This is a genomic window from Pengzhenrongella frigida (assembly GCF_004168625.1).
Taxonomy (GTDB): Bacteria; Actinomycetota; Actinomycetes; order Actinomycetales; family Cellulomonadaceae; genus Pengzhenrongella; species Pengzhenrongella frigida.
In genome coordinates, this window is record NZ_SDWW01000011.1 from 56,628 (window position 1) to 97,278 (window position 40,651).

34 protein-coding genes and 2 riboswitches (1 of these 36 running past the window's edge) are annotated in these 40,651 nt (G+C 73.4%); of the genes, 22 read left to right on the forward strand and 12 right to left on the reverse strand.

Going from position 1 to position 40,651, the window contains the following annotated elements:
• On the reverse strand, positions 1–958 hold the 5' portion of the coding sequence (locus EUA98_RS06355) for a magnesium and cobalt transport protein CorA (RefSeq protein ID WP_130101831.1). Its footprint begins 35 nt before the window's first position; only the first 958 of its 993 coding nucleotides appear in the window; it begins with the start codon at positions 956–958; its stop codon lies off the left edge, out of view.
• 37 nt (positions 959–995) lie between these two features.
• On the opposite strand from EUA98_RS06355, the gene EUA98_RS06360 reads away from it, so the two are divergent.
• From EUA98_RS06360 to EUA98_RS06395, 8 genes are all read left to right on the forward strand, one after another.
• A complete protein-coding gene (locus EUA98_RS06360; RefSeq protein WP_130101832.1) occupies positions 996–2,192 on the forward strand; it encodes a pyridoxal phosphate-dependent aminotransferase in 1,197 nt (398 codons plus the stop codon).
• A 119-nt stretch (positions 2,193–2,311) separates the two neighbouring features.
• On the forward strand, positions 2,312–2,671 hold the full coding sequence (locus EUA98_RS06365; protein WP_130101833.1) for a TFIIB-type zinc ribbon-containing protein: 360 nt from the start codon (positions 2,312–2,314) through the stop codon (positions 2,669–2,671).
• 93 nt (positions 2,672–2,764) lie between these two features.
• Positions 2,765–2,911, forward strand: a riboswitch (glycine riboswitch).
• Between the two features lie 320 nt (positions 2,912–3,231).
• Positions 3,232–6,075, forward strand: a complete 2,844-nt coding sequence (gcvP, locus tag EUA98_RS06370) for an aminomethyl-transferring glycine dehydrogenase (RefSeq protein ID WP_434063484.1) — start codon at positions 3,232–3,234, stop codon at positions 6,073–6,075.
• 43 nt (positions 6,076–6,118) lie between these two features.
• A complete protein-coding gene (gcvT, locus tag EUA98_RS06375; RefSeq protein WP_130101835.1) occupies positions 6,119–7,261 on the forward strand; it encodes a glycine cleavage system aminomethyltransferase GcvT in 1,143 nt (380 codons plus the stop codon).
• Positions 7,262–7,345: 84 nt separating this feature from the next.
• A complete protein-coding gene (gene gcvH / locus EUA98_RS06380; RefSeq protein ID WP_130101836.1) occupies positions 7,346–7,717 on the forward strand; it encodes a glycine cleavage system protein GcvH in 372 nt (123 codons plus the stop codon).
• A gap of 228 nt (positions 7,718–7,945) precedes the next feature.
• Positions 7,946–8,188, forward strand: coding sequence for a LuxR C-terminal-related transcriptional regulator (locus EUA98_RS06385; RefSeq protein WP_130101837.1), 243 nt, complete (start codon positions 7,946–7,948; stop codon positions 8,186–8,188).
• Positions 8,189–8,237: 49 nt separating this feature from the next.
• Positions 8,238–8,666: a (deoxy)nucleoside triphosphate pyrophosphohydrolase gene (locus EUA98_RS06390; protein WP_130101838.1), complete on the forward strand. Its 429-nt coding sequence runs from the start codon at positions 8,238–8,240 to the stop codon at positions 8,664–8,666.
• Between the two features lie 159 nt (positions 8,667–8,825).
• Positions 8,826–9,275 (forward strand): Hsp20/alpha crystallin family protein, encoded by a 450-nt coding sequence (locus EUA98_RS06395; protein ID WP_130101839.1) that lies wholly within the window; start codon positions 8,826–8,828, stop codon positions 9,273–9,275.
• A gap of 118 nt (positions 9,276–9,393) precedes the next feature.
• On the opposite strand, the gene metE is transcribed toward EUA98_RS06395, so the two are convergent.
• Positions 9,394–11,748 carry a 5-methyltetrahydropteroyltriglutamate--homocysteine S-methyltransferase gene (metE, locus tag EUA98_RS06400; RefSeq protein WP_130101840.1) on the reverse strand — a complete coding sequence of 785 codons (2,355 nt, stop codon included), beginning with the start codon at positions 11,746–11,748 and terminating at the stop codon, positions 9,394–9,396.
• 10 nt (positions 11,749–11,758) lie between these two features.
• The gene (locus EUA98_RS06405; protein ID WP_130101841.1) at positions 11,759–12,778 is read right to left on the reverse strand and encodes a methylenetetrahydrofolate reductase; all 1,020 of its coding nucleotides are present in this window, start codon (positions 12,776–12,778) and stop codon (positions 11,759–11,761) included.
• Positions 12,779–12,782: 4 nt separating this feature from the next.
• Positions 12,783–12,875, reverse strand: a riboswitch (SAM riboswitch).
• A 166-nt stretch (positions 12,876–13,041) separates the two neighbouring features.
• On the opposite strand from EUA98_RS06405, the gene EUA98_RS06410 reads away from it, so the two are divergent.
• Positions 13,042–15,093, forward strand: coding sequence for a heavy metal translocating P-type ATPase (locus EUA98_RS06410; protein WP_207218991.1), 2,052 nt, complete (start codon positions 13,042–13,044; stop codon positions 15,091–15,093).
• Positions 14,993–15,370, forward strand: coding sequence for a hemerythrin domain-containing protein (locus tag EUA98_RS20050; protein ID WP_207218992.1), 378 nt, complete (start codon positions 14,993–14,995; stop codon positions 15,368–15,370). Before EUA98_RS06410 ends, EUA98_RS20050 begins: the two co-directional genes overlap by 101 nt.
• Here EUA98_RS20050 and EUA98_RS06415 read toward each other — a convergent pair whose 3' ends face one another.
• From EUA98_RS06415 to EUA98_RS06430, 4 genes are all read right to left on the reverse strand, one after another.
• Positions 15,371–15,955 (reverse strand): DNA-3-methyladenine glycosylase I, encoded by a 585-nt coding sequence (locus EUA98_RS06415; protein ID WP_130101842.1) that lies wholly within the window; start codon positions 15,953–15,955, stop codon positions 15,371–15,373. It abuts the gene before it with no gap.
• Positions 15,956–16,016: 61 nt separating this feature from the next.
• The gene (locus tag EUA98_RS06420) at positions 16,017–16,217 is read right to left on the reverse strand and encodes a hypothetical protein (RefSeq protein WP_130101843.1); all 201 of its coding nucleotides are present in this window, start codon (positions 16,215–16,217) and stop codon (positions 16,017–16,019) included.
• 144 nt (positions 16,218–16,361) lie between these two features.
• The gene (locus EUA98_RS06425) at positions 16,362–20,879 is read right to left on the reverse strand and encodes a DUF3418 domain-containing protein (RefSeq protein ID WP_242511314.1); all 4,518 of its coding nucleotides are present in this window, start codon (positions 20,877–20,879) and stop codon (positions 16,362–16,364) included.
• A 560-nt stretch (positions 20,880–21,439) separates the two neighbouring features.
• Complete coding sequence (locus tag EUA98_RS06430; RefSeq protein WP_130101844.1) at positions 21,440–21,874, reverse strand: MarR family winged helix-turn-helix transcriptional regulator; 435 nt, start codon at positions 21,872–21,874, stop codon at positions 21,440–21,442.
• A 140-nt stretch (positions 21,875–22,014) separates the two neighbouring features.
• Between EUA98_RS06430 and EUA98_RS06435 the strand changes: the two genes are divergently transcribed.
• The 3 genes from EUA98_RS06435 to EUA98_RS06445 all read left to right on the forward strand — a co-directional run bounded on the left by EUA98_RS06435 (position 22,015) and on the right by EUA98_RS06445 (position 26,864).
• Entirely contained in the window at positions 22,015–22,494 is a 480-nt protein-coding gene (locus EUA98_RS06435) for an aminoacyl-tRNA deacylase (RefSeq protein WP_130101845.1), read from the forward strand.
• A 90-nt stretch (positions 22,495–22,584) separates the two neighbouring features.
• On the forward strand, positions 22,585–23,796 hold the full coding sequence (locus EUA98_RS06440; RefSeq protein ID WP_130101846.1) for an exonuclease SbcCD subunit D: 1,212 nt from the start codon (positions 22,585–22,587) through the stop codon (positions 23,794–23,796).
• The gene (locus tag EUA98_RS06445) at positions 23,796–26,864 is read left to right on the forward strand and encodes an AAA family ATPase (protein WP_130101847.1); all 3,069 of its coding nucleotides are present in this window, start codon (positions 23,796–23,798) and stop codon (positions 26,862–26,864) included. Before EUA98_RS06440 ends, EUA98_RS06445 begins: the two co-directional genes overlap by 1 nt.
• A gap of 37 nt (positions 26,865–26,901) precedes the next feature.
• Here the strand turns inward: EUA98_RS06445 and EUA98_RS06450 are convergent, their stop codons facing one another.
• From EUA98_RS06450 to EUA98_RS06460, 3 genes are all read right to left on the reverse strand, one after another.
• Positions 26,902–27,618: a 3'-5' exonuclease gene (locus EUA98_RS06450; protein WP_130101848.1), complete on the reverse strand. Its 717-nt coding sequence runs from the start codon at positions 27,616–27,618 to the stop codon at positions 26,902–26,904.
• Positions 27,619–27,744: 126 nt separating this feature from the next.
• Positions 27,745–29,016 carry a multidrug effflux MFS transporter gene (locus EUA98_RS06455; RefSeq protein ID WP_130101849.1) on the reverse strand — a complete coding sequence of 424 codons (1,272 nt, stop codon included), beginning with the start codon at positions 29,014–29,016 and terminating at the stop codon, positions 27,745–27,747.
• Positions 29,017–29,085: 69 nt separating this feature from the next.
• Complete coding sequence (locus tag EUA98_RS06460) at positions 29,086–29,514, reverse strand: hypothetical protein (RefSeq protein WP_242511315.1); 429 nt, start codon at positions 29,512–29,514, stop codon at positions 29,086–29,088.
• 111 nt (positions 29,515–29,625) lie between these two features.
• On the opposite strand from EUA98_RS06460, the gene EUA98_RS06465 reads away from it, so the two are divergent.
• Positions 29,626–30,333, forward strand: coding sequence for an LmeA family phospholipid-binding protein (locus EUA98_RS06465; RefSeq protein ID WP_130101850.1), 708 nt, complete (start codon positions 29,626–29,628; stop codon positions 30,331–30,333).
• Between the two features lie 58 nt (positions 30,334–30,391).
• On the opposite strand, the gene EUA98_RS06470 is transcribed toward EUA98_RS06465, so the two are convergent.
• On the reverse strand, positions 30,392–31,084 hold the full coding sequence (locus EUA98_RS06470; RefSeq protein WP_130101851.1) for an HNH endonuclease family protein: 693 nt from the start codon (positions 31,082–31,084) through the stop codon (positions 30,392–30,394).
• A 228-nt stretch (positions 31,085–31,312) separates the two neighbouring features.
• Between EUA98_RS06470 and deoD the strand changes: the two genes are divergently transcribed.
• From deoD to EUA98_RS06495, 5 genes are all read left to right on the forward strand, one after another.
• On the forward strand, positions 31,313–32,029 hold the full coding sequence (deoD, locus tag EUA98_RS06475; protein WP_130101852.1) for a purine-nucleoside phosphorylase: 717 nt from the start codon (positions 31,313–31,315) through the stop codon (positions 32,027–32,029).
• Positions 32,030–32,109: 80 nt separating this feature from the next.
• Entirely contained in the window at positions 32,110–33,333 is a 1,224-nt protein-coding gene (locus EUA98_RS06480; RefSeq protein WP_130101853.1) for an NAD(P)/FAD-dependent oxidoreductase, read from the forward strand.
• 176 nt (positions 33,334–33,509) lie between these two features.
• Positions 33,510–34,361 (forward strand): nuclease-related domain-containing protein, encoded by an 852-nt coding sequence (locus EUA98_RS06485; protein WP_165372740.1) that lies wholly within the window; start codon positions 33,510–33,512, stop codon positions 34,359–34,361.
• 198 nt (positions 34,362–34,559) lie between these two features.
• The gene (locus tag EUA98_RS06490) at positions 34,560–36,149 is read left to right on the forward strand and encodes a sodium-dependent transporter (protein ID WP_130101855.1); all 1,590 of its coding nucleotides are present in this window, start codon (positions 34,560–34,562) and stop codon (positions 36,147–36,149) included.
• Positions 36,146–36,298 (forward strand): methionine/alanine import family NSS transporter small subunit, encoded by a 153-nt coding sequence (locus EUA98_RS06495; protein ID WP_130101856.1) that lies wholly within the window; start codon positions 36,146–36,148, stop codon positions 36,296–36,298. The genes EUA98_RS06490 and EUA98_RS06495 overlap by 4 nt, the downstream gene beginning before the upstream one ends.
• Here EUA98_RS06495 and EUA98_RS06500 read toward each other — a convergent pair.
• The gene (locus EUA98_RS06500) at positions 36,282–37,046 is read right to left on the reverse strand and encodes a TetR/AcrR family transcriptional regulator (protein WP_207218993.1); all 765 of its coding nucleotides are present in this window, start codon (positions 37,044–37,046) and stop codon (positions 36,282–36,284) included. The genes EUA98_RS06495 and EUA98_RS06500 overlap by 17 nt on opposite strands.
• Before the next feature lie 154 nt (positions 37,047–37,200).
• Between EUA98_RS06500 and EUA98_RS06505 the strand changes: the two genes are divergently transcribed.
• From EUA98_RS06505 to EUA98_RS06515, 3 genes are all read left to right on the forward strand, one after another.
• On the forward strand, positions 37,201–38,127 hold the full coding sequence (locus EUA98_RS06505) for an NAD-dependent epimerase/dehydratase family protein (RefSeq protein ID WP_130101857.1): 927 nt from the start codon (positions 37,201–37,203) through the stop codon (positions 38,125–38,127).
• 138 nt (positions 38,128–38,265) lie between these two features.
• The gene (locus tag EUA98_RS06510) at positions 38,266–39,726 is read left to right on the forward strand and encodes an amino acid permease (protein ID WP_130101858.1); all 1,461 of its coding nucleotides are present in this window, start codon (positions 38,266–38,268) and stop codon (positions 39,724–39,726) included.
• A gap of 122 nt (positions 39,727–39,848) precedes the next feature.
• A partial coding sequence (locus EUA98_RS06515; protein WP_130101859.1) for a HAMP domain-containing protein occupies positions 39,849–40,651 on the forward strand: 803 nt, incomplete at its 3' end.

Consider the following 40,651-nt stretch of genomic DNA (forward strand, 5'->3'; position numbering starts at 1 on the left):
GGCCGACGCAGATCGCGGCGATGACCGCGATCACCACGAAGTAGCCGTACCGCATGCTCAGCTCGGGCATGTACTCGAAGTTCATCCCGTAGATCCCCGCGATCGCGGTCGGCACCAGCGCGATCGCCGCCCACGAGGAGATCTTGCGCATGTCCTCGTTCTGGCGCACGGTCACGCGGCTCTGCTCGACGGTGACCTGAGCGAGGTTGGCGGCGAGCACGTTGGTCAGCAGGTGGTCGTAGGCCTCGATCGCGTCGGCGGCGCGCAGCAGGTGGTCGTGCACGTCGCGGAAGTACGGCTGGGCGGCCGCGCCGACCCACGGCACCTCGCCGGCCACCAGCCGCTGGAGCGGGACGGCGAGCGGGACGACCGCGCGGCGGAACTCCAGGACCTCGCTCTTGAGCTTGTAGATGCGCTCGGAGTGCTCGCCGCCGGCGTCCCCGAAGACCTGCTCCTCGATCTCGTCGATGTCGATACCGATCGCCTCGACCACGTCGAGGTAGCCGTCGACGGCGAGGTCGAGCGCGCGGTACAGCACGGCGGCCGGGCCGTGGGCGAGCAGAGCAGGGCTCGTGTTGAGCTCGGCCCGGACCGCGGCGGGCACGTCCGACACACCGTGGCGCACGGTGATGACGAAGTGCTCGCCGAGGAAGATCGCGAGCTCGCTGATCTCGACGACCTCCTCGTGGTCGACGTACCGCCCGGGTTTCACGACGGCGAACGTCACGTCGCCGTAGCGCTCGAGCTTGGGGCGCTGGTGGGCGCGGACGGCGTCGTCGACGGCCAGCGTGGGCAGCGTGAAGTCCTCGGAGATCTCCGCGAACTCGGCCGCCGTCGGCTCGAACAGGCCGATCCACACGAACCCGCCCCCGGCGCGCGCCTCGCGCAGCGCGGCCGTGATGTCCGTCCGGGCATGCCGGGTCTGTCCCTTGACGTACAGCGCGCAGTCGACGATCACTCGCCGAGGCTATCCGCGAGGGACGAGGATGGCGGACATGAAGGTCTCGCGCCGCGCCCAGGTCCCCCCGTTCGCCGTGATGGAGATCATCGCGGCCGCCAACGCCCGTAAGGCCGCCGGGCAGTCGGTGCTCAACCTCTGCGCGGGCGAGCCGGCCACCGGCGCCTCCGACGTGGTGCGCGACCTGGCCGTGCAGCTGCTGGCGGACGGGAACCTCGGCTACACCGAGTCCCTCGGCGCCCCACCGATGCGCCGCGCCATCGCCGAGCACTACCGGCGCTGGTACGACGTCGAGATCGACCCCGCGCAGGTGGCGGTGACGACCGGCTCGTCGGGGGCGTTCATGCTCGCGTTCCTCGCGGCCTTCGACGTCGGCGACCGGGTGGCGCTCGCGCGGCCCGGGTACCCGGCCTACAAGAACATCCTGCGGGCGCTGGGCTGCGAGGTCGTCGAGCTCGCGTGCGGGCCCGAGACCCGGTACCAGCCGACGCTCGCCCAGCTCGAGGCGATGGACCCCCCGCCCGACGGCCTGATGATCGCGAGCCCGGCCAACCCGACCGGCACGATGATCCGCGCCGAGGAGCTCGCGGCCCTCGCGCAGTGGTGCGCGAGCCACGGCGTGCGGCTGATCAGCGACGAGATCTACCACGGCATCACCTACGGCGGTCCGGGCGGCGTGGTCGGCGCGACCCCGGGGCGCGGCGCCGGGGCGACCACCGCGGCCGGCTACCTGGACCAGGGCGCCGTCGTCGTGAACTCCTTCTCCAAGTACTGGGCGATGACCGGCTGGCGGCTCGGCTGGCTGCTGCTGCCGACCGACCTGGTCGCGCCGGTCGACGCGCTCGCGGGCAACGTGTCGCTGTGTCCGCCGGCGCTCGCCCAGCACGCCGGGGTCGCCGCGTTCAGCGCGGCGGGGTATGCCGCAGCCGAGGCGAACGTCGCGCGGTACGCGGCCTGCCGCGACCTGCTGCTCGCGCGGCTGCCCGAGCTCGGCTGGACCCGGGTCGCGCCGGCCGACGGCGCGTTCTACCTCTACGCGGACATCTCCGCCTCGGGGATGGACTCCATCACGTGGTGCGCCCGCCTGCTCGACGAGGCGGGGGTCGCGTTGACCCCCGGCACGGACTTCGACGCGGTCGACGGCGGGTCGTGGGTGCGGCTGTCGTTCGCGTCGTCGGTCGAGGTGGTCGGCGCCGCCGTCGACCGGATCGTGGCCTGGCAGCGCACCCTCTGACGAAGGTGACAACGCACACCGGGGCCGACGATCGCGGCACGGAACCGGGGCGCGGGTCGTTGTGGGGGGAACGGGCCGGGCTGCCGCCCCCCTGACCGCGACGAGAGGCCCCCCCCCGCATGTTGTGTCCCGTGGATACCGACGTCGAGCTGGTGATGTCCGAACGCCAGGGCGTCGAGATCGACTACTGCCCGAAGTGCCGCGGGGTCTGGCTCGACCGCGGCGAGCTCGACAAGATCCTCGACCGGGCGGCCCCCGACGCCGCGCCGGCCGCGCCCGCCGCACCGGCTGCGACCGTCCCGGCCGCCGCCGCACCGCCGCGGTACGCCGAGCCCCGGTACGCCGACCCGCGGTACGACCGTGGGCGTGACGAACGTGGGCGGGACGACCACCGCGACGATCGTGGGCGGGACGACCGGTCGTACGGCGACAAGAAGAAGCGCAAGGGCTCGTGGCTCGGGGACATCCTCGACTTCTGAGCGACCGGGGGTGGCCGCGGGCTGACATCGCGCACGGGGCCGGGGTCGCGGCCAGTACTCTGACGTCACCATCACAACCGAATATCTGCTGCTCGAGCTGCGGCGGGAGAGTCCTCCCGCGCGTCGCCGGACGTTCGCCCTGATCAGGTCCCTGATCACGGCCCTCCGGCGGCACCGGCGAGGCGCCGAAGGAGCAACCCTCCCCGGGAATCTCTCAGGCCCCCGTACCGCCATGGCTAGGCAACTCTGGAAAGCGGCCCCGCATCCAACGGGGCCCACCGACGGTGCAAGCCGGCGCGCCCCGAGCCTCGATCCCGAGGCGCTGGCGGACCGGCAAAACTCTCAGGTCGACGGCTGACGCCGCCGGATGACAGAGCGGGGAGGCCACCCGTCTGCTTTCCGGCGCCCGCCGGACGTCCACCCGGAGCCGCACCGTGACCGAGACCACCGACGCCGCCCTCCCGACCTCCTCGCGCCCGGACGGGTACGCCCGCCGCACGGCCGCCGCCACCGAGTTCGCCGACCGGCACATCGGTCCGCGCGGCGCCGAGACCGAGCACATGCTCGCGCAGCTCGGCTACGACTCCCTCGATGCGCTGGTCGACGCCGCCGTGCCCGCCTCCATCCGCACCGACCGCCCGCTCGACCTGCCGGCCGCGCGCAGCGAGGAGCAGGTGCTCGCGGACCTGCGGGCGATCGCCGCCAAGAACACCGTGATGACGCAGATGATCGGGCTCGGGTACTCCGACACGTTCACCCCGGCCGTCATCCGCCGCAACGTGCTCGAGTCCCCCGCCTGGTACACCGCCTACACGCCGTACCAGCCGGAGATCTCGCAGGGCCGGCTCGAGGCGATGCTCAACTTCCAGACCATGATCGGCGACCTCACCGCGCTGCCGATCGCGAACGCGTCCCTGCTCGACGAGGCCACCGCGGTCGCCGAGGCCGCGATGCTCATGCGGCGCGCGGTCAAGGGCCGCCCGGACGGCGTCGTCGTGCTCGACGCCGAGTGCCTGCCGCAGACGATCGCGGTCACCCTCGGCCGGGCGGAGGCGATCGGCCTGCCCGTCGTCGTGGCGGACCTCACCGACGGGCTGCCCGCCGGGCTCGGCGGGGCCGACGGCGTGGTCGGCGTCGTGCTCCAGCAGCCCGGGGTGTCGGGCGTCGTGCGCGACCTGACCGCCGTCATCGCTCACGCGAAGGCTGCCGGCGCGCTCGTGACCGTCGCTGCCGACCTGCTGTCCCTCACGATGCTCACCCCGCCCGGCGAGCTCGGGGCCGACGTCGCGGTCGGCAGCAGCCAGCGCTTCGGGGTGCCGCTGTTCTACGGCGGCCCGCACGCCGCGTACATGGCCGTGCGCACCGGGCTCGAGCGGATGATCCCGGGCCGCCTGGTCGGGGTCTCGATCGACGCCGACGGCGCCCCCGCCTACCGGCTCGCGCTGCAGACGCGCGAGCAGCACATCCGCCGGGAGAAGGCGACGAGCAACATCTGCACCGCGCAGGCGCTGCTCGCGATCGTCGCGTCGATGTACGCGATCTACCACGGGCCCGACGGCCTGCGGGCGATCGCGGAGCGCGTGCACGGCCGGGCGGCCGGGCTCGCCGCGGGCCTGCGGGCCGGCGGGGTCACGGTCGAGCACGACACCTTCTTCGACACCGTGCGCACCGTCGTGCCGGGGGCGGCCCGCGCCGTGGTCGCCGCCGCGGCCGAGCGCGGGATCAACCTGTGGGCGCCCGACGACGACCACGTGCAGATCGCGTGCGACGAGGCGACCACGGCGGACCACGTGGTGTCCGTCGTCGCGGCGTTCGCCGCCGCGGGGGTCGCACCCGATGCGGCCGAGATGGCCGGTCCGCAGTCGTTCGGCCTGGTCGCTCCCGTCGCGGTGCTGCCCGGCTGGGCGACCCGCACCTCCGCGTACCTCACCCACCCGGTGTTCCACGCGCACCGGTCCGAGACGTCGATGCTGCGGTACCTGCGCCGGCTGTCCGACAAGGACCTCGCGCTGGACCGCACGATGATCCCGCTCGGCTCGTGCACGATGAAGCTCAACGCGACCGCCGAGATGGAGCCCATCTCCTGGCCCGAGTTCGCCTCGATCCACCCGTACGCGCCGCGCGACCAGGCCGCCGGGTACACCGAGCTGATCGAGACCCTCACCGCCTGGCTCGCCGAGATCACCGGGTATGCGGCGATCTCGGTGCAGCCCAACGCCGGCTCGCAGGGGGAGTTCGCCGGGCTGCTCGCGATCCGCGGGTACCTGCAGGCGACGGCCGGACCGGACGACGTCGAGCGTGACGTGTGCCTGATCCCGGCGTCGGCGCACGGCACGAACGCGGCCTCGGCGGCGCTCGCCGGGATGCGCGTCGTGGTGGTGGCCACGGCGCAGGACGGGTCGGTCGAGCTCGACGACCTGCGCGCCAAGCTCGCGGTGCACGGTCCGCGGGTCGCGGCGATCATGATCACCTACCCGTCCACGCACGGAGTGTTCGAGGAGCACGTCGGCGAGGCCTGCGACCTTGTACATGCGGCCGGTGGGCAGGTGTACATCGACGGGGCGAACCTCAATGCGCTCGTCGGGCTGGCCCGGCCGGGCGAGTTCGGCGGCGACGTGTCGCACCTGAACCTGCACAAGACCTTCTGCATCCCGCACGGCGGCGGCGGCCCGGGCGTCGGGCCGATCGGCGTCGGCGCGCACCTCGTGCCGTACCTGCCGGGCGACCTCAGCGAGGTCGAGAGTGCCGGCACGGCCGGCGGACGCGCACCGGTGTCCGCGGCTCCGTTCGGCTCCGCGGGCATCCTGCCGATCTCGTGGGCGTACGTCGCGATGATGGGCGGCGAGGGCCTGCGGCGCGCGACCGAGGTCGCCATCCTCGGCGCGAACTACATCGCCTCGCGGCTGACCGACCACTACCCGGTGCTCTACACCGGCCCGGGCGGGCTCGTCGCGCACGAGTGCATCCTCGACCTGCGCGCGATCACCAAGGAGACCGGCGTGACCGCCGAGGACGTCGCCAAGCGGCTGATGGACTACGGCTTCCACGCACCGACGCTGTCGTTCCCCGTCGCGGGCACGCTCATGGTCGAGCCGACCGAGAGCGAGGACCTCGCGGAGGTGGACCGGTTCATCGACGCGATGATCGCGATCCGCGGCGAGATCGACGCCGTCGGGGCTGGCCGCTGGCCGCTGGGCGAGTCCCCGCTGCGCGGCGCCCCGCACACCGCGGAGTCCCTGACGGTCGACGAGTGGACCAAGCCGTACGGCCGCGAGCTGGCCGGCTTCCCGCTCGCGAGCCTGCGCGGAGCCAAGTACTGGCCCCCGGTGCGCCGCATCGACAACGCCCACGGCGACCGCCACCTGATCTGCAGCTGCCCCCCGATCGAGTCCTACCAGGACTGACCCCGCCCCGACCCACCCGCGAACCGCTGTGAGAGAGATGCTGATGGCCGAGATTCTGAGTCCGTTGGATGCCGTGCACGTCGCCCTCGGGGCCGTGATGGTGCCGTTCGCCGGGTGGAGCATGCCGTTGCGGTACACCTCCGACCTCGCCGAGCACGTTGCGGTCCGCGCGGCGGCGGGGATCTTCGACCTGTCGCACATGGGCGAGATCCGGGTCACCGGGGCCCAGGCCGGGGCCGCGCTGGACTACGCGCTGGTCGGCAACCTGTCGGCCCTCGCGGTCGGCCGGGCGCGCTACACGATGATCTGCGCGCCGGACGGCGGCGTCGTCGACGACCTGGTCGTGTATCGCACGGCCGACGACGAGTACCTCGTGGTGGCGAACGCCTCCAACCACGACGTGGTGCTGGCCGAGCTCGGCCCGCGCTGCGCCGGCTTCGACGCCGCGGTCACCGACGAGTCGGCCCAGACGGCGCTCATCGCGGTGCAGGGTCCGCGGGCCCAGGAGATCGTCACCTCGGTCGTCGCACCGCAGGACGTCACGGCGGTCGCCGAGCTGAAGTACTACACCGGGCTGCCCGCCACGGTCGCCGGGATCCCCGCGCTGGTCGCCCGGACCGGGTACACCGGCGAGGACGGCTACGAGCTGTTCGTGCCCGCCGAGTCCGCCCCGGCGCTGTGGGCCGCGCTGACCGCCGCGGGCGAGCCGTTCGGCCTGGTGCCGGCGGGGCTGTCGGCGCGAGACAGCCTGCGGCTCGAGGCCGGGATGCCGCTGTACGGCAACGAGCTGGACCGGACCACGACCCCGTACGACGCCGGGCTCGGCCGGGTGGTCAAGCTCGACAAGACCGACGCCGACGGTGCCCCGCTCGACTTCGTCGGCCGGGGTCCGCTCGACGCGCGCAAGCACTCCGAGCCGTCCCGCGTCCTGGTGGGCCTCGAGGGGCTCGGACGGCGCGCGGCCCGGCACGGGTACGCGGTGCTGCGCTCGGCCGAGGCGGCGGACGCCGTCGTCGGGCACATCACGTCGGGCGCGCCGTCCCCCACGCTCGGCCACCCGATCGCGATGGCCTACGTCACGCCCGAGGTCAGCGCCGTCGGCACCGAGCTCGCCGTCGACGTCCGCGGCCGTGCCGAACCCGTGCGCGTGGTGGCGCTCCCGTTCTACCGTCGACCCGCCCGCTAGGCCCGATTCTCCGAGGGATCCGCGCGCCACACGCGCAGATCCCTCTGGAAACCGCATCAGAACCGCAACCCGAGGAGACCTGACGTGAGCACCTTTCCCGATGACCGGCAGTACACCGTCGAGCACGAGTGGCTGGCGGAAGGCGACCCCGCGACGTTCGGCATCACCGACACCGCCTCCGAGGCGCTCGGCGACATCGTCTACCTCGAGCTGCCGACCGTCGGCTCCGAGATCGTGGCCGGAACCGTGTGCGGGGAGATCGAGTCGACCAAGTCCGTCTCGGAGCTGTTCTCGCCCGTGTCGGGCACGGTCGTGCAGGTCAACCAGGCCGCGATCGACGACCCCGCGCTCGTGAACTCGGACCCGTACGGCGACGGCTGGCTCGTCCGGGTGACGGTCACCGAGACCGGCGCCCTGATCTCCGCGGCCGAGTACCAGGCGCAGAACGCTGGCTAGCCTGTTCGGGTGATCTCCAGCTCCCGGTCGCAAGCCCGCTCTTACGGCTCTGACCTGCGGGAACGCATGCTATGCCCCACATTCGCACGGTCGCCCCACCCGCAGGGGTGAAGACCGCGGGTGAATTCCGCGTCATACCCTCCTGGCGTCGACGTCTCTCATGGTGTCAGGTAACCGCGGCGTTCTCGGGCAGATCTTCGTAGCACGCGTGAGCATCCGGAGGGCAACATGAGCACACTCGAACTGGTCAGGCAGCCTGGACCAGCCACGCCCGCGGGGGAGCCGCTCACACGACGTGAACTCGTCGTGCTGGGCAATCTCTCGGAGAACGTCACCCTCGAGGAGATCGCCTCGAAGCTGTTCGTCACCCGCAACACGGTCAAGTCCCAGGTCCGCAGCGTCTATCGCAAGATCGGGGTCTCCACGCGCGCCGAGGCGGTCGCGTGGGCGGAGTCGGCCGGGCTGCGCTGACCGCACCCGAGCCCGAGCCGCGGTGGTCGGGGCTGGCACACTCGCGGCCATGAACCCCGGGCTGCCGCTCCTTCCCGTGCTTGTCGTCGCCGCCGCGATCGTCGACGACCTCGTGGCTCCCCAGCAGCTTCTCGCTGCCCGACGTCGGCGGCCCGTCCGCCTCGCCGGGCAGTGGGAGTTCCCGGGCGGAAAGGTCGACCCGGGCGAGACGCCGCACCAGGCGCTGCACCGGGAGCTCCTCGAAGAGCTCGGCGTGCGCGTGCGCCTGGGCTCCGAGCTGGCCGGCCCGGCCGACGGCGTCTGGCCGCTCACCGACCGCTACGTCATGCGACTGTGGCTGGCGACGATCGAGCACGGCACGCCCGAGCCCCTCGTCGAGCACGACGAGCTCCGCTGGCTCCCCCGCGCGCACTGGCGAACGGTCCCCTGGCTGACGCCAGACCTCCCGATCCTCGCTGCCCTCGAGGCTCGTCGCTGACGTCTCGCCGCACGCGCCCGGACGGGTCGTTCGGGGCTGGTGGACGGGGCGGACCCGGTGGTAGAACAAAAAATGTAGCCACCCGGGAACGGTGTTGCGGCCCCGGGTGCACCGAGGGTTCGGAACCCGCCGGACCCCTCGATCAGGAGGTGAAGGGCAATGGCTACTCGCAGTGACCCGTTCCAGGAGATCGACCGCCTGATGGGGCAGGTCTTCGGTGCGGCGCGTCCCGCCGGCATCATGCCGATGGACCTGTACCGGGTCGGTGACCACTACGTCCTCAGCGTCGACCTTCCCGGTGTCGACCCCGGCACCATCGATGTCAACGTCGAGGACCGCACCCTGACGATCCGGGCCGAACGCACGTCGGGCATGGTGCAGGACGTGCAGTGGCTCACGCAGGAACGGCCGAGCGGGACGTACGCGCGGCAGCTCACGGTCGGCAGCGGCCTGGCGCTCGACAAGATCGACGCGACCTACGCGGACGGCGTGCTCACGCTGAGCATCCCGATCGCGGAGGAGGCCAAGCCGCGCAAGGTCGAGGTGCAGATCGCGGGCACGAAGGCGCCCGCGGCCATCAGCGGAACGCACAAGACCACCCGCCGCTGACCTGCCCGGCTGACGGCCCGACGCCGTCGGCCGCTGCTCGGCAGAGACCGGAACCGCCCGTCCCCGCAGCGGGGGACGGGCGGTTCCGGTTCTGGTGCGAGCGGGTCGAGCGGACCGATCAGGCCGGCAGGGTGGCCCGGACGGTCTTGGTGGCCGCGACCATGTGCTCCAGGCTGGGGGTGACCTCCTGGTAGCGGCGGGTCTTGAGGCCGCAGTCCGGGTTGACCCACAGCTCGTGCGCGGCGATCGAGCGCACCGCGGCGCCGAGCAGCTCGGTCACCTCGGCCTCGCTCGGCACGCGCGGGGAGTGGATGTCCCACACGCCCGGGCCGATCCCGCGCGGGTAGCCGGCCTCGGCGATCGGCTCGAGGATCTCCATCTTCGAGCGGGCCGCCTCGATGCTGGTCACGTCGGCGTCCAGGCCGTCGATCGCGTCGATGATCTCGCCGAACTCCGAATAGCACAGGTGCGTGTGGATCTGGGTGTCCTTGCGCACGCCGGACGTCGCCAGCCGGAACGAGGACACCGACCAGTCGAGGTACGCGGGCTGGTCGGCCGCACGCAGGGGGAGCAGCTCGCGCAGCGCGGGCTCGTCCACCTGCACGATGCCGATCCCGGCCGCCTCGAGGTCGGCGATCTCGTCGCGCAGCGCGAGTGCGACCTGGTTGGCCGTGTCGCCGAGCGGCTGGTCGTTGCGCACGAACGACCAGGCCAGGATCGTGACCGGCCCCGTGAGCATGCCCTTGACCGGCTTGGCGGTGAGCGAGGCGGTGTACGCCGACCAGGCCACGGTGATGGGCGCAGGGCGCGCAACGTCGCCCCACAGGATCGGCGGCCGCACGCAGCGCGAGCCGTACGACTGGACCCAGCCGTTCTGGGTGGCGGCGAACCCGTCGAGGTTCTCGGCGAAGTACTGCACCATGTCGTTGCGCTCGGGCTCGCCGTGCACCAGCACGTCGAGGCCGATCTCCTCCTGGAGCGTGACCACGCGCTGGATCTCCGCGCGCATCTCGGCCTCGTACTGCTCGGTGCTCAGCTCGCCCTTGGCGTGCGCGGCGCGCGACTTGCGGATCTCCGGGGTCTGCGGGAACGAGCCGATGGTCGTGGTCGGCAGCGGCGGGAGCTGCAGCTTGGCCGCCTGCGCGGCCTTGCGGGCGGCGTAGTCCCCGCGGTGGAAGGCCTCGTCGCTCAGCCCGGCCAGGCGCTCGCGCACCTCCGGACGCACGACGCCGGGCGCCGTGCGGCGGTTGGCCAGCGCGGCGCTCGAGGCGGCGAGCTGGTCGGCGACGGCGTCGCGGCCGTCGGCGAGCCCGTGGGCGAGCGTGGCGACCTCGCCGACCTTCTGGTCGGCGAACGCGAGCCAGGCGCGCAGGGTCGGGTCGAGCGCGGGCTCGTCCTCGACGTCGTGCGGCACGTGCAGGAGCGAGGTCGAGGTGCCGACCGAGACGGACGCGGCGCCGAGCGTGCGGGCCGCGTCGAGCCGGTCGAGGGCGGCGCCGAGGTCGGCCCGCCAGATGTTGTGGCCGTCGACGACGCCGGCGACGAGCACCTTGGTCTCGAGACCGGCCACCGGACCGGCCGGCAGGCAGCCGCGGACCAGGTCGAGCGCGATGCCGTCGACCGCGGTGCCGGCGAGCGCGGGCAGCGCCGCGCCGAGGTCGCCGTACGGGGCGGCGACGAGGAGGGCGGGCCGGGTCGGCTTGGCGAGATCGCCGGCCAGGGCGGTGTACGCCTGGACCAGCGCGGTGATGGCCTGCTCGGACGTCGCGTCGATCGAGTCGGACACCAGTGCGGGCTCGTCGAGCTGGACCCACGTCGCGCCGGCCGCGGCGAGCGCGGTGAGCAGCTCGGCGTAGACCGGCAGGAGGTCCGCGAGGCGGTCGATCGGTGAGAAGCCCTCGGGTGCGCCGTCGGCCGCCTTCGCCAGCAGCAGGAACGTGACGGGGCCGACGAGGACCGGACGCGTGAGCACGCCCTGGGCGAGGGCCTCGACGAACTCGCGCACGGGCCGGTCGTCGGCGAACCGGAAGACGGTGTCCGGGCCGATCTCCGGCACGAGGTAGTGGTAGTTCGTGTCGAACCACTTGGTCATCTCGGCCGGCAGGTCGTCGCCCGCGCCGCGCGCGATCGTCGAGTAGCCCGCCAGGTCGAGCCGACCGGTGGTGGGGTCGACGAGGTGCGCGAACCGCGCCGGCACGGCCCCGACCACGACGGCGGCGTCGAGCACCTGGTCGTAGAACGAGAAGTTCGACGGGATCGACGCATCGGTCGGGTCGAGGCCGAGCTCGACGAGGCGGGTGCGGGTCCGGGTGCGCAGCGCGGCGGCGGCCTGCTCGACGTCGTCCGCCGTGGTCTTGCCGGCCCAGAACGACTCGATCGCCTTCTTGAGCTCGCGGCGCGGCCCGACGCGGGGGTAGCCGAGGATGGTGCCGCCGGGGAAGCCCGGCGTGCTGGTCACAGTCGATGAGCTCATCAGAAGACCCCTAGATCGTCAGGTAGTTCGGGTGGGAGGCCGTGACCCGCGGCTCGCTGGCCGGTTCCGGAGCCATCGGGGCTCCCCCGCCGAGGTGTACACCCTCGAGCAGGTCAAGTGCGGCTTCGTGCTGGTTGAAGGTGTAGATGTGCAGGCCGGGGGCGCCGCCGTCGAGCACCTCGTCGGCCAGGTCGACGCTCGCCCGGATGCCGACGCGGTGCCGCTCGGCCGGGTCGTCGGCCGCGGCGAGCCGCGCGAGCAGGTCCGTCGGCACCTGCACGCCGGTGAGCTCCTCGAGGCGCACGAGGCGGGCGGGGTCCGTGGTCGGGATGACCCCGGCCACGATCGGGATCGTGATCCCGAGGTCGCGGGCGTCGCGGACCAGGCCGAGATAGCTCTTCGCCTCGAAGAACACCTGCGTGATGGCGAAGTCGGCGCCGGCCTCCTGCTTGGCGAGCAGGGCGCGCAGGTCCTGCTCGCGGGTGCTGCCCGCGCTCGGGTTCCCGGCCGGGAACGCCGCGACCGCGACGCTCAGCTTGCGGGCCGCGCCGCGCAGCGCCTGGCTCGCCGAGGTCACGCAGCGGGCCGCCTCGACCTCGCGCAGCAGCTCGACGAGCTCGCTCGCCTGGACCAGCTCGCCCGTGCGCGGGCGCCAGTTGGGCTGGTCCTTCGGCGGGTCGCCGCGCAGCGCGAGGAAGTTGCGCACGCCCTCGTCGAGGAACTCCTCGATCACGGCCACGACGTCCTCGCGGGAGACGCCGACGCAGGTCAGGTGCGCGATCGGCAGGACGGGGGTGTGCGCCAGCAGGTGCCGCACGAGCTCGCGCGTGGTCTGCCGGGTCGAGCCCGAGGCGCCGTAGGTGACCGAGATGAAGTCGGGGCGGACCGCCGCCAGTGCCTGGATCGTGACGGTCAGCGCGTCGAACGACTTCGGGGTGCGGGGCGGGAAGAGCTCGAACGACACGGTCGGTCGGTCGATCGCGGCGCGAGCGGGGGGACTCGGGCGGTCACCTGGGCGGTCGAACGGCATGTCAACTCCATCGGTCCTGGCGGAAGCACCCACACCCTTTGCAGGGGGGTTGCTGCGGCGTCGTCGAGCCAGGTCTCTCAGCCGCTCTGGATGGTGTTGGGAGCATAGACCGACGCCGAGCCCCGCGACAGCACTTGTTCGCATGGTGGGACGTCGATCTCACAGTACGGTCATCTGGCGTGAACGGCGCCGTTTCGTCGGTGCAGGTGAGGCGGGCCTTTCGTCTCTCCTGCGGACCGCCGTCGGGGCGAGACGATGGCCGGGTGAACCTGCGCGCGACCACCCTGCTGGCGAACAAGGAGGGGTTGCTCTTCGCGACCTCGACCACGCTGCTGCTCGCCGGCGGCGCGGCGTGGCTGCTGTCCGCCGAGACGCCGGCGAGCCTGCTGTGGGTCGCGGGCACGGTGCTCGGCCTGATCGCCTCCGTCGGGTGGACCGTCGCCGCGATCCGGCGCCGGCAGCCGAGCGTCGACGTCATCGCCGTGCTCGCGCTGGGCGGCGCGCTCGCGGTGAACGAGCCGTTCGCCGGCGCGATGATCACGGTCATGCTCGCGAGCGGCCAGCTCCTCGAGGCGCGGGCCGACGCGCGGGCGCGGCGCGAGCTGAGCCTGCTGGCCGAGCGGGCGCCGCGCACCGCCCTGCGCCGGGTCGGGGGCGCGGTCGTCCAGATCCCGGTGGACGACGTCGTCGTCGGCGACCAGCTGCTGGTCGGCACCGGCCAGATCGTCCCGGTGGACGGCCGGCTCCTGACCGGTGCCACCCTGGACGAGTCCGCGCTGACGGGGGAGCCCCTGCCCGTCGAGCGGTCGACCGGCGACGACGTGCGCAGCGGGGTGGTCAACTCCGGGCCGCCGCTGGACATCGTCGCGACCGCCGCGGCGGCCGAGTCGACCTACGCCGGCGTGGTGCGCATGGTCGAGCAGGCCCAGGCGTCGTCGGCGCCGTTCGTGCGGACCGCCGACCGGTTCGCGATGTGGTTCGTCCCGTTCACCCTCGTCCTGGCCGGTGCGGCCTGGGCGATCAGCGGCGACGCCGTCCGGGCGGTGGCCGTGCTCGTGGTCGCGACCCCGTGCCCGCTGCTGCTCGCCGCGCCGATCGCGATCATGTCGGGCCTGTCCCGCGCCGCGAGCATCGGCGTCGTGATCAAGGGCGGTGGCGCGCTCGAACGGCTGGCCGCCGGGCGCGTGATGCTCTTCGACAAGACCGGCACCCTCACGCAGGGCCACCCGGTGCTGGCCGACGTCGTGGTGGCCGGCGACCGGCTGGGCGCGGACGAGGTGCTCACCCTGGCCGCCTCCCTCGACCAGGTCTCGGCGCACGTCCTGGCGAGCGCGATCGTCAGCGGCGGCGTCCGGCGCGGCCTGCCGCTCGAGCTGCCCGCCGAGGTCGAGGAGGTGCAGGGCTACGGCCTGCGGGGCACCGTCGGCGGGCGCCGGATCGCGCTCGGCAAGGCGTCGTGGATCGTGGGCGACACGGCTCCCGCCTGGGTGCGCCAGGTCCGGCGGCGGGCCGATCTCGACGGCTCGCTGACCGTGTTCGTCGCCGTCGACGACGAGCCCGCGGGGGCGTTCCTGCTCGAGGACGCGATCCGGCCGGACGCGCCCCGGATGGTCCGCGCGCTGCGCACCGCCGGGATCTCGCGCGTCGTGCTGGTCACCGGCGACCGCGCCGACATCGCCGACATGGTCGGGCGCATCGTCGGGGTCGATGCGGTGCTGGCCGACTGCGACCCCGCCGACAAGCTCGAGGCCATCTCCCGCGAGTCGGCTCGGGGCACCACGATCATGGTCGGCGACGGGATCAACGACGCCCCCGCGCTCGCCGCGGCCGACGTCGGCGTCGCGCTCGCCGCGCGCGGTGCGACGGCCTCGTCCGAGGCGGCCGACGTCGTCCTCACGGTGGACCGGATCGACGCGCTGGCCGATGCGATCCTCATCGCGCGCCGCTCGAAGCGGATCGCGCTGCAGGCCGTGCTGATCGGGATGGGGCTGTCGGTGGTCGCGATGGCGCTGGCCGCGGTCGGGCTGCTCCCCCCCTGCGGCCGGCGCGCTCCTGCAGGAGGTCATCGACGTGCTGGCGATCGGCATCGCGCTGCGGGCCGTGCTGCCCGGGAAGGTGCACACGATCACGATGGCGGCGGCGGATGTCGAGACCGCGCACCGGCTGCGGGTCGAGCACGACGCCGTCCTGCCCCTGATCGAGCAGATCCGCTCGGTGGCCGACGCGCTCCCGACCGACGGTTGCGACCTCGCGCCGGTGCACGTGCTGCTCGGCCGGCTCGAGGGCGAACTGATCCCGCACGAGCGCGCCGATGAGGAGCTGCTGGTGCCGCTCGTCGACCGCGCGCTCGGCGGCTCGGACGCCACCGCGGCGTTGAGCCGCACGCACGCCGAGATCGAGCACCAGGTCAGCAGGTTGCGGCTGCTGCTCACCGGGCTCGACGCCGACGTGGTCCAGCCCGAGGACGTCGTCGAGCTGCGCCGGTTGCTCTACGGCCTGTACGCCGTGCTCCGCCTGCACAACGCGCAGGAGGAGGAGGGCGCGTTCAGCCTGGTGCCGGACGGGAACCCGCACCCGGCGACGCGGTCGTAGTCAGCCGGCTCGGTCCAGCACGACCAGGCAGGTGGCGAGGTGGTCGTCGACCAGACCGCACGCCTGCATCGTGGCGTACGCGGTCGTCGGACCGACGAACCGGAACCCCGCGGCCTTGAGGTCGCGGGCGAGGGCCCGGGACTCGTCGGTCTGGGCGGGGACGTCCGCCCAGGTGGCCGGGCGGACGACGGCGGTCGGGTCCGCGGCGGACGCCGGCGCGTGGGACCAGATCAGCTCCGCCAGGGTCCGGCCCTCGGACCACAGGGCCAGGACCGCTCGGGCGTTGGCGATCGTCGCGGCGACCTTGGCGCGGTTGCGCACGATCCCGGCGTCGGCGAGCAGGCGGGCGACGTCGTCGTCCCCGAAGGCCGCGACGGCCTCGGGGTCGAAGTCCGCGAACCCCGCGCGGAACGCCGGCCGCTTGCGCAGCACCGTGATCCAGGACAGCCCGGACTGGAACGCCTCCAGGCTCACCCGCTCGAACAGCTCGCGCTCCCCGCGTACCGGCAGGCCCCACTCGTGGTCGTGGTAGGCCTCGTAGAGGGGATCTCCGTCGCCGAAGCAACGGGTGGCGGGGGTCGTCATGACGACTACTCTCCCCGATGCCACCGACAGGCGTGCCACCGACAGGCGTGCGACCGACGCGTCAGGTGAAGCTGGGGCGCTGCGGGAGGGTCGGCATGGCCGCCTGCGGGGGCGCGGCGTGCTGCGACGGGAGCCCGGACCACTCCGCCAGCGGGTCGACCTCGACGCCCTTGAGCCCGGCGGCGACCGCGACCAGGAGCTCGGCGCTCGTCGTGCCGCCCAGTGCGGCCAGGACCTCCCAGGAAGGGCTCTCGTTCGTCATGTGTATGACTATTGTTCATCCGCGACCGTGCTGGCGACGGACCTTGGTCCGGGGGGACATCACCGCAGGTGGCAGGGGTTCCGGCGGAGCGGATTCACCCGTGTGCGTCCGCGGTCGGCGCGGACGCCCGGCCCGGCCGGATCGTCAGCCGGCCAGGACCGTGCGGATCCGCTTCTCCGAGATCGGGCCGGGCGTGCCCAGCTGCTGCGCGAACAGGCTGACCCGCAGCTCCTCGAGCATCCAGCGCACGTCCGCGAGGGCGGCCGCCCGGGCCTCGTCGGGCGCCGACCGGGCGGCGCGGGCGCGCGCCTCGGCGTAGGCGTCCACCAGGTCGCGGATGCGCCAGGCGGTCTCCGCGTCGCGGTGCGGGTCGTCCGCGGCCTTGGCGAGCCGGTGCTGGGCGGCCTTGAGGTAGCGGACGAGGTGCGGCAGCCGGGCGGCGCCGATCTCGGCCACGAAACCGTCGTGCACCAGGTCGGCCGCCTGGTCGCGGATGTCCTGCAGCGTGTTGAGCAGCGCCATGCTCGTCGCGCCCCGGACCGCGCCGTCGAGCGCGCGCGTGGCGGTGAGCACGGCCACGACGTCGGCGATGATGCGGTGCACGGTGTCCTCGAGGGCGAGCCGGACGCCGTCGCGCAGGGCCACGTACGAGGCGGCGTCGCGCACCGCGGCCGCGCCGCGCGCCTCGATCAGCGCGTCGACCGCGGCCAGCTGGACGTCGGCGACGAGCGCCTCGGTGCTGCGGTACGGGCTGGCCGCGAGCGTGAGCGCCTGCGTGCCGGACCAGCGGGTCGTGATCCGCGCGGTCGCCAGCCCGGTCTCGAGCAGCAGCAACCGACGCAGCCCGCGCTGGTGCGTGCCGGCCTGCAGGGCGGGGTCGGCCAGCACGCGCAGGCTCACCTGCAGCGCGCGGCCGGGGCCGGGCTCCTCGATCAGCGCCGGGTACCCGCGCACGACGATGCCCTGCACCGGGGTCTCGACCATGAGCGGGATCGCGCCGCCCGACAGGTCGCTCGGCCAGGCGGTCAGCCCGGTGCGTTCGGCGATCGCGGCGGCCGTCGGGGTGGCCGGGGCCCCGGCCGGGGTCGACGACGGGGTGCCGGTCGGGGCGCCCGGGGTCCGTGCGGGCACGCCCGACGGCTTCGCGGCACCACCGGCGGCACCCGCGGCACCCGCGGCCGACGCGCCCGGCTTGGAGCCGTCGCCCTTGGTGACCGGTTTCGAGGCGGCGTTCGACGCGCGCACGGCGTCGCGCACGGCCGAGCGCACCGCGACCCGGACCGCGTCCTGGGTGTGCGCGGCGAGCCGGCGCTGGAGCGCGATGAGGTCCTTGCTCTCGTCGACCATGAGGTTGTGACCGGCGCGTTCCTCGTTCACCCGGAACGTCATGCGCAGGTGCGCGGGCAGGCGTTCGTCGTCCCACGCGGTGTCCGGGATCTCGACGCCGCGCAGCGCGCGCACCGCTGCCGCGACGGCCTCGTGCATCGAGCCCGCCATGTCACCGGCACGCACGGTGTCCAGCCAGCTCGGCAGGTGCTCGTCGATCCAGGCCACGACGTCGCGCGCCACGTCCGGTGCGGGCACGAGCTGCACGCGCACGGGCTTGGCCAGCGAGCGGATCAGGGCCACCACGAGCTCCTCGCGGACTCCGGGCACCATCTGGTCGAAACCCTCGGGTCGCACGCGGTTCAGCACCACGACCGGGATGTGGACGGTGACGCCGTCGGCGTCCGTGCCGGGCTCGAACTGGTAGGTCAGCGGCAGCATCAGGTCGCCCTGCGGCCAGGTCGACGGGAAGTCCGTCTCGCTCACCGCGCCCAGCTCGGCGTCGGGCACGAGCATCTCGAGGGTGAACGTCAACAGGTCGGGCTCGGTGCGGCGGGCCGTCTTCCACCACGTGTCGAAGTGGCGCGCGGAGACGACGTCGGCCGGGATCCGCTCGTCGTAGAAGGCGAACAGGGCGTCGTCGTCGACCACGAGGTCGCGTCGCCGGGCGCGGTGCTCGAGGCTCTCCGCCTCGGCGAGCAGCGCGCGGTTGTCGTGGAAGAACTCGTGGTGCGTGGTCCACTCGCCCTCGATCAGCGCGTGCCGGATGAACAGCTCGCGCGCGTGCTCGGGGTCGACCTTCGCGTACAGCACGCGGCGCTGCGCGACGATCGGCACCCCGTAGAGCAGCACCTTCTCGGACGCCATCGCCGCACCCTGCTTGGTCGACCAGGCGGGTTCGGAGTACGTGCGTTTGACCAGGTGGGCGGCCAGGTCCTCGGCCCACTCGGGCTGGATCCGGGCGGCGTCGCGCCCCCAAAGCCGGGAGGTCTCGACCAGCTCGCCGACCATGATCCAGGCCGGGGGCTTCCGCGACAGGGGCGAGCCGGGGAAGATCGCGAACCGCGCGCCGCGGGCCCCGAGGTACTCGTTGCGGGCGCCCTTGCGGGCCGACGACGACGGCTTCTTCGCGCGCGCCGGTGCGACCTTGATCTCGTTCGCCTCCTGCATCCCGATCTGCGAGAGCAGTCCGGACAGCAGCGAGACGTGGATGCGGTCGGCGTCCCAGTCGAGCCGCAGGTTCGACTCGTCGGGGGCGGTGTCGCTCGCCAGCAGCTCCTGGGCGGCGCCCGGGGCGGTCCGGCGGCGCGGCGGGGTGCTCACCGGGGCGCTGGAGGCGCCCGGGGCGCTGGAGGCACCGCCGGCCTCGGCGAGCGTCGGGGCGGCGTCGGGCAGGTGTCGCGGGCGGGGCGGCTCGACCCGGATGCCGAGCGGCTTGGCCATCTCGCGCAGCTGGGTCACGACGTCCTGCCACTCGCGCAGGCGCATGTAGTTGAGGTGCTCGGACTTGCACATGCGCCGGAACGCGGAGCTGCCGAGCTCGCGCTGCGCGTCCTTGACGTGCTCCCAGAGGTTCAGGTACGTGAGGAAGTCGGAGGTCGGGTCGGCGAACCGGGCGTGCAGCTGGTCGGCGTGCTGACGCTGCTCGAGCGGGCGTTCGCGCGGGTCCTGGATGGACAGCGCGGCGGCGATGATCATGACCTCGCGTGCGACGCCGCGGCGCCCGCCCTCGACGATCATCCGGCCGAGCCGCGGGTCCATCGGCAGCTGCGCGAGCGCCCGCCCGACGTCGGTCAGCCGCGCCCCGGTCTTCGTCGCGTCGGCGGTCTTCGTCGCGTCGGACGGCGCCGCGCGCGCGGGGGACCGGGTGGGGTCGGCCTCGTCGGCCGAGGCGTGCGTGACGGTCTCGAGGGCGCCGAGCTCGGTGAGGAGCTGGACGCCGTCGCGGATCGAGCGGGTGTCGGGCGGTTCGACGAACGGGAAGTGCGCGACGTCGTCGGGCGTGGAGGCGACCCCGACCGCGACCATCTGCAGGATCACGGCTGCCAGGGAGGTGCGCAGGATCTCGGGCTCGGTGAACTCCGGGCGCGACTCGAAGTCCTCGGCGGAGTACAGCCGGATGGCGATCCCGTCCGCGACGCGCCCGCACCGCCCGGCGCGCTGGTTGGCGGACGCCTGCGAGACGGGTTCGATCGGCAGCCGCTGGACCTTGGTCGCCTTGGAGAACCGGGAGATGCGGGCCGTGCCGGGGTCGATGACGTACCGGATGCCGGGCACGGTCAGGGACGTCTCGGCGACGTTGGTGGCGAGCACGAGGCGTCGGGTCGAGTGGTGCTCGAACACCCGGTGCTGCTCGGCGGAGGACAGCCGCGAGTACAGCGGGATGATCTCGACGGCGTCCGGCCGGCGCTGGTCGGTGACCCGCGGGCCGAGGTGCCCGGCGAGCGCGTCGGCGGCGTCGCGGATCTCCCGCTCGCCGGAGAAGAACACCAGGATGTCGCCCGGGCCCTCGGCGCACAGCTCGTCGACCGCCTCGCACACCGCGGTGAGCGGGTCGCGGTCCTCCTGCTTCGACGGGTCGCCCGTGCCGCGGGACCGGGCCTTCGCTGCGTCGGACAGGTGCGAGGTGGGGTTGCGGGAGGTGGAGCGGGCGTTGGCGCGGGTGATGGCGGACGGTTGGTCCGCCGGGTCGGGCTCGAGGTCGTCGTCCGGGGACAGCGGGCGGTACCGGATCTCGACCGGGTAGGTCCGGCCGGTGACCTCGACGACCGGGGCGGGCACGCCGTCGGCCCCCGCGAAGTGCTCCGCGAACCGGGTGGAGTCGATCGTGGCCGAGGTGATGATGACCTTGAGGTCCGGGCGCTGGGGCAGCAGCCGGGTGAGGTAGCCGAGGATGAAGTCGATGTTGAGCGAGCGCTCGTGCGCCTCGTCGATGATCAGGGTGTCGTACGCCCGCAGCATCGGGTCGCGCTGGATCTGGGCGAGCAGGATGCCGTCCGTCATCACGCGCACCAGGGTCGCGTCCGACGACGTGTCGGTGAACCGCACCTGGTACCCGACGATCTCGCCGAGCGGGGTGCCGATCTCCTCGCTGATCCGCTCCGCGACCGTGCGCGCGGCGATCCGGCGTGGCTGCGTGTGCCCGATCTGACCGGCGCGACCGCGTCCGAGCTCAAGCAGGATCTTCGGCAGCTGCGTGGTCTTGCCGGACCCGGTCTCGCCCGAGACGATCACGACCTGGTGGTCGCGGATGGTCGCGGAGATGTCGTCGCGGCGGGCCGAGACGGGCAGGTCGGGCGGGTAGGTGATCGGTGGGACGACGACGGCGCGGCGCACCGTCGCCTTGCGGCTCGCGCGGGGGGCCTGCCGCGCGTCGAGGGACTCGGGAGTCTCACGAGGTCCTCGGGAGGAGGCCCGTTGGCCGCGGCCGCTCTTCGCCCGACCCGGCCTCGAACCGGCGTTCGTCCCGGGGCCGGTTCCGGTCCCGGACGTGGGTTCGGAGGTGGTCCCGGTCCCGGACCCGGGCTGCGCCTGCGAAGGGGGCCTGGCGTCGTCCGCGGTGGCGGACGGTGTCGCGCCGGTCGGGCTCGCGTCCGGGGTCGTGGCTCCCTGCGGTGTCCGACCGCCACGCCCACGCGAAGCCCCGCCGCGCCGTCGTCGGCCACGAGTCGCGGGCGAGGCGCCGGACGAGGCTGCCGCGCCGGACGAGCCTGCCGGTGCGGAAATCGGAGCGGCGTCACCGGAGGGCGGTGTCGCCCGCCCACCGTCCGAACCCGCCGCGATCTGTTCCACGACCGCCCATTCTCCCCGACCCGGGCCCCAGCCCCCTCCACCCGCCCGGTCTACCGCGAGATGTGCGCGTCCGGCGAGCGGATTCCTCGGGAAACCGGCCCGGTTCAGCGGGCCGGCGGGTCGCGGAGCTTGGTGCACAGGCGCTCGAGCTCAGTCAGCTCGGCGGGGGTCAGGGCCTTGCCGACCCGGGCGACGATCGACCGCGCGTGCCGGCGGCCCGTCTCGTGCTGCAGCTCGCGGCCCCGGTCGGTGAGGGCGACCAGCGTGCCGCGACCGTCGTGCGGGTCGCGCTCGCGGCTGACCAGGCCGGCCGACTCCATCCGCTCGACCAGGCGGCTGAGGCCCGGTTGGCTCAGCCGCACGTGCTCGGCGAGCTCCCGCAGCCGTACGCCCCCGGCCGGGCAGCCGGTCAGCGTGTAGAGGACGTCGTACTCGGGCATGGTGACCGGCCCGCCGCGGAAGTCGTCGGTGAACTCCTTGATCAGGGTGATCTGCGCGCGCAACAGCGCCTCCCAGGCCTCTACCGCCAGGTGCGTCATGGTCCGGGTCGGTCCCTCTCCTCGCGTGGGTCGGCGCTCGGCGCCGGTCGGGCGCGTCGGCGAACTCGATGCACCCGCATCAACAGTAGTCCGGTGGCGAGGGCTCGTCGGGGTCGGCGGTCGCTCCTACAGTGGGGCGCATGACTGACCTGGACGGTGGCGCGAACCCGGCTCTTGCGGCCCTGGGCGCTGCAGGGATCGAGTTCACCGTGACCCGGCATGGCCGCGTGTCCTCGCTGGCCGAGGCGGCGGCGGCCCGCGGGATCGACCCCGCCGCGCTCCTCAAGACGATCGTCGTGCGCCGGGCCGACGACGACTTCCTGTTCGTGCTCGTCCCGGGCGACCGCACGATCTCGTGGCCCAAGCTCCGCGAGCTGCTCGGCGTCAGCCGCCTCTCCATGCCCGACGCCGGGACGGCGCGGGAGGTCACCGGCTACGAGCGGGGCACCATCACACCGTTCGGCGCGCTGCACGCGTGGCCCGTGATCGCGGACGCCCGGGTCACCGGCCGGGTGGTCTCGATCGGCGCCGGCGCGCACGGCGTCGCCGCGACGGTCGACGGCGACGACCTCGTCCGGGCCCTCGCCGCGACCGTCGCGGACGTGACCGAGCCGGCGTGACCGAGCCGGCGTGACCGGATCTGCCACGAATCCACAGGCGCTCGGAGTGCCCCGCCCGAAGTGTCGGACGCGCGGTCTACCGTCTCAGGCATGCGGCTCCTGCACACCTCCGACTGGCACCTCGGGCGAAGCCTGCACGGCGTCGACCTGCTCGAGCACCAGGCCGCGTTCCTCGACCACCTCGTGGCGGTGACGCGGGACGAGGGGGTCGACGCGGTGCTCGTCGCGGGCGACGTGTACGACCGCGCGGTGCCGCCCGTCGAGGCCGTCACCCTGCTGTCGGAGACGCTCGGGCGCCTGGCGGAGCACGCCGTCGTCGTGGTGACCTCCGGCAACCACGACTCCGCGATCCGCCTCGGCTTCGGCGCGGGCCTGATGCGACCCGGGGTCCACCTGCGCACCCGCGTGGCCGACGCCGCGACACCGGTCACGCTCACCCCGCCCGGCCGCGGGGCCGGTGGGGGCGACGTCCCGGTCCTCGTGTACGGCCTGCCGTACCTGGATCCCGACGTCGTGCGGCGCGCGCTGTCGCCCGACCCGAGCGAGCCGCTCGCCCGGTCGCACGCGGCGGTCACGGGCGCCGCGATGGATCGCATCCGCGGGGACCTCGCCGTGCGGACGGCCGCCGCGGCCGCCGCCGGCACCCCCCGGCCGCGGGCCGTGGTGCTCGCGCACGCGTTCGTGCTCGGTGGTGAGGCGTCGGAGTCGGAGCGGGACATCCGGGTCGGTGGCGTCGACCATGTGCCGGCCGGGGTGTTCGCCGGGATGGACTACGTCGCGCTCGGGCACCTGCATGGTCCGCAACGCATCGGCGGCGCGGCCGGCACCGTGTTGCGCTACTCGGGCTCCCCGTTGGCCTACTCGTTCTCCGAGCTGCGCCAGGTGAAGTCGAGCGTGCTGATCGACGTCGGCCCCGACGGCGTCGTCGGCGAGGCGCGGCTGATCCCCGCGCCCGTGCCCCGGCGGATCGCCGAGGTGACCGGCACGCTCGAGGAGCTGCTCGGGGCTGCGGGCGAGGCGTATGTCGCCGACTGGCTGCGCGTGACCGTGACCGACGTGGCCCGGCCGCCCGAGCTGTATGCCCGGGTCAAGGTGCGGTTCCCGCATGCGCTCGTGGTCCAGCACCGCCCGCCGGCCGCCGCCGGTGCGCGCGAGCACGTCGCGGTGACCTCGGCGCGCGACCCGCTCGAGGTGGCGGCCGAGTTCGTCGAGCACATCACCGCCGCGGAGCCCACCCGCGCCGAGGCGAGTGCGCTGCGAGCTGCGCTCGAGCACGTCCTCGCGCTGGATCGCAGCGCCTGATGCACCTGCGTTCGCTCACGATGCAGGCGCTCGGGCCGTTCGCCGGGAAGTACACGATCGACTTCGAGCAGCTCGGCGCGTCCGGGCTGTACCTGCTCGAAGGTCCGACGGGCGCCGGCAAGTCGACCATCATCGACGCGATCGTGTTCGCGCTGTACGGCAAGGTCGCCTCGGCCGACTCGAGCGACGACCGGCTGCGGTCCGGGTACGCCGACGAGGACACCGAGACCTACGTCGACCTGGTGTTCGAGACCGGGTCGGGTGAGTACCGCGTGCTGCGCAGCCCCGAGTGGATGCGGGCCAAGAAGCGCGGCTCAGGCACCACGAAGCAGCAGGCGACCGTGAAGCTGTGGCGCCTGGCCGGGCCCGACGGCGCCCTCGGGGCCGGGACGGCCGATCCGGCCGGCGGCGAGCTCATCTCGACCCGCCTGGACGAGGCCGGCGCGGAGATCCAGCGCGCGATCGGGCTCGACCGCGCCCAGTTCGTGCAGACCATCGTGCTGCCGCAGGGGGAGTTCGCGAGCTTCCTGCGCGCCGATCCGGAGCACCGGCGCGGGCTGCTGCAGAAGGTGTTCGGCACCGCGGTGTACGAGCGGGTGCAGGACCGGCTGGTCGCGATGCGGATCGAGGTGCAGCGCGCGGTCGCCGCCGCGCGCACGGACGTCGGCGCGGCGGTGGCCCACTTCGTCGGCTCGGCGGGGATCACCGACGAGGTCCCGGGCCCAGTCGGGGCGGCGGGCCCGGGTGAGTTGGCGAGCGCGGCCGAGCTGCGCGCGCTCGGCGAGGTCGCCTCACCGGACGTGCTGCCGGCCGTGCGGGCGCACGTCGATGCCCTCGCGCAGGCCGCCGCGGACGCGACCAGGGCCGAAGCCGCCGCCCGCGACGAGCTCACCCGCGCACGGTCCGTGTTCGACGAGACGCGGGTGCTCGCCGACGCGGTGGCGCGGCGCGCAGCACTCCGCGCTGAGCAGGACCTGTTGGCCGAGCGCGCGCCCACCCACGCCGCCGACGTCGAACGCCGCGACCTGGCTCGCCGGGCGTCCGTCGTCGCGCCCGTCCTGACCGCCGCCGGGGTGGCCGACGCCGCGGCCGGGCGGGCCCGTGACCGGCTCGCCCGCGCGCGCTCCGTCGTTCCCGCCGACCTGGCACGGCTGGATCGCGCGGGCCTGACGGCGGCGCGGGACGGGTTCGCCGCCCAGGTGGCGACCCTCGCCCGGGTGGAACGGCTCGAACGCGACCTGCCCGATCGGCGTCGTCACCTGGACGCCGACGAGACGACGCTCGTGTCCGCGGTCGCGGAGCAGGAGGCCCTTGCCGTCGAGGCCGTCTCCCGCCCGGCCGCGCGCAACGAGCTCGTCAGCGCGATCACCGCCTGCCAGGAGGTCGCGGCGGACCTGCCGGTGCGCCAGCAGCGTGCAGAGGCCGCTCGCACGGCCGGCGAAGCGGCCCGCACGGCCGAGACCCTCGCGGTGACCCTGGCCGCGGCGATCGCTGCGGCGGCGGACAGGCTCGCGCTCGCGCAGGAGGCGATCGCAGCGGAGGCCTACCTGCGCGGTCGGCGGCTCGCGGGGATGGCCGGCGAGCTGGCCGCCGGGCTCGCGCCCGACGCACCGTGCCCGGTGTGCGGCGCCCGCGAGCACCCGCAGGTGGCCGCGCTCGCCGCCGATCACGCCACGGCGGAGCAGGTCGAGCTGGCCGAGGGCGCACGGACCGTCGCCGAGGCGGCCTTCGCGCGGGCCTCCGGCATCGTGACCACCCTCACCGAACGGCTGTCCGGCCAGCGCGAGCTCGCCGGCCCGAAGACCCTGGCCGAGCACGACGCCGACGCCGAGCAGCTCGGGGTGCTCGTCGCGATGGCCGTCACGGCGCGATCCGAGCTCGACGTGCTGCACGCCGCCCTGGCCGACCACGACGCGGCGACCGAGGAGGCGGCGGTCCGATCGCGTGCGCTCGACACGGCGATCACCACGGCGCGGGTGTCCGTCGCTGCGCTGCGGTCCGACCTAACCTCCACCGAGCGTGAGATCGAGATGGCGCGGGACGGTCGGCCGACCGTCGCCGCCCGGGTGGCGGACCTGGGCGCGCAGGTGGCCGCGTGCGATGCGCTCGCGGCTGCGCTCGAGGGCGCGGAGCGGGCCGAGCAGGACCTCAGCACGCGGTCGACCGAGCTGGCCGCGGCCCTCGCCGCCCAGGGGTTCGCGGACGGCGCATCCGCCCGTGCTGCGTTGTTGCCTGCGGCCGACCTGACCGCCCTGGAGGCGGCGATCGCCGCGCAGGACGCGGCGCTGGCCCGGGTCTCCAGCGGGCTCGCCGAGCCGGCGATCGCCGCGCTGGCCGACGACGTCGTCGTCGATCTGGAGGCCGCGCGCGTCGCGCAGGCGGGCGCCGAGGCGGTGGCCGGTGCAGCGGCCGGTGCTGCCGTGCTCGCGGCGCGGTCCGCGTCGTCGGCCGCGGCCGCGATGGACGAGGTCGAGGCGGCACTGGCGCTGCACGAGGCCGCGCGCGCCCTGGCCGGGCCGGTGACCCGGATGGCGGACCTCGCGGCGGCCTCGGGTGGCGACAACGCGAAGCGGCTGACGCTTGCGACGTACGTGCTGGTCAAACGGTTCGAAGACGTCGTGGCGGCGGCGAACGATCGGCTGCTGCCGATGTCGGACGGACGGTTCGAGCTCGTCCGCAGTGACGAACGGGAGGACGTGCGCAGTCGGCGCACGGGGTTGTCGATGAAGGTGATCGACCACCGGATGGAAGCGGCCCGTGACCCGCGCACGCTGTCCGGCGGCGAGACCTTCTACGTCTCGCTGTGCCTGGCCCTCGGCATGGCCGACGTCGTGACCGCCGAGGCGGGCGGGATCGAGCTCGGCACGCTGTTCGTCGACGAGGGGTTCGGGTCCCTCGACCCCGAGACCCTCGAGGCGGTGCTCGTCGAGCTGGGCAAGCTGCGCGCCGGTGGGCGCGTGGTGGGTGTCGTGTCGCACGTCGAGGCGCTCAAGCAGTCGATCGCGGAACGGATCGAGGTTCGACGACTGGCCGACGGCTCGAGCACCCTGACGGTCCGGGCGGGGTAGGCGGCTCAGCGGGCCGCTGAGCTACCGGGCCGCTGAGCTACCGGGCCGCGGTGACTCCGCGGTAGCCGTGCCGCACCAGGACGCGGACCGCCGGTGCGGGGGCGGCGGCCGGCATCAGGCTGTCGAGGTCGAGCATGCCGTCCGCGGGCCCGCCGAAGCCGCCGCCGAGACCGGGTCCGGTCGGCGCCACGCCGGGCCAGTGGGCGCGGACCGCGGCGTCGTACACCGGTCGCCACGGCGGTGGAACCGGCCCGGACCGCAGGAAGTACTGCAGCAGCTCGGCGGTCGCGCGGGTGTCGCCGATCGCCGAGTGTGCCCCGCTGTGGACGACGCCAGCCTGTTCGCAGCTGACCGCGAGCGTCCGTTTCGGCCCGGGCAGGTGCTGGCGCGCCAACGCCTGCGTGCACAGGCAACGACCGGGATCGAGCGGCACCGTCAGGCCCGCGGCCGCGAACTCCGCCGTGAGGAACCGGGCGTCGAAGGCGATGTTGTGCCCCACGACGAGCCGACCCGAGAACAGGTACGCGAGATACGGAGCGATCTCGTCGAACCGAGGGGCGCGCGCGACCTCGGCCGCGCTGATCCCGTGCACGTGCTGCGGCCCGACGCCGCGGTCGGGGTTGAGCAGGGTCTCCCACTCCCGCTCGACGCGGCCGTCGTCGTCCAGCAGCACGACGGCGACCTCGAGCACCCGGTCACCCTGTGCCGGCGAGAATCCGGTGGTCTCCGTGTCGACGACCGCATACCCGCTCATGCGGCAGATCGTCGCACCCCTGCCCCCGCAACCCGGGTGTCCCACGCCGACGACCCGGCAATTCCGCGCGGCCGACGATCCGGCGATCCGCGCGGCTGCGAGATCCGCGGTCGAGGCGCGCGCGGCTCAGAGGGCGGAGACCGGGATCTCGGCAGTGATCGCCGGGACGCTCGTCGGCGGGGCGAGGGGGGCCACCGGCTGGCGTCGCCAGGTGCGGGAGACCGCGGCGAGGAGGATGGCACTCAGCGCGATCATCGTGAACATGACCCCCGCCATCGCGACCGCCGGGTCGCCGCCGAGCAGGCCGGTGATCGGCGCGATCAGGGCGCCGACCCCGAACTGCAGTGCGCCGAGCAGCGCCGCCGCGCTCCCGGCCCGGTGCCCGTTGGTCGCCAGCGCGATCGCCGGGGCGGAGGGCATCACCAGGCCGGCGGTCGCGAGCGTCAGGATGAGCAGCACCCCGACGGGGACGAGCCCGCCACCCGCGAGGGCGACGACGAACAGGGCGGTCGAGAGCCCGAGCCCCGACCAGACGGCGAACGTGAGGATCTGGGTCGGCTGGAACCGGCCGACGAGCGCCCCGCACACCTGGCTCGCGATCGTGATGGCCGCGGCTCCCCCGGCGAACACGAACCCGAACTGCTGCACGTCCAGCCCGAACCCGGCCTGGAACACGAACGTCGACGAGGCGACGTAGGTGAACAGCGCGGACATGTAGAACGCCGACAGCAGCGCGAGCCCGAGGAACGGGCGGTTGGTCAGCAGGTCCCGGTACGTGCCCAGGGCCGCGCTCGTCCCGCCCAACCGGCGGCGCTCGACCGGCAACGACTCGCGCAGGAAGACCGCCGCGAGCACGAGCAGCACGACGCCGGTCGCGGCGAGGAAGCCGAAAATGCTGCGCCACGACCCGAACCGCAGCAGCTGCGCGCCGATGGTGGGGGCCAGGATCGGCGCCACCCCGACGACGAGCATCAGCCGCGCGAGCACCTTCGAGACCTGGATGCCGGTGTACTTGTCCTGGATGATCGCCATCGACAGCACCATCCCGGCGGCGGCGCTGAAGCCCTGCACGAACCGCAGCGCGGTGAGCATCCCGACCGACCCGGCGAACACGATGGCCGTCGACGCCAGGACGTAGACCGCCAGGGAACCGAGCAGGGGACGACGGCGACCGTACGTGTCGGACAGCGATCCGATCAGGAGCTGACCGAGGGCGAGACCGGCGAGCGACGCCGTGAGCGTCAGCTGGACCAGGGCCGACGACGCGGACAGGTCGACGGCGATCTCCGGGAAGGCCGCGAGATAGGTGTCGAACGTGAGCGGGCCGATGGCCGTGAGAGCGGAGAGCAGCAGGATGAACCCGGCGCCGATGCGGGTCCGTGCGGGGGTGGGGGGCATACCCGTCCAACCCCCGGGTTCAGCCGGGTTCTTCCCCCGGGTCCCCACCATCCGGATGGTGGACGGGCGTCACCACGACCAACCGCGTTCGGCCAGCTCCACCTCTTCCCGGAAGCGCTCGCCCTCGTCGCCCGGCGCGCTCGGTCGGGTAGCGACCCCGGCCAGGACGCACGCCTCGGCCAGGAGGGCGTCGTAGGCGACCTGGGTCGCCTCGAGGTGGTGGGCCCGCGCGAACACGGTCTCGTCGCGCTCGAGGGCGCGGACCTCGTCGGCGACGGCGCTCAGGCGGGTCTGGATGCGCAGCACCTCGAACGGGTTCGGGGCCGGGGTTCGTCTGCGGTGCAGTCGCAGGCCGGCGTGCGGCCGCTGCCCGCCGGACGTCGCCGGGCCGTCCAGGCGGCGCGACGCCGCCCGAGCCGGCGGTCCGTGGCGCCGCCACACCGGCCGCAGCGCCCACAGCACCACCGCCGTGAGGATGACCAGGGGAATCCAGCGCATCGTTCGGTCCCGTTCGGCGAGGTCTGATTCCAGATTAGGTGCCGTGCGGAGCGGCCGCCAGACCCTGCCCGGGCCGATTCTGCCGGCGGGACGGCTCGTACAGTGGCCCGCATGGGTGTGCGCGCAGTGGCCGTCGGTTCGACCGTGCTCGTGCTGCTCGCGGGCGGTGCGGTCGTCGTCGACCGGGTCGCCGTCGGCCGGGCGGAGGCGCTCGCGGTGCGGGAGCTGGCGGCCAACGTCGACGGTCTCGTCGGCGAGCCGCGGGTCACGATCGGCGGCTTCCCGTTCCTCACCCAGCTGAGCGCGGGCACACTCTCGGACGTCTCGGTGCGCGCCGATGGGCTGACGTTGGAGGGTGTCGAGGTGACCGACGTCGAGGTCGACGCGAGCGACGTGACCACCGCCGAGCCGTACACGGTCGCCCGCGCGGTGCTCACCGGCACGCTGTCGGCAGCGACCCTCCAGGAGCTCGTCGCGACCAGGTCCGACGTCGAGCTCGAGCTGCAGATCGAGGGCGATCAGCTCACGGCGGCCACCCAGCTGCTCGGGCTGGATGTCACCGCGACCCTGGTGCCCCGGGTGGAGGACGGCCAGATCCGGGTCGACGTCGTCTCCGTCGCCTTCGGCGGGCTCGCGGTCGACGTCGACGACCTGCCGGGGGTGCTCGCGGGTCAGCTGAGCGACCTCACCGTGCCCATCGACGGACTGCCCGACGGGTTCGAGCTGTCGGGAGTCGTGGTGCGCGACGGCGGCGTGCGGGTGACCGCGACCGGGCTCGACGTCGAGCTGCCGGCGGGCGCCGCCGGGCTCGCGCCCTAGCGGCGACCCCTCGCGGCGACGTCCTCTTCGATCGGTCGCCGGTCGCCGGTCGCGGTCGTCACCCGCCCGGGGCGGACACCACCTCGCACCGCCCGAGCTCGCGCGCGAGCGCGTCCCGCTCGGCCGCCGTCACCCACAGCCCGTACGCGGCCTTGACCCGAATCTGGCGGATGACATAGCGGCAGCGGAACGGCTTGTGCGGCGGCAGCCAGGTCGCCGCGTCGCCCGCGCCCTTCTCCTGGTTGAGCGGTCCGTCGACGGCGAGCAGGTTGGCGGGATCGTTGGCGAACGCCGCCCGGACCTGCGGCGACCAGCTCTGCGCGCCCTTCTGCCAGGCGTCAGCGAGCGCGACGACGTGGTCGATCTGCACGTCCGCGCTGGTCTCGGCCCCGCGCTCGAAGGCGATCGGCTGCCCGCTGTACGGGTCGGCGAGCGTGCCGGACAGCACCGCGCAGTCGCCGGTGCCGGGCTTGAACGTCACGGCGGTGAGGTCGCGCGCGAGCACGTCGTTGCGTGTGTCGCACCCGTTGCGGTCGACGTCCTGCCACGCCTGGCCGAAGAGGTCGCGGTCGTATCCCGTACGGGGCGCCCGGCCCTTGACCTCGAGCGAGTCCAGCGCGACCCACGCGGAGGCGGCGTCGTCGGCGGTGACGGGATAGCGCAGCCCGGCGGCCGCCGTCGTGATCCCCCCGGCCGCAAGGCCGACGCCGACGGCCACCGCAAGCGCGGACGCCGCGTAGATGGCGGCCACCGCACCACCCCGGACTGCACCCCGGGTGCCGCCCCGCCCGGCACCCCGCCCCGCGCCCCGGCTCCGGCGGGCGCGGGGCCACGGAGCGGGGTCCGACCGGGAGCGGGAGGTCACGTCCGCGAGCGTGGCACGGGCCGCCGACGTCGGTCCCTGGCGCGGCCGGCCGCTGTGGACCGCCGGGCGTCGCTCGGCGCCCGGCGTCGGGCCGCAGTCGATACCCTGCAGATCATGGCTACCCCGCACATCTCCGCAGCGCCCGGCGACTTCGCTCCCGACGTCCTCATGCCCGGCGACCCCCGCCGCGCCCGTCACATCGCCGAGACCGTGCTCGACGACGCCCGCCTGGTCACCGAGGTCCGCGGCATCCTCGGGTTCACCGGCACCTACGAGGGTCGACCGGTCTCCGTGCTCGCGTCGGGCATGGGCATGCCGTCGATCTCGATCTACGCGACCGAGCTGTTCCGGTTCTACGGGGTGCGCCGGATCATCCGGATCGGTACCGCGGGCGGCATGGCGCCGGTCCTTGAGGTCGGCGACGTCGTGATCGCGACCGCCGCCCACACCGACTCCGCCCTGACCGCGAACCGGATCCCGGGCATCCACTACAGCCACGCCCCGAACTTCGCGCTCGCGGCGGCAGCGGTCGCGGCGGCCACGTCCGGCACCCACCCGGGTGCGGTGCACGCGGGCGCGGTGCTCTCGAGCGACGCGTTCTACGTCGACCGCCCGAGCACGAACGAGCTCCTGGTGCGGCACGGCACGCTCGCGGTCGAGATGGAGGCGGCGGCGCTGTACGCCGTGGCCGACGCCGAGGGAGGTCAGGCGCTCGCGATCTGCACCATCTCCGACCTGCTGTTCTCGGGTGCCGCCCTGTCTGCCGACGAGCGCGAGGTGCTGTTCGACCGCGCCGTGCACCTCGGCCTGGCCGCCTTCGCCACCGCCTGAGCCGAGGTGGCGGGCGCTCGGCGCCCGCATCGCCCGCGGCACCCTTGACGGCGGTCGGCTGGGAGGAGTAGCGACGACGCATGGACCCGAAGCAGACCTTCGTCATCGTCGGAGCGAGTCTGGCCGGCGCCGCCGCGGCGCAAGTCCTGCGGGAGGAGGGGTTCGACGGGCAGATCGTGCTCATCGGCAGCGAGCCGAACCGCCCGTACGAGCGGCCCCCGCTGTCCAAGGGCCTGCTGTTGGGCACCGCCCCGCTCGAGGACGTGTTCGTCCACCCGAGCGACTGGTACGCGTGGAACGACATCGACCTGAGGCTGGCCACGACCGTCACCTCGATCGACCGGGCAGCCCGGGTCGTGGTCTGCGACGACGGCCGGCGCGTCGGGTACGACCGGCTGCTGCTCACGACCGGCTCGGAGCCCCGGCGGCTGACCGTGCCGGGTGCCGGGCTCGACGGAGTCGTGTACCTGCGCCGGCTGGAGGACTGCGAGCTGCTGAAGATCGAGATCGACCGCGCGTCGCGGGTCGCGATCATCGGCGGGGGCTGGATCGGGCTCGAGGTCGCCGCCGCGGCCCGGGCCGCCGGTCGGGAGGTCGCCGTGATCGAGACCGCCGAGCTCCCGCTGCTGCGTGTGCTCGGCCGAGAGGTCGCCCAGATCTACGCCGACCTGCACCACGCGCACGGCGTGCGCCTGCTCCTCGGCGCGCAGGTGGTGGGCCTGACCGGCGACGGTCTGGTGACCGGCGTCGAGCTCGCCGACGGGAGCGCGGTGCCCGCCGACCTCGTCGTGGTCGGGATCGGGATCACCCCGGTGGTCGCGCTCGCGGCCGACGCCGGCCTCGACGTCACCGGCGGCGTGCTGGTCGATGAGCACCTGTGCACCGCGGATCCGGCTGTGTTCGCGGCGGGCGACGTCGCGAACGCCTACCACCCGACCCTGCGCCGCCGGCTGCGCGTCGAGCACTGGGAGAACGCGCGGCGGCAGGGCGCGATCGCGGCCAAGGCGATGCTCGGGCAGGACGCCACGTTCGACCGGTTGCCGTACTTCTTCTCGGACCAGTACGACCTCGGCATGGAGTACGTCGGGTACGTGGAGCCCGGTGAGGCCGACCAGGTCGTGTTCCGGGGCGAGGTCCGGCGCCACGAGTTCATCGCGTTCTGGCTCGCCGGCGGCCGGGTGCTGGCGGGGATGAACGTGAACGTGTGGGACGTCGTCGGCGACATCGAGGACCTGATCGCCAGCGCCCGGACGGTGGACCCGGCCCGCCTGGCCGACCCGTCGATCCCGCTCGCCGCCGTCTGAGGGCGCTCTCCGGGACCCCGGTCGGCCTCGGCGTCCGGGTGATTGCTCATGCAGCGACCTTCCGTGGCCGATAGGGCGAACAGGGGCTGGACAGAACTGCAGGGGGAAGCGTGGACGGCTATTTCGGTGCCGAGGATCAGCTGTCGCCGTCGGATCAGGTGGCACGGTCGGATCGGGTGACACAGTCGGGTCACGTTGCCCAGGTGCTCGAGGGGCTCGCCCAGCACGGGTGGACCGTGCTGCACGACGTCCACTGGCCCGGCCGAGCGCAGGCGCGCATCGACCACGTCGCGATCGGCCCGGGCGGCATCGCGGTGATCGACGCGAGGTACTGGACGGGCGTGGTCACGCTCACCGACGGGGTGCTGCGACAGAACGGACACCGGCGCGACCGTGAGCTCGAAGGCGCGGCGAACGCGGTGTCGGCGCTCACCGCGCTGCTGGCACCGCAGCACCGCAGCGCTGGCTTCGGGGTGATCTGCCTCGTCGGCCTGGACCAGGAGGCGGTGTCCGCCGGGCTCGGGCTGCGCGTCGTCGGGCGCGCGCAGCTCGCCTCCTTCCTGGCGGGCCTTCCGCCGCGACTGAGCCCGTACGACGTGGCCGATCTCGGGCGACGCCTCTCGGCCGCGCTCGCCGGTTCGTCGAGCCCCAGCCTGACGGCGGCCGCGGCGGCCTACGCCGCGGTCTCCCCGTCGTCGGGCCGACCGGAGCGATCCGCGCAGGCGCACGTGCGCCGGCGGCCGGCCCGGGCGCGTCCGCACGCCACGGTCGGCGGACCGGGGTGGTCGTCCGGTCGGCCCGCCGATCGGCCCTCCGGTCGGGCGGGGATCCCGCCACGGTGGCGCAGGGGACGACGCGGCGGGCGCGCGGGCGCCCGGCTCCTGGGCGTCGCCGTCGGCACGGTTCTGGTGGTCGTCTTCGTCGCCAACGCGCCCGACGTCCTTGAGGCGATCAGCTCGTTGATCACCTCGGGGGCGCTCCCGACCCCGACCCCGACGGCGGTCCCGACCGTCCCCGCCGCGCCCTGACCCGAACCGCGTGGCCCCCGAAACCGGATAAAACCGGGCGCCGGGAGGCTGGCGCGAGACAGTTTCCCGCGCTCGAGGCTCACGGCGTAGCGTGCGCTGCGTCTTGCCCCCGGCCCCGCCGTGACCGCGCTCACCCGCGCGGCACTGTCGATCACCCGCCCGTGGGCTCGCCGCCCACCTGTCGATCGAAGGACCGCAATGGCTCATTCACCACGTCCGAAACGCGAGCAGTGGTCCGGGCAGCGGGGGTTCATCCTCGCTGCGATCGGGTCCGCGATCGGCCTCGGCAACATCTGGCGGTTCCCCGGCGTCGCGTACGAGAACGGCGGGGGCGCGTTCCTCATCCCGTACCTCGTCGCGCTGCTGACGGCTGGCATCCCGGTGCTGCTGTTCGACTACGCCATCGGGCACCGGTTCCGCGGCTCGGCCCCGACGGCCTTCCGCCGGCTGGCCAAGCGCGCCGAGCTGCTGGGCTGGTTCCAGGTCGCGATCTGCTTCGTGATCATCCTGTACTACACGGTGATCATCGCCTGGTCGGCGAGCTACCTCGGGTTCTCCGTCACGCGGGCGTGGGGCGACGACCCCGCCGGGTTCTTCACCGGCAGCTTCCTGCAGGTGGCGCAGGCCCCGGGGGTCAGCCTCGACATCGTTCCCGGGGTGGCCTGGCCGCTGCTGCTGATCTGGGTGCTCGTGCTCGCCGTGCTCGCGCTCGGCGTGCAGAAGGGTCTCGAGCGCGCGAACGTCATCGGCCTGCCGGTCCTGGTGGTGCTGTTCCTCGCGATGGTGCTCCGCGCGCTGTTCCTGCCGGGCGCCCTGGACGGTCTCAACGCCTTCTTCACCCCGGACTGGTCCGCGCTCAGCGACCCGGGGGTGTGGATCGCGGCATACAGCCAGATCTTCTTCTCGCTGTCGGTCGCGTTCGGGATCATGGTCACGTACTCCTCGTACCTCAAGCGCAAGACGAACCTCACGGCGACCGGTCTCGTGGTCGGCTTCGCGAACTCCTCGTTCGAGCTGCTGGCCGGGATCGGCGTGTTCGCCGCCCTGGGCTTCATGGCCCAGCAGCAGGGCACCACGATCGCGGAGCTCGACGGGATCGCCGGCGTCTCTCTGGCGTTCATCGCGTTCCCGCAGATCATCTCGATGATGCCGGGCGGGCCGATCTTCGGCGTGCTGTTCTTCGCCTCGCTCACCCTCGCCGGGCTCACCTCGCTGCTCTCGCTGCTGCAGGTCGTCTCGGCGGCGTTCCAGGAGAAGTTCGGCCTGAGCATCCGCCAGGGTGCGATCCGCGTCGGGGGAGTCGCGGCGGTCGTCTCGCTGGCCCTGTTCTCGACGTCGACGGCGCTGCCGGTGCTGGACACCGTCGACAAGTACGTCAACGAGGTCGGGATCGTCGCGTCGGCGATCTTCGCGACGGTGCTGGTCACCTGGGTGCTGCGCCGGCTGCCCGAGCTGCAGCGGCACCTCAACGCCGTCTCGACGCTCCAGATCGGTACCTGGTGGCGGTGGCTGGTCGGCGTGGTGGTGCCGGGCGTGCTGCTGGTCATGTTCGTCTCCGGGCTCGTCGACCTCGTGGCCCACGGCTACGGCGACTACCCGCGCTGGTTCACCAACACCCTCGGCTGGGGCATGCTCGCCGCGATCGTGGCGGGAGCGTTCGTGCTCACCGCGCTGCGCTGGCGGCACAGCCCCGACGAGTTCGTGCCCGACGCGCTGCCCGACGTCGTGCCGGCCGCGGCCCGGCCGCCGCGCGGCACCTCCACGACCCCGAAGGAGCTCGTGCCATGACCGCGACCGCGCTGGTTGTCCTCATCGTCTCGCTCGCGGTGGTGTGGGGCGGGCTCGCCGCGAGCACCGTCTACCTGCGCCGGCACCCCGAGGAGGACGACGGTGCGTCGGCCACGCCGACCGCGCCGATCGTCATGCACGACCTGTAGGGCCAGCCAGCCCGAGCACGCTCGCGAGCCGCCGGACCTCGTGGTCGAAGAAGGCCGGGTAGTCGCCGACCACGTCGTGGCGGTGCCCGAACAGCTCGAACGACAGCGCTCCGAACAGGTACGTCCACGCCATGAGCCCGCTCACCAGCAGGTCGACCGGGATCCCGGGCGCCACGGCGGTGCGCATGGGCTCGAGGGCGCGGACGACGGCGGCCGGCGGCTCGGGATGGGTGGCGGGGTCGTAGGCCCCGCCGGCCACCAGGTCGCCGAGCAGAGAACCGAGCAGCAGCGGCACGCGCGAGGCGGGCCCGATCGTGTCCTGCGGAGCGGCGTACCCGGGGATAGGCGACCCGAAGATGAGCGTGTACTCGTGCGGTTGGGCCACCGCCCAGTCGCGCACCCCGTGGCAGATGGCGATCCAGCGGTCCTCGACGGATCCGCCGTGCACGCGTGCCTCGGCGGTCTCTGCGGCCTCGGCCAGCGCGCTGTAGCTGTCGATGATGAGGGCCGTCAGGAGCGCATCGCGGCTGCGGAAGTAGCGGAACAGGGCCGACGACGCCATGTTCATCTCGCGTGCGATGCCGCGCAGCGAGAGCGCGGACCCGCCCCCCGCGGCGAGCTGCGCCAGCGCGATCGCCTTGATCTCGTCGGTCAGCTCGGTGCGCACGCGCTCGCGGGCCGTGCGGGGCATCGGGGGCATCGGCGGGCGTGCCGGCGGGGGTGCCGATGGCGTGGCGGGCGCGGTCATGCGGTCCAGTATCGGGGAAAAAGAGATCGGTGGCAACAAACGAGAGCGGTGCTCTTGACGAATCGCCACCGGATCTGCGACGGTCGAGAGAGCGAGCACCCGGCTCGCGATCGAGACGGTCAACCCGCCGCCTGCGCGGCAGAGGAGCATCCCCATGGCCAAGCACGTCGTCGTCGGCGCCGGACCAGTCGGCACCGCCACCGCACGGCTTCTGGCCGAGCGCGGCGAGCAGGTCGTCCTCGTGACCCGCTCCGGGTCGGGGCCCGAGCACCCGGCCATCACCCGGGTCGCCGCGGACGCGTCGTCCTCGGACCGGCTGACCGCGCTCGCCGACGGCGGTGTCGCGCTCTACAACTGCGCCAACCCGCAGTACCACCGCTGGCCCACCGACTGGCCGCCGATCGCGCACGCGCTGATCACCGCAGCCGAGCGGTCGAACGTCGTGCTCGCCACGGTGAGCAACCTGTACGCCTACGGCCCGGTGACCGGTCCGATGACGGAGGACCTGCCGCTCGCTCCGCTGGGGCCGAAGGGACGGGTCCGGGCGCAGATGTGGCGCGACGCCCTCGCCGCGCACGACGCCGGCCACATCCGCGCCACCGAGATCCGCGGGTCGGACTACGTCGGGAACGGGGTATCGGGACACCTGGGCGACCGGGTCGTGCCCCGCCTGCTGCGGGGGCGGGACGTGACCGTCGTGAAGAGCGCGGACACGACGCACACCTGGACCGCGATCGACGATGTCGCGCGGTTGCTCGTGACCGCGGCCGCCGACGAGCGCGCCTGGGGTCGCCCGTGGCACGTGCCGAGCAACCCGCCGCGCACGCAGCGGGAGGCGATCGACGACCTGTCTCGCGTGGCAGGTCTGCACCCGGTCAAGGTGAAGGAGTACTCACCGCTGCTGCTGCGGGCGATCGGCGTCGTCAACCCCGTCATGCGGGAGCTGCCCGAGGTGGCCTATCAGTTCGAGCAGCCGTTCGTGCTCGACTCGACCGCTGCCCAGGAGACGTTCGGCCTGGTGCCGACCCCGTGGGAAGCCGTGCTGGCGGACGTCATCAACTGGTACCGCAGCCGCGCCTGAGGCGATGACCGGTGATGTGACGCGGACCCGATGTGACTCGGACGTCCCCGAGAAACTACCGTCGGACCTTGACGTGAGCCGGAAGCTCGTCGAAACCCGGCATTTCGTACGGTTTGGTTAGCGTGGGGAACGCAATAGATGTCCGAACGGACCGCGCACGGTTCCGCCAAAACAACGTCCGCCCCGGCTCTGACGGGTCGCAGCGAAGAGCCGCACCTGGCGCGATCTCTGGGCAACCGGCACATACAGCTGCTGGCCATCGGCGGGGCCATCGGGACCGGTCTGTTCATGGGCTCGGGAAAGACCATCTCGCTCGCCGGTCCGTCGGTGATCTTCGTGTACATGATCATCGGGTCGATGTTGTTCTTCGTGATGCGGGCGATGGGCGAGATCCTGCTGTCGAACCTCGCCTACAAGTCTTTCAGCGACTTCGCCGGGGACCTGCTGGGTCCGTGGGCCGGGTTCTTCACGGGCTGGTCGTACTGGTTCTTCTGGGTGGTCACCGGGGTCGCCGACATCGTCGCGATCTCCGGGTACCTGCAGGTCCTGGCGCCGGGCACGCCCTTGTGGATCCCCGCGGTGGCGACCCCGGTGGCGCTGCTGCTGCTCAACCTGCCGACGGTCAAGGCGTTCGGCGAGGCCGAGTTCTGGTTCGCCATCATCAAGGTGGTCGCGATCGTCGCGATGATCGTCACGGGCGCGGTGATGATCGCGACTCACTTCACGTCGCCGAACGGCTCGGTCGCCACCGTGGCCAACCTCTGGAACGACGACGGGATGTTCCCGCACGGGCTGTTCGGGTTCGTCGCCGGTTTCCAGATCGCGATCTTCTCGTTCGCCGGGATCGAGCTGGTGGGCACGGCGGCCGCCGAGACGAAGGACCCCCTGACCAACCTGCCGCGGGCGATCAACTCCATCCCGGTCCGCGTGCTGGTCTTCTACGTCGGGGCCCTGCTCGTCATCCTCGCGGTGAACCCGTGGCGCACCGTCGATCCCGGCAGCAGCCCGTTCATCGGGATGTTCGCGCTGGCCGGGCTCGGCATCGCCGCCGTCGTCGTGAACCTCGTGGTGATGACGGCCGCCGCCTCGAGCGCGAACTCCGGGATCTACTCGACCTCCCGGATGATCTACGGGCTGGCCCAGGACGGCAACGCGCCACGCGCGTTCGGCCGGTTGAACACCCGCAAGGTCCCGAAGAACGCGCTGCTGTTCTCCTGCACGTTCCTGCTGGCCGGGCTCGTGCTGCTGTACTCGGGCGACTCGGTGATCGGGGCGTTCACCGTGGTCACGTCGGTCGCCGCGGTGCTGACGATGTTCGTGTGGTCGATGATCCTGGTGAGCTACATCGTGTTCCGCCGGCGACGCCCGCAGCTCCACGCCGCCTCGACGTTCCCCATGCCGGGATCGGCGTTCATGCCCTACGTCGTCCTGGCGTTCTTCGCCTTCATGCTCGTGGCGCTGGCCCGGGGGGAGGACACCCGGCTCGCGCTGCTCGTGACCCCGGTCTGGTTCGTCGTGCTCGGCGGCGCGTGGTTCATCAACCGGTCCACCGCCCTGCAGCAGGCGCGGATCGCGGAGTGGAGCGGGGATAGGACCTAGGTCCTGGTTCGCGCGGGCCGAGGGCTCATTTTCGCCGCGCCGGTGTCGATGAGGCGGTCGCAGACCCGCTGCCGCCCGAGGACCCACACCCACTCGGTCGCCTGACCCAAGGGGACGGTTCCATGGCAAACGAACGACCGCGCAGTGCTCGACCGCGCAGCGTCATGACGGCCTTCCGCGACGTGAACGTCGGCGGCAAGCTCGCGATCGCGATGTGCGTCGGCCTGTTCGCCCTGGCGACCCTGGCCCTGGTGAGCGTCACCTCGCTCCAGGCGGCCGGCAGCGAGAGCGACGACCTGCTTCGGGGCGCCGCCGCGTCACGCGCCGCCCTCGGCGCCGACATGATGCACGACGCCGTTCACGCCGACGTCCTGAAGTCCGTGCTCCCGACCGGGACCGGCCCCGAGGCTGCCCGGCAGGACCTCGTCGACCACGCGAGCACGATGACCGGAGCCCTGGACGAGGTGGCCTCGGCCGGGATCGCGCCCGACGTCGACCGCGCGGTCGCCGCCGTGCGGCCCGCGGTCGAGGAGTACCTCGACCTGGGCCTGCAGATCACGACGCTGGCCGGCACGGACGTGGAGGCCGCGCTCGCGTTGTACCCGGACTTCCAGGTCGCCTTCAAACAGCTCGAGGAGGACCTGCCGAGCGTGGGCGAGTCGTTGACGCTGCACGGGGAAGCGGCGGAGGCGGCGGCGCTCGTGCGGCGCACGTCGACGGCACGGGTCCTGCTCGCCACCGCCCTCGCGGGAGCGTGCGCCCTGACCCTCTTCGGCTGGCTCGTGAGCCGGTCCGTGTCGGGACCGTTGAAGCGTGCGGTCGTGGTGCTGGAGGGTCTGGCGGAGGGTCGGTTGGATCTGCGGTTGGAGGTCGATACCCGTGATGAGGTGGGTCAGATGGCGTCGGCGTTGAACCGGGCGATGGT

What these genes read in the sequence shown, in the direction of transcription:
- EUA98_RS06420 (WP_130101843.1), bottom strand. Translation starts at nt 16,217, where the DNA reads ATGACGAACGAGAGCCCTTCCTGGGAGGTCCTGGCCGCACTGGGCGGC.
- EUA98_RS06505 (WP_130101857.1), top strand. Translation starts at nt 37,201, where the DNA reads ATGGCCAAGCACGTCGTCGTCGGCGCCGGACCAGTCGGCACCGCCACC.
- gcvT (WP_130101835.1), top strand. Translation starts at nt 6,119, where the DNA reads ATGGCCGAGATTCTGAGTCCGTTGGATGCCGTGCACGTCGCCCTCGGG.
- EUA98_RS06440 (WP_130101846.1), top strand. Translation starts at nt 22,585, where the DNA reads ATGCGGCTCCTGCACACCTCCGACTGGCACCTCGGGCGAAGCCTGCAC.
- EUA98_RS06500 (WP_207218993.1), bottom strand. Translation starts at nt 37,046, where the DNA reads ATGACCGCGCCCGCCACGCCATCGGCACCCCCGCCGGCACGCCCGCCG.
- EUA98_RS06510 (WP_130101858.1), top strand. Translation starts at nt 38,266, where the DNA reads ATGTCCGAACGGACCGCGCACGGTTCCGCCAAAACAACGTCCGCCCCG.
- metE (WP_130101840.1), bottom strand. Translation starts at nt 11,748, where the DNA reads ATGAGCTCATCGACTGTGACCAGCACGCCGGGCTTCCCCGGCGGCACC.
- EUA98_RS06395 (WP_130101839.1), top strand. Translation starts at nt 8,826, where the DNA reads ATGGCTACTCGCAGTGACCCGTTCCAGGAGATCGACCGCCTGATGGGG.
- EUA98_RS06480 (WP_130101853.1), top strand. Translation starts at nt 32,110, where the DNA reads ATGGACCCGAAGCAGACCTTCGTCATCGTCGGAGCGAGTCTGGCCGGC.
- EUA98_RS06490 (WP_130101855.1), top strand. Translation starts at nt 34,560, where the DNA reads ATGGCTCATTCACCACGTCCGAAACGCGAGCAGTGGTCCGGGCAGCGG.
- gcvP (WP_434063484.1), top strand. Translation starts at nt 3,232, where the DNA reads ATGCTCGCGCAGCTCGGCTACGACTCCCTCGATGCGCTGGTCGACGCC.
- EUA98_RS06360 (WP_130101832.1), top strand. Translation starts at nt 996, where the DNA reads ATGAAGGTCTCGCGCCGCGCCCAGGTCCCCCCGTTCGCCGTGATGGAG.
- EUA98_RS06445 (WP_130101847.1), top strand. Translation starts at nt 23,796, where the DNA reads ATGCACCTGCGTTCGCTCACGATGCAGGCGCTCGGGCCGTTCGCCGGG.
- EUA98_RS06460 (WP_242511315.1), bottom strand. Translation starts at nt 29,514, where the DNA reads ATGCGCTGGATTCCCCTGGTCATCCTCACGGCGGTGGTGCTGTGGGCG.
- EUA98_RS06455 (WP_130101849.1), bottom strand. Translation starts at nt 29,016, where the DNA reads ATGCCCCCCACCCCCGCACGGACCCGCATCGGCGCCGGGTTCATCCTG.
- deoD (WP_130101852.1), top strand. Translation starts at nt 31,313, where the DNA reads ATGGCTACCCCGCACATCTCCGCAGCGCCCGGCGACTTCGCTCCCGAC.
- EUA98_RS06430 (WP_130101844.1), bottom strand. Translation starts at nt 21,874, where the DNA reads ATGACGCACCTGGCGGTAGAGGCCTGGGAGGCGCTGTTGCGCGCGCAG.
- EUA98_RS06465 (WP_130101850.1), top strand. Translation starts at nt 29,626, where the DNA reads ATGGGTGTGCGCGCAGTGGCCGTCGGTTCGACCGTGCTCGTGCTGCTC.
- EUA98_RS06405 (WP_130101841.1), bottom strand. Translation starts at nt 12,778, where the DNA reads ATGCCGTTCGACCGCCCAGGTGACCGCCCGAGTCCCCCCGCTCGCGCC.
- EUA98_RS06435 (WP_130101845.1), top strand. Translation starts at nt 22,015, where the DNA reads ATGACTGACCTGGACGGTGGCGCGAACCCGGCTCTTGCGGCCCTGGGC.
- EUA98_RS06390 (WP_130101838.1), top strand. Translation starts at nt 8,238, where the DNA reads ATGAACCCCGGGCTGCCGCTCCTTCCCGTGCTTGTCGTCGCCGCCGCG.
- EUA98_RS06415 (WP_130101842.1), bottom strand. Translation starts at nt 15,955, where the DNA reads ATGACGACCCCCGCCACCCGTTGCTTCGGCGACGGAGATCCCCTCTAC.
- EUA98_RS06365 (WP_130101833.1), top strand. Translation starts at nt 2,312, where the DNA reads ATGTTGTGTCCCGTGGATACCGACGTCGAGCTGGTGATGTCCGAACGC.
- EUA98_RS06450 (WP_130101848.1), bottom strand. Translation starts at nt 27,618, where the DNA reads ATGAGCGGGTATGCGGTCGTCGACACGGAGACCACCGGATTCTCGCCG.
- EUA98_RS06385 (WP_130101837.1), top strand. Translation starts at nt 7,946, where the DNA reads ATGAGCACACTCGAACTGGTCAGGCAGCCTGGACCAGCCACGCCCGCG.
- EUA98_RS06495 (WP_130101856.1), top strand. Translation starts at nt 36,146, where the DNA reads ATGACCGCGACCGCGCTGGTTGTCCTCATCGTCTCGCTCGCGGTGGTG.